The organism is uncultured Gemella sp. (assembly GCF_963529685.1).
Classification (GTDB): domain Bacteria; phylum Bacillota; class Bacilli; order Staphylococcales; family Gemellaceae; genus Gemella.
The window spans coordinates 1-44,024 of sequence record NZ_CAUSAI010000007.1; the positions used below are offsets into that span (position 1 = coordinate 1).

The window sequence follows — 44,024 nt, forward strand, 5'->3', positions numbered from 1 at the left end:
ATTGAAATCCGGGGCTGGAATTTTTTCCATGCCCCGGATTTAGTATACAACCTATATTTATAGCAAAAAACAGTGACTAATAGAATTTATTTAGTAGTCACTGTTTTATTTATATTCTGTTTTACTATCTTATATTATTTTGTTCTTTAATTGGATTTTCATATATTGTTACAATACCTGCTTTCGATGCTTCTTTGACACCACTAGCGAAATCTTTACCTGCATTCATATAAAATTTATAACCGCCAGTAATTATTAATAATACTAAGATCATCACTAGCTTTATTCTTTCATTCTTAGTTAGTTTAGTGCTTTTCTTCATGCTATTTATAACATAAACACACATAAAATGATACACTACTACCAATAGTATTAGAATCAATATTTTTATTATATTAAATTGTGTACTATCGTATTTTGGTCCTGTAAATGCAGCATAAACGCCCAGTAAAACAAATCTGACTATACTTACAATAAATTGATATATTAATATATCCCATATAAAAAAGTAAATAAATGATTTTTTGGTATTTACCATTTGTGTTATAGCTAAGTTAGATAGCGCTATAACAACAATAATAGCGTAAATATATTCTATGACACTTACTCGATTATATATGAAATCTAATATGAAAGCCAATATTCCTCCTAAGAATAAACTTACATAAGTAGTATAATAAATGTATCTAACTTTAATTTTAAATGAAATAGGTAGATATTCTATATATTGTTGTTCAGAATCATCATATTTTCTTCCATTAATCACTATGATTAATGAACTAATTAAAGCTAATAACATATATGTTTTGTCAAATAATAATTCTAGTATAACGCTGATTGTCACAAAGTAATATAATATATATAATCCTTTGTAAAATAATGGCATACTATAATTTCTACTTGATATTAAATTCCAACTTGCTCCAAATTTTGTTTCATATTGTTGTTTAATCATTTTCATTCACTCCCTTCAATAGCGAAAGTAATATTTTCTCTATATCATTAGTCTCGAACCGTTCTTGTAATTCTACCACGTCTTCCTTACTAGTCACTTGACCATTTTTAAATACAATAATATAATCGGCTAGGTTTTCTATTACATATGGTTCTTCAGTTACTATAATGATTGTTTTATCCTCGTCCATATATTCTCTAAGAAGTGTTATCATTTCTTTTCTAGCTATTAAACCAACACCAGAAAATGGATTGTCTAAAACTAATAGTTTAGATTTTGTATAAATTCCTATAGAAAATAATAGTATTTTCCTCTCTCCTTGTGATAGTTCATATATTTTCTTATGACGATATACTTTATGTTTACTCAGAAATTCAAAACATTTCTCTAAATTAAATCTTACATCTAATTTATATATTTTATATAGAACCTCATCTACTCGTAAAGAATCTGAAAATAAAGGTTTATCCGCTACATATGAGTAAAGATTTTTAATATCTACTTCATTTTCATGAAAATTTAGATTATCATAAGTAATTACATTTTTCTCTGAAGGTAAACCTCCTAAAAGTGTTTGAAGAAATAATGTTTTACCACTTCCACTGTTACCTGTAATTGCATAGACATACCCTTCTTCTAACTCCAAATCAATTGGACCAAGTTGAAATGTTCTTTTATTAATTAATAATTTATTCACTTTTATCATAACTTTTCTCCTCAAATACACTATTAAATATATCCTTAATATCATTTAAATTAAGTCCATCATGTATAGCCTTATCAATTATACTCTTAAGTTCGTCAAAGTATTCTTCTTTTTTTATCGTTAAGACAGTAGCTAAATCTATATCATTTACGAAATATCCAACTGCACCTTTTGAATATATTAGCTCTTCTTGCAGCAATACCTCATATGATTTTTTTACTGTAATGATACCAACCTCTAACTCTTTTGCTAAGCTCCTAATTGAAGGCAATTGATCATTATATTTTAAGCTACCATTTAGAATATTACTTTTGATTTGTGTTGCCACCTGCTGATATATCGGAACAGATGACATATTAGAAATTTTTATTTCCATCATACTCCTCCTTATTAATCTCTTTTATGAATTTTATATAATTCAATAAGATAATAAAAACGTTTTTTGTATCTACTGTGATTATACGATAGATACAGTTAGTTTGTCAATATATATTTTGTAATTTCTTATATTTTTATTAAAAATACTTTAAGTCTCAAATTTAAAGATAAATATCATTTTGAAATACTTCGTTACATGTTATAATTATATTAACTATTATTTTAGGAGTGTATTTATGATTACTATTATTGTGCCAATTTATAACGAAGAAAAAACAATACGTGATTTCGTTTATAATCTATATTGTTTGCATAATATTAAAGAACACGAGGTATTATTCATTGATGGTGGCTCTACAGACAAAACAAAAGAAATATTAGATGAACTCTCTTATTTTGGTTATTCATATCATCTTTCTGATAAGAAAGGACGAGCAAATCAAATGAATTATGGTGCAAAAATTGCTAAGGGTGATATCCTATGGTTCGTTCATTGTGATAGTGTTCTTCAAAAAGATGTAATAGAAAAAGTACTTGCTTGCCCAACTGAGGTCGGCTGTCTAAAGATTAGATTCTATCCGAATAGTTTTCCTATGTGGATAAATTCACTTGTTTCTAATATGCGTGCAAGTATTACTAACCTTGCTTTTGGTGATCAAGCAATATTTCTAACCAAGAAAGTTTTTAATGAAGTTGGAGGATATAAAGATATGCCTTTAATGGAAGATTATAAACTCTCAGAAAATTTAAGTGCGTTAAGTTATAAGATTACAGTAATCGACTCTCCTATTACAACTTCTACAAGAAGATATAAAAATCATACTGTAAAGACAATGTGGCAGATACAAAAATTTCAAAAAATGTATAGGCGTGGTGTGCCAGTTGAAGAAATAGCAAAAATGTATAAAGATGTAAGATAACTGATTAGATACTTTTTAGAACTATATTTTAGTTAAATTATACATAATCTCTGTACTAGATAAATTGGGCAATTTCATTGATTATTTATGCAAACTAACATATAATAAAATCATATACAAATTTTAAAGGAGAGAATAAATATGGCAGATTATTTTAAAAAGAAACATTTAATAGAATTTGGCGAAGGAAAATTTGGTGAAGACGCTCCTGATTACTGGAAAAACTTTATGAATTACTACGGAAATGTAATGGCTGAAGGTGAACTAACAACTCGTGAAAAAGCTCTTATTGCACTTGCTGTAGCCCATGCGGAAGCATGCCCTTATTGTATTGATGCTTATACTAGTACTTGTTTAGAAGAAGGATGCGATCAAGATCAAATCGCAGAAGCTATTCATGTTGCTGCTGCTATGAAAGCAGGTATTACTCTAGTACACGGTCTTCAAAGTAAAGAATTATCGGATAAGTTAACTAATTAATATCTTATGACAGAGTTAAATATTCCTAAATTTTTTGACCAAGTTGAGGAAAAACAATATTTATTAACTGAAGAATTTCCTGAAGTTATGCAAATTAACGTAGGTAGTTTATGCAATATTACATGTAGCCATTGTCACGTCGATGGTGGCCCTACTAGAAAAAATAATATGGTTCGAGAAACTTTTGAACAGATAATCGAAGCATTCAAAGTTGGTAAATATAAAACGATGGATATTACAGGCGGTGCACCTGAAATGAATCCGAACTTTAGATGGTTTTTAAAAGAAATTTCTCAGTACGCTAAAACTGTAATTGTAAGAACTAATCTTATTATCCTTGATGTCCCAGCATATAGAGATATACCTGAATTATACCGTGACTTAAAAGTTCAAGTAGTAGCATCTCTACCCTACTATAATGAAAAAGTAGTGGCTAAACAACGTGGAAAAGGTGTTTTTCCTAAGTCAATAGAAGTATTAAGAAAACTAAACGAACTAGGATACGGGAAAGAAGAAGACCTTATCTTAAACCTAGTCTATAATCCAAATGGAGCGTTTTTACCTCCTAAACAAGAAGCACTAGAAAAAACTTATAAGAAAAAACTATATGATAGTTTTGAGATTGTCTTTAATAACCTATTTGCAATAACAAACAATCCTATAGGTAGATTTTCTGAATTCCTTTATAGAGAAGATTTATATGAAGGATATATGAATAAACTTTATAAAGCATATAATCCTGCAACATTACCAGGGCTTATGTGTAGAAATATGATTTCCGTTGGTCCTGACGGATCTTTATATGATTGTGATTTTAACTATATTGAGAAACTAAAGATCTCTGGCGAAGTTAACCATGTGAGTCAGCTTGTCAATAATCATACAGGTGTACGTAAAATTGTGACTGGTATGCATTGTTACGGATGCACTGCAGGAGCTGGTTCTTCTTGAGGTGGCGAAACTTGCTAGCATAGGTTATGCTAAAGTATATATCAATAATATTGAGAACAAAAGACATCAAACTGAATTTCTTCAGCATGATGTCTTTTTATATACTACACTAAAACTTTATCGTTTTCTTTTCTCTCTTTAGGAGATTGACGTACACTTACTGCGATTTTTCCTTTTTTGTTTAATTCACGTACTTTTAATACTGCCCACAATTGTGCTGCAATAAATAGTGATGAATATAAACCAAAGATTAACCCAATAAGTAACGCTACATTGAATGAGTAAATTGAGCTACTTCCTACTAATAACATAACTATAACCGTGATTATAACTGTTAATACTGTATTAATAGAACGAGTTAATGTTTGTCTTAGCGATACGTCTACTACTTTATAAATTTGTTCTTTAGTTGTTAAGACTTTTTCATGACGCATATGTTCACGAATACGGTCAAATGTAACGATAGTATCATTAATTGAGTAACCTACGATTGTTAATACTGCTGCGATGAATGTAATATCTATTTCTAATCTTAATAAGCTCGCTATGAAAATAATTATACATACGTCATGCAGTAAGGCGATAACACTTGTAAGTCCCATACGCCATTCGAATCTAAATGCTACATAAATAATAATACCTATAGAAGCATACAATAGCGCAAATAAGGCATTTTTTGCTAACTCTTTACCGATTACCGGTGATACAACACTTAAATTCGCCTCTTTTTCATATTTTTTAGCAAAATATTCTTTAATCTCTATTGATTTTTCTTGTGCAAAACTTTCTTTTGAATGCACTGTCGCTTGTTTTTTATCTGGTGATAAAACTATTTTTTCATCTTTTACTTTAAGAGCTTCAAGATCCGCTTGTACTTTTTCAACAGATAACTCTGTATTAGCAGCCACATCAATACGTGTACCACTTGAGAAATCAATACCTAGGTTTAGTTTGTACATACCTAAAGAAATCGTTCCAGCAATCATAATCGCAATACTTAAAGCAAAGAATTTCTTCATGTGTTTTGTAAAGCTCAACCACTCAAATTTAGTACTTAAATTAAGTGAGTTTATACCGAACTTAGTTTCGTGAATACTCTTCTTATTAACACCAAAGTAACCTGGTCGATTATTAAAGATATTAGAATTTACTAATAAACTTAATAATAATCTAGTTCCGAATACCGCAGTTATAAAGCTGACTAAAATTGATAATAGTAACATTGTCGCAAACCCTTTAACACTACTTGTTCCAAAGATAAATAGCACTATCGCTGCAATAACTGTTGTAAATTGTGAGTCAAAGATTGTCCATAATGATTGTTTAGCGCCATCTAAATATGCTTTTTTCAACGGATAACCCGCTCGTACTTCTTCTTTAATTCTTTCATACATAATGATATTAGCATCAACCGCCATACCAACCCCAAGAATTAAAGCTGCAATACCAGGAAGTGTAAGCACACCTGAAATCATATTGAAGAATACTACTGTAATGTACACATAAGCAACCATCATTACGCTCGCTACAAATCCAGGAACGCGATAAACAACTAGCATAAATAAACAAATAATAGCTAATGCTATAGCTCCTGCTAACACTGTTTGATTTAACGCATCAGCTCCGAATTGAGCACCTACTGAGTTAGAGTAGATTTCTGTTAACTTAACAGGTAAAGCACCAGAGTTTAGTAAAGCAGCCATTTCTTTGGCTTCTTTTACAGTAAAGTTACCAGTGATTTGAACATCTTTAGAGTTAATAGTTTGTGCTACTTGTGGTGCAGAAACATATTTAGGTTTTTCTTTGGCTGCTTCAGCCTTGAATGAATCTCCTTCATTGAAATCCATCCAAATAACCATTAGATTTTGACCTTGAGGACGTTTACTGATTTCTGAAGTAATATTACCAAATTTATCAGCATCTTTTAACTTCAAATTAACATCTGCTTTGTTATTTTGATCGAATCCTTGTGACGCACCGTTCTCTTGTAAATCAGAACCATCTAAAAGAACCTTATCTTCAATATCACGAATTGTAAGATTCGCTTGTGTTGATAGCACTTTACGAGCTGTTTCTTGATCTTTAACTCCTGCAAGTTCAACACGGATTCTATTTCCTGACTCAACAGTAATAACCGGTTCACTTACCCCAAGTATATTAATACGTCTACTAATAGTATCTGCAGTTGCTTTTACAGCCGCTTCATCTATAGTCTGACCATCTTTAAGAGGTTCTACTTGGTATAGTACCTCAAATCCTCCTTGAAGATCCAGTCCAAGATTTACTTTATCGGCATTAGATTTTGATGTTAATCCTATTGATGTAAGGATAATAACTACTAATGACAAGAAAGCTATTATTCTACTGAACTTTTTCTTCTCATTTCTTCTTCCTCTCATGAAAGTTCTCCTTTATTTTATTTTTCATTGTACAATTAATAGCAATCAAATATAAATTTTTTCATATGTAAATCACTATTTCGGTAATTAATACGCTACCTTCTAATTTATCAAATTTTCGCTAAGTTATCAAGTATTTATTTAATTTTTTCGTAATAATCTTCTACATATTTTATTACAGAAAAATCATTATTATTTCCAATAACTTCATCGCACATGTTTTGGATTTCTTCTGAAGCGTTATTCGGGCAAACACTCCATCCTGCTACATCAAACATTTCTTTATCATTAAAATTATCACCGAATACCACACACTCTTCTATTGGAGAATTATAGTATTCTGCCAGTTTTTCGATTGCAGTACCTTTATTACATCCTTTCGGCATGATATCAAAGAAATTCGATGCTGAGAATGTTCCATCAACTTCCAATACTTCACGAACTTTATTAAAGAAACCAACTACCTTATCATGATCATTTGCAATCATCATAATCTTTTGACAATCCTCTTGATTTTTCTTAAGCTCTCCGATTATATCTTCATGAATGTACATTGGTGTTTTTAATTCTTCTGGCATATCCGCTTCAAGGCGTTTCATACGTGCCATACTAAATGATAAATGCGTACAGTAAATATAATTTAATGTATATACATGAAACTCAATTTCATCATCATTTAATTCTTTAAACATACTGTAGATTTTTTCAATTTCTTCTATTTTGAAACTTTTTTGATATACTATCTCACCTGTTGACAGATTTCTAATTAAACTTCCATTGTTAGAAATAACTACATCGTTCATTCCTAAGTTATGATAATAATGTTTAACTGCAATATCAGGTCTTCCCGTGGCAATTATGAATTTACTTCCCTTATCTTGCAGTTTCACAATCACGTCTTTCGCATTTGGTGCAACTTCTTTTTTATCATTTAGAAAAGTTCCATCCATATCTGTGATAAACCATTTCATTAGTTATTTTTCTCCTTTGTGAAAACTAAAAATTTACTAATAACATAATTAGCAACAAGTACTACGAATTGAATAATGAATTTACTTAAATATGCATTCATCCCTAAATAAATGAATAATTCAACCCCAAATACTTCTATAACAAGTGTAGATAATCTAGCTGTAAAGAATTTACTTAGTTCATAAAAAACTTTCTTAAATCCAACAGCTTTAGAATTAAACACATACTTAGCATTAACAAAATACGCAAACAAAATTGATAATGTTATAGATATTAAGTTTGCTGGTCTAACTTCCATTCCATAATAATACAAAATGAAGTATGTAACTACATTTACTAAAGTTGTACAAACTCCAAAGAAAATATAATTAACTATACTTTTGTATCTAGGTTCTTTGTAAAGATCCAGCATTTTTTTTATTAATTTTTTCATGCTATCCTCTTTTTAATAAAATTTTGCCAACACTTAATTATATAACGATAAGGACTTTTTTTCAAATTTTTACATACCAAATTATCACCAAATACTAAATTATTTTACTGCATAAAAAATTCCTCTTATCTATATAATACATAAATAAGAGGAATTTTCTTAAAGTTTACTAAATAGTTTCACTTCTGGATATTTATCGCTGAACCAGTTCATCGCAAAGTCATTTTCAAATAAGAATACGTAGTTATCATATAAATCTTTAACTAAGATACTTCTAGAACTCGACATATTTTCATTAATTGAATCTTCATTTTCAATCCAACGCGTAGTTTTTTGTCCGATACGTTCCATTACTACTTCAGTATTGTATTCATTTTTCATACGGTGTTCAAAAACTTCAAATTGTAGTTGACCTACTGCTCCTAAGATAATTTGATTCGTATGTAACGTTTTATAGTATTGAATTGCTCCTTCTTGTACTAGTTGCTCAACACCTTTATGGAAGTGCTTTTGTTTTAGTACGTTTTTAGCAGAAACTTTTACGAATATCTCTGGTGTGAATGAAGGAAGTGCTTCAAATTCAACTTTTTTATTTTGGTAAAGTGTATCACCTATTTGATAGTTTCCGCTATCATATAGACCAATAATATCACCCGCATAAGCTACATCTACCGTAGCCTTATCATCTGCCATAAAGTTCGTTGAACGTGATATTTTTAATTTTTTACCTGTTCTTGCTAAGTTTACATCCATACCACGATTAAACTCCCCTGAACACACACGAAGGAAGGCTATTCTGTCACGGTGTTTAGGGTCCATATTAGCTTGGATTTTGAAGATAAATCCTGAGAAATCCTCACCCATTGGTTGAATATCTTCTTCATTTACTCCACGACGCCCTTTTGGTGTAGGTGCATTATCCACATAATAATTTAAGAAGCTTTCAACTCCAAATGATGATAATGCTGACCCGAAGAATACTGGTGTTTGTTCACCTTTTAGTTGTTTTTCATAATCATAATCAACACCCGCTTCTGTTATAAGAATCATGTCATCTACACATTTTTTATACATGGTATCTTGAGCTATCGGATTATCATCTACAATATTATACTCTTCGTCTAATTCGACAAAATCACTATCTTCTTTAAATGGTTCGATAAAATGATTTTTTCTATCCATAATACCGAAGAAGTTTTGCCCCATACCTACCGGTAAGTTCATCGGATATGTTTCGATTTCTAATTTTTCTTCTATTTCCTCTAATAATTCTAGTGGATCTTTAATTTCACGGTCAACTTTGTTGATAAATGTGAAGATCGGAATCCCACGCATACGACAAACTTTGAAAAGTTTTAATGTCTGTGCCTCAATCCCTTTTGCTCCGTCAATAACCATCACAGCACTATCTACAGCCATAAGAGTACGATACGTATCTTCTGAGAAATCTTCGTGCCCTGGAGTATCTAGGATATTAATAATTTTATTATCATAGTCAAGTTGCATTACTGATGAAGTTACAGAGATACCACGTTGTTTCTCAATATCCATCCAGTCACTTTTTGCATATTTTCCTGTTTTTTTACCTTTTACTGTTCCTGCTTCACGAATTGCTCCACCGAATAATAGTAATTTTTCCGTTAATGTCGTTTTCCCTGCATCGGGGTGAGAGATAATCGCAAATGTTCTTCTTTTTTCTACTTGTTCTCTAATTTTTTCTACCACGTTATTTTCCTTTCAAATTTCTATTTAATATTAAATTTCTTTTTCGCTTCTTCTACTGCAACGATTGGATCTGAGTGCCAAACTTTTTTACCACCTTGGAGAATTTCATAATCTTCACGTCCTTTTGAAGCTAATATTACAACATCTCCTGGTTCTGCTAACTCAATTATGCGTTTAACAGCATCAGTTCTAAACCATACTTTTTCATAGTTTTTATGTGTCATACCTTTTTCAATAGACCCCATTAGAATTTCTACGTCTTCATCGCGTGGACTATCAGTTGTTATGACAACATAGTCAGCTTCTGAGATAATTTCACCTATTAATGGTCCTTTTGAAATATCGCGTCCGCCTCCCATTCCAGTAACAAGAAGGGTGCGTTTTCCTTTTCTTATTTCACGAGTTGCTTCTAGTAATTTTTCATAACCATCTGGTGTATGTGCAAAATCACTTATTATATCAATCGGCAAGTCATCTCCTAAAATTTCCATACGTCCATATAAAGCTCCAAGTTCAGGTAAAATTCCAACTAGTTGTTCTACGCTATAGCCTTTTAACCATACAGCTATAAGTGCTGCAAGAACATTACTTACCATAAAGTCTCCAATATAATTGGTAGTACATTCAAATACACCTTCTGGAGATTTTAGAGTGAAGCTTGTTTTATATATTTTATCTCCTTTAAATTGTTTGATGTTATAAGCATAAAAATCCGATGTATTATCTTTGATAGAGTAATTTATTTCTTGTTGATATAAACATTTTGAAATAATGTTATAATAACTATCATCTTTGTTTAAAACGCCATATCTTGCTTCTGATAAGTTGTTTCCTAATGTTGAAAATAGTAAACTCTTGTCATAAGCATATGTTTGCATATCTCCATGAAAATCTAAATGTTCATGTGTAAGATTCGTAAATATCGCTACATCGATATTTACATTATAAATACGACCTAATGCCATCGCATGTGATGATGCTTCAAATGCAAGGTTACCTATTTTTTCTTTACGTAGCTCTCCAATTTGATTGTGTAGAGTTACCACATCAGGTGTTGTATTCCCGAAATAAAGTGGTTCACTATCATTTTTCCCAAAACCATTTGTTCCTATGTATGCACTACTTTCACCTAGTATACGTAACATATTGTGAACCAATGTTGAAATACTAGTTTTTCCATTTGTTCCAGTTACCGCTACTGTATGTACATTAGTACCTTCATTAATTTTCTTCGCGATCATACTAGCGATTTTTTCAATCTCATGTTCTTTTACAACAATAACAGCACAGTTTTCTACATTATAATTTTCAAAACGACTAGCTATAACTAAAGATGCACCTTGTTCTATTACTTTTTCTATATAATTATGGCCATCTACAGTGTATCCTTTAATAGCGACAAACACATCTCCTTCTCCTACTTTTCTAGAATCTTGAGATATACTATTCACACTTTTTGGCAGATTTCCATAAATAGTTTTTATTTTTATATTATCAATAATATCTAAAATATTCATACTAGCTACCTTTTTCTTAGTTTTCTAACTACTAAATTATACCACGCATACTATTAATACTCAACCAACAACAGCAATAAATTTCCTTATACTACACTTTTCTCACAATTAATTTTAAAATATTATTAAAATACAGACTTTATATTTAATATTACTCCTCTTATGTTGCGAATTAATAAAATCTAGTGTAATATATATAAGAAATCATTTAAAAGAAAATTTTAAGGAGTTACAATGAAACACGCAATTATTTCTGAAATACTAACTCATATTGCAAATAATAATATTAATAAAATTACTTTTTCTAATATTCGTAATAAGGAGTTAGAACTGGACAAAGTCATTGGAAAATTAGTTAATATTAAAAATAATATCAACCTACAATTAGAATATCGTTATAAGAGAATAATAAAGCACACAAACATGGTTACTACTGATTCAGAAAATATTGAAAAAGAAATCATAGAACTTTTTGAATTAGCAAAAGATATAAATATCGTAACTGTTGATGAAAATATAAATATAAAAGTATCAAAAAAATTCAAAATAAGCGTGAATAGAAAGAAAACAGCTACTAAGGCTATTTCATTTGAACATAATAAGAAAAAAGACTATTTCTTAGACGAAAAACAAAAATATTCATTCTTAGTAGAGCTAGGCATTCAAAATAATGATGGTAAGGTCATAAAGAGCAAGTATAATAAATTCAAGCAGATAAATAAATATCTTGAATTTATTAAACAAGCTACTACTCAATTAGATTCTAATAAACAGATTACGATTCTAGATTTTGGTAGTGGTAAAAGTTACTTAACATTTTCTACCTATTATTATTTAACTGAAGTTCTTAATATGAATGTAAAGATTATTGGAATAGATCTTAAAAAAGAAGTTATTGAACATTGTAATAATATAGCTGAAAAACTTAATTTTTCTAATCTTAGCTTTATTTACGGCGACGTTATCGACTATGAAAATAAAGATGAAATAGATATGGTTATTAGTTTACATGCATGTAATACTGCAACTGATATAGCTATTCTAAAAGCTCTAAGTTGGAAAGCAAAAGTATTTTTTGCTGTACCTTGTTGTCAAAAAGAGGTTAATAGTCAACTTAACGCTGACTTTCTTCCCTTTATGCTTAAACACGGTATAATTAAAGAAAAATTCTCGACATTACTTACAGATTCTGTTCGTAGCGAAGTACTTGAAGCATTTGGTTATAAATCTGATATAGTGGAGTTTATCTCCGCTGAAAACACACCAAAAAATCAACTTATTAGAGCATATAAAATAACGAATACTATCGATAAGGATAAAATAACTGATCTTGAGAAATTCACTACTTCATTAAATGTAGAGATGTTCTTGCTAGATGAGATTAAAAAAATAATATAGTAAAAAGCATTAGCTCTGTGTTTTGAGCTAATGCTTTTTAATTTCTCTTAATTTTTAAATTATAGTTCACTAAAGTCGTAAACTTTACCTTTTTGTCTATTTGGTAATACAGCAGCCACTACTAAGCATACTACTGCAGGTACTAACCACTCTAAACTTTGTGCTGCTAGTGGAAGTTTTGCGATTAAAGCGCTAAGTGTAGCTACTTTAAATGTGCTTCCTACTACAGAAAGAATAGAAATTAGTGTTACTACTGCCATAGTTAATTGCATACCTAATTTTGACAATGCAACGTATTTGTTAACGATAACGATTAATACTAATGCGATTGTGATTGGGTATAAGAATAATAACATTGGTACTGAGAATTGGATAACACTTTGTAACCCTACGTTTGCAATAGCAAAACCTACAATTGTGAAGATAACAGCATACACTTTGTATGAAAATTGTGGGAATTTTTCGTTAAAGAATTCTGAAGTCGCAACGATTAAGCCTACTGTTGTAGTGAAACATGTAAGAATTACCATTATTCCTAAGAATACACTACCAAAGTTACCAAATATTAATCGAGCTGACTCTGATAATACATAAGCTCCTTTGTTAACTTTAGCATTAGCTAATACTTCTGCAGGTACTGCAAATCTATTACCTAGTAATCCTAAACCAACATATAGAACACTGAATCCAATTCCTGTTGCAATACCAGCAACCCAAACACTAGATAAGAACTCTTTTTTATCTTTAAAGCCAAGTTGTTTTAAAGCGCTCATTGCAATAATACAGAATGCTACTGAAGCAAGAGCATCAAGAGTGTTATATCCTTCGATAAATCCTGTACCGAATGCTAATCCACTAGTAGCATATGTTTTAGCTGCTGTTCCTGTTGAGTTGAATTTAGATACTCCTAAGATTACTAAAACTACGATTAATAAAGCAAAAATAGGTGTTAAAATTTTACCTACACTATTTAAAATCTTAGTTGGATTTACCGCTAATAAAAACGCACACACAAAATAAATAACTGTAAAAATTAATAACCACGGTAAACTACTTCCAGCTACAACTGGTGCTACTCCAATATCAAATGCAGTTGCTGCAGTTCTTGGAATCGCAAAAAGTGGTCCAATTGATAAATAAAGTAAAACTAAGTATGTAATTGAGAATAATGGTGAAATTTTCTCATCCATCTCTGCTCCATAACCATTTGGATTAAGTGCACCAACTATTAGTGTAACAATAGCTATACCTACTCCAGAAACTACAAACCCTAAAATAGCTGGCCAAAAGTTTCCTCCTGCACTTACTCCTAGTGCTGGTGGAAAGATTAAGTTTCCAGCACCAAAAAAGATACCAAATAATAACAATCCGGTCAATAAACCTTTTTTCATAATAAAAATTTCCTTTCATTTTTTTGTAATATACCTATAATACTACAACTTCTCAAAAAAGGCAAACACTTTTTTTAAAAAACTTACAAAAGTTATTTAACTTTCTTTGGAATTAACTGACAATATTCCTCATATGTAAAAAAATTGAGTTTGAAGTAATTTTCAAACTCAACTTGTATTTTTATATGATTTTTATTTTAAACATGCAACCATAGCAATTGTATTACGAAAAGTATCGCAAATACGTACATTAGTGGATGAATATCTTTCCATTGTTTTTTAGATAATTTTAGGACTACATAGAATATAAATCCAAATGCGATACCGTCATTAATTGATCCTGTAAGAGGAATACCTACAATTGTTACGAATGCTGGAAATGCTTCTGTAATATCGTTCCACTCGATTTTTGCAATACTTTCCATCATAAATGATCCAATGATTATTAATGCTGGTGATGTAATCGCAGGAACTGATGCCAAGCTACTAGCTAGAGGGAATAAGAAAATTGATATTACTACAAAGAAACTTGTTGTTAGTGCTGTAAGACCAGTACGTCCACCATTAGCAACCCCTGCAGATGATTCTATGTATGCAGAAGTTGGTGTACTTCCGAATAAAGATCCTGCTAATGATGCAAATGAATCAGCCAATAATGCTTCTTTTGCTTTTTCCATTTTACCATTTTTCACTAATCCGGCTTGAGTAGTTACAGCAACCATTGTTCCTGTAGTATCGAATAATGTAACCATTAGGAAAGTAAAGACTATTCCATATAAACCTAATTGTAATGCATTGATACTTTCTGTTACTGGATTATATAATAAGCTCAAATCCATATGAGGAATTCCAAATACTTTATCTACTTTTAACATTCCTGTGAAGTATGAAACTACAGCAACTGCTGCCATTCCTATGAAGATAGCTCCTTTTACCTCTAGTGCCAATAAAACAAGTATTATAAAGATACCTAAAATTGTCATATAAGCTACTGGATTTTTTAAATCACCTAGTGAAAGAATCGTATGAGGATTCGCTACTATTAATGCTGAGTTTTTCAATCCTAAGAATGCGATAAATAGTCCGATTGCAGCTGAAATTCCGTATCTTAAATTATTAGGAATCGAATCAATTAAACTTTCTCTAAATTTTGTTGCTGATAAAATTACAAAAATAAGTGCTCCTAAAAAACACGTAGCCAATAATGTTTTATAGTTATATCCTGATGTAGCCGCTAATGTTGCAAAATATGAGTTAATACCCATACCCGGTGCTACTACTATTGGATAATTCGCTGCTAATGCCATTATTAAAGTACCAACTAATATTGCGATGATAGTCGCTGTAAATACTCTATCTAATGGCACACCCGATGCTGATAATACAGCTGGATTTACTACTAAAATATAGCTCATTGAGAAAAATGTGATTAATCCAGAAACAACTTCAGTTCTAGCATCTGTATTATTTTCTCTTAATTTAAAAAGACGTTCTAACATATATAGAAAATTCTCCTTAGTTTTTTATTAATGCCTAAGCACAATATAATAATATACTTTAAAAATATAATTGTCAAGAGTTTTTTGTGTAAAGTTCATTTTTTACTACTTTTGAGATGTTGCTTGTAACTAATTAACGGATAAAAACTATATTTATAGAAGGAAATGTTAAATTTACATATTCTTCTGAATCGAAGAAACGAACGATATAAGTTTATTTTTTTCGTTAAAATACGATTTTAGTAAATAATTTCTCATATGAAACCTTAGTTTATTAATCAATTTTTTTCTAAATCATTTTTGAATTTAATTATAAAATAGCGATTTAAAGAGTGATTTCTAAGAAATACGAATTTTAAATCACTACATATTATTATTCATCTTCAGGAATTACTCCCATTATTTTTAATAGCCATTTCCACTCTAATAATAATTGTAAAGCATATAGCATTAAAAACAGATATATCATTTTTGTTATTGGGAAATCATGGTAATCAAAAAAGAAAAATCTTAAAAAAATCACAAATATCAACGATACTGAACAGATTTTAAAATGTCTATCTCCTGCGACTTTTATATTAAAAAATATAAGAAATATAGGAGTTAAACTCCAACTCACAAAACTATCTAATACATTCATAATTGATCCTCCTTATTTTACATCTAAAATAACAGCACAAATTCACAACTATATACCCTATATTTTATCATATAGTTAACATAAAGTGAAACGTTTACACAGATAGTTAGAACGCTACTATTTTTTCTATTGAGCTTCTCTTTACATATCTATAAAACCATATTCATACAAAAAAATATCACTAAGAAATGTACTTAATTCCTTAGTGATATATTCTATATTATAATATTTTTGAGAAGAATTCTTTTGTTCTTTCTTCTTTTGGATTATCAAATATTTCCGATGGAGTTCCTTGTTCTAAAACTACTCCCCCATCCATAAATATTACTTTATCCGCAACTTCTTTTGCGAAATTCATTTCGTGAGTAACTATTAGCATAGTTAATCCTTCTTCTGAAAGTTCTTTAATTACATCTAGTACTTCTTTTACCATTTCTGGATCTAATGCACTAGTAGGTTCATCGAATAGTAATACTTCTGGTGAGTTAGCTAAGGCACGTGCAATAGCTACACGTTGTTTTTGTCCTCCTGAAAGACTATTTGGATAAACATCCTTTTTGTCCTCTAATCCAACACGTCTTAATAACTCAACTGCCTTTTTCTCTATGTTTTCAGCAGTATCATCACCGAACGTTTTTGGAGCAAGTATAATATTTTCTAATACACTCATATTAGGGAATAGATTAAAGTTTTGGAATACCATTCCTACTTTTTTTCTATATTTATTGATATTTTGTTTAGTAATATCTTCCCCATTATATAAGATTTGTCCACTTGTAGGTGTTTCTAATAAGTTTACACAACGTAATGCTGTACTTTTTCCACTACCACTTGAACCTAGAATTGCGATTTTCTCCCCTTTTTCGACACTGATATTTACACCTTTTAGTACTTCTAATTTTCCGAATTTTTTATGTAAATCTTTTATTTCTAATAACAATTTGTTCACCTACTTCATTAATTTTTTCTCTAAACGTTTTACCAATAGTGATAATATTGATGTAATTATAAAATATATTGCAGCAGCTACTAAGTATGGACCAAATGTTTGGTATGTAGCATTTTTTACAGTGTTCGCTGTAAACATGATATCTGCTACCCCTACAAAGTATACTATTGAAGATTCTTTTACCAATGAAATAAACTCATTACCTAATGCAGGTAAACTATTTTTTAGTGCCTGTGGTAAGATGATTAATTTCATAGTTTGGAAATAGCTAAGTCCTAAAGAACGCCCCGCTTCCATTTGACCTTTGTCAATCGCCAATATTCCAGAACGGAATATTTCACTTACATATGCTCCTGAGTTAATTGAAAGAGCAATTATCGCTGACATAAATGGTGTAAACGAAATGCCAATTTCTGGTAATGCAAAGTAGATAATCATAATTTGCACTAATATCGGTGTATTTCTAATTACTTCTACATATATCGCTGCTATTATATTGAATACTTTAATAGTACTAATTTTTGCTAAACATATTACAATTCCAAGTATTAATCCTACTAGTAAAGCTATAAGTGAAACTTTTAAAGTTGTTACTGTAGCTTCTAAATACGTCGTGTAATAATTTGGAAGAAAATCAAACATTCTATTTTATACCTCTCTTTTATTCGCTTTGTGCAGCAATCTTAGCATATTTATCAAGTTCTTTTTCAAAAGCTTTTTGTTCTTGAATTTCTTTGATTACTGCGTTAACTTTTTCTAGTAATTCTTTGTTACTATTATCTTTTCCTTTTTTGAACGCAATTGCCATACCTGTTGCTTCTGGATCATTTTCTGCAGTGAATTTACTAATTTTAATATCAGTATATTTATTCATAGCGATTTTTGCAACGTCATCTGGAATTAATACTACATCTATTTTTTTATTTTTTAAGTCTTGTAGTAAACTTGGTACGTCTGTTAAAGCTTGGATATTTTTCTCATCAATTTTTAGTTGTTCTTTTGCATAAGTTTCATAAGTTGAACCTTTTTGAACACCAATTTTTTTATTTTTAAGGTCAGCTACTGATTTAATTTCTTCACTGTCTTTATTAACAACAAAAATTCCTTTACTTGTATAGTAAACATCTGAAAAATCAACTGCTTTTTTTCTTTCCTCTGTTGGGTTAACTCCTGAAATTACCATGTCAACTTTGTTAGCATTTAAAGCTGCGATTAATGAATCAAAAGCCATTTCTTGAATTTCAACTTGAACACCTAATTTTTTAGCTACTTGTTCTGCTAAATAAATATCAGCACCCACAACTTTTTTATTTCCATTTTCTGTAGTTAAAAACTCATATGGTGGATAGTCTGGTGATACTCCTAAAACAATTTTACCTTTGTCTTTAAGTTCCTGTGATTTTGTTTTTGTGCTACTGCTTGAGCACGCTGTTAATGTAAATACTGTGATGATTGATGTAATGAATAATAATAATTTTTTCATTGTCTTATCTCCTTTTTCTTTATTGTATTCATAGAAAAGAACGAATTATAAATAAAAAATCTCTTTGTAGCTAATAATATAGCCACAAAGAGACGAAATTTCGCGGTGCCACTCTTTTTGATATACTAAAATTTAGAAACATACAGTCCATGGTCTGTATAATTGCACGAGGTAAATAAAAAAGTCTTTTCATAGTTTCCTAAGAAACTATGAAAAGACGAAATCAATTCCGCGTTGCCACTTTTCTTGGTATTTAGCATACCCACTCAATCTCTTTAAGGCAGAGTTACCAATTATTTAATAATTGCCTAAAAAGTGCGTTCATCTAGAAAAATTACTAACCTCACACCAACGTTAGCTCGCTAAAAATTTTTTACCAAATTACTATTCTTTTCTAAGGTTTTGTTTTATTGTTATTTATTTTACACCCTTAGTATTTACTTGTCAAGAGAAAATTTATTATTTTTGATATTTTTTTTTAAAATTTTTAATTCACTGCTAAATCCTTGTATATCACTTATTACAAGCAAGAAAGAACCCAACTACTAAAACCGTCAGCGAGTTCTTCCTTGATTATTTACATCTATTTATTTAACAAGTTGTATAATGTTTTAACATGTACTCCTGTTGCACCTTTTGGTAAGTACCTTTCTGGTTTAGATAGATATGCTGTTCCTGCTATATCTAAATGAATCCATGGTACATTATTAGCTACAAAGTTTTCAATAAATAATCCTGCAGTTATGGTTCCGCCAAGTCTTCCTCCTGTATTTTTTACATCAGCTATCGATGATTTGTTTAATTTCCTAAAACTATCATCTGCTGGCATTTGCCATACTCTTTCTCCAGCTTCTTTTGCGGCAGTACTTAATTCATTATAAAATTCTTGGTTGTTCGTTACTGCTCCCGTATAAAATTCTCCTAATGCTACTAAACATGCTCCTGTTAGTGTAGCTAAATCAATAACTTTACTAACTTTCAATTTTTCAGTTACGTAATATACAGAATCAGCTAAAGTAATACGACCTTCCGCATCTGTATTCAAAACTTCTACTGTTTTCCCGGATAAAGTTGAAATAACATCACCCGGTTTATACGATCCACCAGCAATCATATTTTCACATGCCCCTACAACTGCAATTACATTAGTTTTTAACTTTCTAGTCGCAACTAATTTCATAGTTCCAATTACAGTCCCTGCTCCACCCATGTCACAGTGCATAATGTCCATACTATTAGCTGTTGGTTTTATTGAATAACCTCCAGAATCATAGGTTACTCCCTTACCTACTAAGCCAACTACTTCACTTTCATCGGGATTATTTAGGTATTTCATAACGATAAATCTAGGTTTCCTATCAGAACCACGACCTACTGCTAATAAGCCTTTTAATCCTAATTCTTCACATTGTTTTTCATCATATACCTCTACTTCAACACCTAGAGCTGATAATTCTTTATCAGCAATATTCGCAAGTGTTTCTGGGTATAAATACTCTGCTCTTTCATTTACTAAATCACGCGAGAAGAATACTCCACTCATAATATCGCAAGCTTCATTTACTACCGCTTCTAAATTATCTAACTTCTCTTCTGTTGATAAGTTAATTGTGATTTCTGGGAATTCTTTTCTATCTGATTTATATTTATCAAATTTATAAGTAGCATGTAATGCACCTTCTACTGCCGCATTTACAAATTTTTCAGTTAGAATATTTTCAACCGTCGGTAAAGTTACATAAACTTCTAGTTCTTTATTTTTCTCTAGTACTTTTACTAGTTTAAAGAACACCTCTCGTACTTTGTCTTCTACTAACTCTTCTTTTTTCCCAAATCCTAAAAAAATTTCTTTTTCCCCATCAAATGGAAGGTTTGCATATACTTCTTTAAATTTTCCAGAGAATAGTTTTTTTTCTTTAGTATATTGTAATAATTTACTATCATAGTTTTCATCTTCGAATACTGGTGTTACTTTTACACCTGTACTTTTATTTGTAAAAAATTTCATTTTTTCACCCCGTACTTTGTACGTTCCTTCTTATCTTATATTTTCTAGTATCTCTTTAGCTGTTTCTTTAGCTTCTAATACTGTATTTTCTAATGTTGTTCCTTTTTTTGATTTTCCTATTATATATACATTAGGATATGCTTCCTTTAGATAATTCTCAAACTCATTTATGTTTTTATTATATTCTTTACTACAAAATCTATAATTATCTCTAATTTTGCTAATATAATATTTATTAATATTTCCAACTAAACCATGGACTTTTTCGATTTCTTTTTCAATTATTTTTTTGATTTCATCATCGCTTTTATCTATTAATTTCTCAATTGCATCTTCTCTACTAATATAAGCTCTAACAATCTGTATTCCACTCATCTTAATATCGATCCACTTATTACTAACATATTCTAACTTCGTAATATATTCACTTTCTTCTTTCTGAAAAATAATTTCTCCTATTTCCCTATTTATATGCAAGTCATCTCTTTTATAAATAAATGTAGCAACGATATTAGATACATACTTCATATTTGAGTAAAAATCATTAATTTTTTCGTCGTCATTAAACCATGATAAAAAATTCTTCTGATTTAGCGTAAGTATTATATAATCATAGTAGTAAATACTACCATTTGAGTGCACTAAGTATTTATCATCCCTTTTTTCAATTTTCTCAATTTTACGATTCAACTCTAAAAATACTTTATCTGAAAAGTTAGATTCTAGTGTTTCTATAAATGATTTCAATGTGAATTTCAATCTATATTCAGCTCCAACTGTTATATTATCAATAACTTTCCGATTGTACATGTCTTCTAGTATTTTATTGATATCTTCTTTTTGAATAGTTAAAAATGATAACTCCGGCATTAAGCTTACCATACTTTGCTCTGATACATCACTCCCATAGTGGCTTGTCAACAATGGTTCTATCAATTTATCATATATTTTTTCATTTATAATTGTCTTGAAAAATTCTTCTACTGTTAGTTCTTTGATATCTTCATCTTCCATTGTATTATACATATTGTATAAAATAGATAACTTTTCTTTAAAAGTAAATAAATCAGAAAGAACTAATTCTCGTTTATCTAATGGAACACCATAAAGCATTTTCTCCGGAAGATATTTTATTCCTTCTTTTGTATAAAAAACTTTCTTAGTTATACCACTTTTTATTAGATATCTATGTAGGCCTAACTCTATCATTAAATAGAATAAAACACCCTGTTCACTAATCGAATTATGCCATCCATAGTCATAGATTTCTTGACCATATTGAAATTTTCCGAACTTGTCATTTGAAAACTCTAAATCCCTTTCAATTAGATCAATATTAAACTTCTTTGAGTTTATCCCCGAAAACTTATCAAGAAAATAAGCACAGCTTATCCCGGATAAATCCCCACCGATTATTGCTATATTTTTCATACTTATATCCTTCTATTTTACTTTTCCAATAAATACCTTAGCTATTATATTAGCTAATATAAATGCTCCAAAATTAGTAACAAAACTCATCACTTCAAAGCTATTTAAGCAAATAGATATTATTGTTAAAATAAATGTTGTTATCAGAATTACAATAGACAACATTTTTTTAAAACTTCCTACCTTAATACTTTCAGCAACTGGCAAAATACTATGCCAAATATTATTACTCATTTGTTTATATAAAGGAACCAGTTGAATAATTGTTAAATAGCTATACGATATAATCGCTATTGCACTTACGTATGTATTTTTAAAACTAAAAATTACTAAAACTGCAAGTAACATCAGTCTTAATGCTAGGTAAACTGTATTCTCTTGTCTTAAAAATACTCTATAGTAATAGTATTTAAAGCTATTTTCTTTTGTAAAGTTTTCTTTAGTTACCTTTGGTAATAGCACATCAAAATATTTCCTTCTAGCAACTTTTACACCACTTAAAGGTACATCAACAAACATATTAACAAGTTTTAAATAGCTTTCCATACGGTGTTTATCATATTCTGCCGCTTCATTCCATTTTACAACAAACTTCTCTTGATCTTCTAAACTTGCTTTATTAGTCGCATTTTTAAAAATGTAGTATGTACAATATGCTAATGCCATTACCCCAATCATGTCAAATATAAGAATGTACGTATTAACGATGAACACTACTAATATTTGCACAAAAACAACTATAAACTGTATAATTTTAATCCATACTAGCTCTGTATAATGAATAACTTGGAAATATTTTAGCAAATTGTTTAGTATTATTATCATTAACAATAAACAAATTCCTAGTTTATTAATGCTACCTATTATATTAGTAATCGGTTTTGTAGCGAAATAAAAGATAATAACTGCAATAATATGAGTTGTAATAAGACTCATAACAGTTTTTGCTCCTATTTTCTTATAGTACTTTTCTAATGGTAGTAAAAATACTGAGTCCGCTTCTTTAATATATGTCTTAACCTTAGTACTTACTAAATAATAGCTAAAAGCAAGTGTTGCTGCTATAAATACTGAATAAAGTTCAAACTTACTCGCAACAGCTAGCCATTTCGAGTAATTTATAAGTGCAGCTCCTAAAACTATAATAAGAAACATTATAAGGTGCGAATTGAAAATGTACTTACTATATGTCAATTTAAGCTCTTGCTCCTTTTTGCGTCTATCAGAAAATATATATTCTATATTACTCATTCTTATCTCGCACCGTTAATGATAAATAAATTTCATCTAAAGACGCACCTGCCATATTAAATTCGGCTCTCAATTGTTCCAAATTCCCACTCGCTAAGATTTTTCCTTCGTGAATAATAACAAAATTATCACAATACTTCTCAGCAGTAGCCAGAATATGAGTAGACATAAGTAAACTTGCCCCGCTATCCCTTCTTTCACACATTAGATTAATTAAATCATTAATAGCGATTGGATCCAATCCTAAAAATGGTTCATCAATAATGTATAAATTTGGCTCTACTAAAAAGGCACAGATAATCATTACCTTTTGCTTCATACCTTTAGAAAAATGAACTGGGAAAAACTTTTTCTTATCACTTAATTTAAATAATTTAAGTAAACTCTCAGCTCTTTGCCAAGTTTCTTCCATGTCTAGTCCATACGCCATAGCTGTAAGATTAATATGTTCTTCTAAAGTTAATTCTTCGTATAAAACAGGTGATTCTGGTATATAACTAATACTCTTTCTGTATTTTTCATTGTCACCAGTAATTGTAATACCATTAACTTTTATTTCACCTTCCATCGGTCTAAGTAGTCCTAATATATGTTTAATAGTCGTACTTTTCCCAGCTCCATTAAGCCCTATAAGAGCTGTAATACTCCCCTTAGGTATTTGTATATTTATATCGTCAATAATTTTTCTACGATTATATCCTCCACCTAGATTACTAATTTCTAAAACATTAGTCATTATTCCCATTCTCCTCTCTTTATCTTCTCTAATATTTCATCAATTTGTTGATAAGTATTCTCTATCGTATCGCTATTATCTATTGAATAGTCGCTAAGAGCCGCTTTTTCTTCCGCACTCATCTGGCTTTTTATCCTAGATAGAGCCTCTTCTTTAGATAGAGAATTTCTACTCATCAGTCTTTCTATTTGAACTTTTTCATTAACATAGACTACTATTACTCTTTCAACAAGATCCACAAATTTTGCTTCATATAATAGTGCTATGTCTAAAAAGACGAATTGTTCATCTTTATGTTCATCTTGTAATTTTAAAATTAATTTCTTAATTTTAGGATGAATAATACTATTTAGTATTTTCAAATTATCCTCATTACCAAAAACTAACTTTCCTAATTTTTCGCGACTTATTTCATTATTTTCTATTATTTCGTCTCCAAATTTTTCAGCAAGTTTTCTTTTTACATCTTCGCTAGTAAGAGCAATATGACCTAATTTATCAGCATCAATAATTGTGTATCCTTTTTCTAATAAATAGTTTGATACTGTACTTTTTCCACATGCTATACTTCCTGTAATTCCAATATTCAAAATATCATCTCCATTAAACTACTTAAATACAATTTTATCACAAACCACAGTCATTTACCATAGTTTAAAAGGGGTTTAAATATTATTCAATAAATATAATTTATTATACAAAGAATTTTCAAATAATTTATTAGTAAAAGAAAGAAACAGATTAACAAGGCTATCCTTGCTAATCTGTTTCTTTCTATTTATCTCTATAAGGATGAATATCCATCTCTTCTAATCTTACAAATTTTCTTCTTGTTACAATTTTAAACACTAAATACATTAATACTCCAATAGCTGGACACACTAGATTATATGACATCTGTACAAAACCACCCGTAGCGTAATCAGCAAACAGTTGTAAAATAATAATAGTTGCAAATGAAATTAATGCAATGTAAGACCCTACAACACCTGTTTTAGCTGTATATGGTAACACTTCTTCTGCTATTTTACCTTGTTTTGCGATTGCTTTTCTTAAGCGAATTTGTGATATTAGTGATACCATCCAAATAATCATTACTATAATACCCACCATAGAAAGTAGCATATAGTAACCACTTGGATTAAGTTTTTCAAAAACAAAACATAATACCATAAATACAGCTGAAAATGTAAGTGATATTACCGGTACTGAGTTACTATTTAATTTCTTGAACACTTTTGGACCGTAATCATGTGAACTTAATGAGAATAATTGTCTACTAGAAACATACATACCTGAGTTTGCTGCTGATAAAACTGACGTTAAGATTACCGCATTCATTATGACTGCAGCTATTTCTAATCCTATATTTTGGAAAACAATCGTAAATGGTGATGCTGTAACATTTTTAGTATCTAATAATCTTGGATCATTAGCCGATACTATTGAAGAAATTATTACCATTGTTGAAATATAGAAAATCAAGATTCTCCAGAACACTTGTTTTACTGCTTTTGGCATTGTTTCTTTCGGATTAGGTGATTCACCAGCCGTTACTGCAACAACCTCTGTCCCTCCAAATGAAAATGCCGCTGTTGAAAGAACTCCAAACAATCCTAATGCCCCTGCACTACTTGTTTTTTCTCCATTTTTTATAAATGTAGTAATCCCCGCATCACTATTTCCAGTTACTCCAGAGATGATTGCTACTCCAACGATTAGAAATGCAATAACAGTCATTACTTTTATTATTGTTATCCAATATTCAACTTCACCATAGACTTTAACACTTACTAAATTTAATAAATACAATAATACTAAAAATACAATACATATAGAAAATGTTGAAAACTGTCTAAAAAATTCCCAGTAGTGTAGTATTTTTGATAATGTGATAATATCTACACTAGCTACTAAGATCCACAATATCCAAAATAGCCATCCAACTCCAAATCCTACGCCAGGATCTATAAAACGCGTTGCATAAGCTCCAAACGAACCAGAAACGGGATAAAACGTTGCTAATTCTCCTATAGAAGCCATTAAAAAGTAGATAATAACTCCAATCAATGCATAAGTAATAACTGCTCCATAAGAACCTGCCTTACTTACAACTGCCCCACTTGCCATAAATAATCCTGTACCTATACATCCACCTATGGCAATCATACTGATATGACGAGCCTGTAATTTTCTTTCCATTTTAGAATCTGTCATTCTCTTCATCCTTTCTTATAATATATTATAACTATATAAGTAATGATTATACTAGAATATTTATATTTTGTAAATAATTTTCTGAAATTTTATTGTTATTTTTCAAAAATTCCAGAGAACATTTCTAATTAACTTCATTTAATTGATAATGTATATCATTTAATAAAATTTTATTTTATATTCTAGAATATAATATTTTTGTTAAAATGGTTACAGTTTATATCGCAATTTTCACAATAATTCAATTTATTTTTAAAAAAGTATTTTATTATAGTCATTATTATATCAAAAGTTAAAGCATTTACAGATTTTCACTTTAGCTATATAATTTTTTGTAGAAAGTATTATTCTATTAATATTAGGAGGCATTATTATGACAACATTTTATAACGAAGCTAGGGAATTTGCAAAAAAATATATTGACCCTATTGCTAAAGAAATTGATGAACAAGAAAGATTTCCAGAGGAAGTATTTAAAGAATTAGGAAAAGCTGGATACTTTAAACTTATGATTCCTACAGAACTTGGCGGATTAGGTAAAGATATGCAAGAACATGCTGATGCTTGTCGTGCTTTCGCTAAATCGAGTGCTACTGTTGGTTTATGCTATATGATGCACAATGTTGCATTAAATTGTGTATTATCTTATGCAGATGATAATCTTAAATCAAAAATCTGTAAAGATATCGTAGAAAATGAAAAATTTATGGCACTTGCTTACAGCGAATTAGGTACTGGTACTCACTTCTACATTTCTGATGTGAAAACTGAATTCAAAGATAACTCAGTGATTTTCAATGGACTAAAAAGTATGGTAACATCTGCTGAATTTGCATCTTACTACTTAGTACTTACTCCTTCTGATGTTGAAGGTGGAATTGATAACTGGGTATTCCCTCTTGAAAGTAAAGGACTAGAATTCAAAACATCTACATGGCACGGTCTTGGAATGCGTGGTAATGTATCATGTCAAATGGCAATTAACGACGTTGAATTAAATAAAGAACTTCGCATCGGAGAAGCTGGTTCGGGTGTTGATCAGGTATTCACAATTGTTGCCACTTACTTCATTACAGGCCTTGCCGCTGTTTATAGTGGACTATGCGAAGCAATTTTAGACGAAGCAGTAGCTCATACAACTAATAGAAAATATCCTGATGGAAAATCATTAAGTGAGATTGAAACTGTTCAAATTCATCTAGCAAAAATTTACAGTCAAACAAATGCTGCTGTTTTAGGAACGAATGAAGCTGCTCGTAGTTTCTTAAATAAAGATGCTGATATGTTAGCAAAAATTTTATCAGCTAGAATTTTCGCTAGTGAAGCTGCTATTGAATTAGCTCGTCTTGGTATGCGTGTTGGTGGTGGTAAAGCTTATAACCGTGTTGGAAATATGGAACGCTACTTAAGAGATGCATTCGCAAGTCATATTATGGCACCAAGTGTTGACGTACTTACAATTTGGTTAGGAAAAGCAATTACTGGTCAACAATTACCTTAAAAATAATATTAGAATAATTATATAAGGGGCGAGTATTGTACTTACCCCTTATTTAGCAAATCAATTAACGAAAAGAGGAATATAATTATGACAAAATTAAAAGTTGGAGCTGTTATCTATGATCCAAAAGTAACTGTAATTTGGGGAATTATCGCTAAATTCTTTGAAGATGAAAACTTCCCTATCGAACCTATTTATTATAAAGACTACAAAGCTCAAGTAGACGGTTTATTAGCACATGAAATTGATGTTGCTTGGAACTCACCTCTAGCATGGTTAGATACTAATATTCGCACAAATGGAACTGCACTAAACGGTTCAATGCGTGATACTGACCGCGATCGTAGTTCATATTTAGTAGTAAAAGCTAATAGCAACATTAACTCTATTCAAGACTTAAGAAATAAAACAATAGGTTTCGGTGCAATTGATTCACCACAAGCCAGATTAATTCCTATTAACCATCTTCACAAACTTGGTTTAGAATTTGGTAAAGATTATACTGAAAAACGTTTCGATATCGGTGTCGGACTTCATGGTGACCATGTCGGTGGAGAACTTGATTCAGCAATAGCTTTAAAAAATGATGAAGTAGCTGCTACGTGGATGCTAGATTTAAACTATAACGCTTGGATTGCAGATGGAACTTTAGATAAAAATCAGGTGAAAATTTTATCAAAAACAGATTTCTTTGATCACTGTATATTCTCAGGTCATCCTGAATTAGAAGTTTCAAAATTTGAAAAATTCATAGAAGTTCTACACAAAATGGATTACAGTAACCCTGACCACAAAGAAATGATGGATATGGAAGGATTAAAAGAATGGATTTCTGGCCGTACATCAGGATTCAAACAACTTACTGAAGCTAATGAATACCTAAACTTTTTTAGTGAATTTCACGGAGAATAATTATGACTAATTCATCATTTTTAACTTCACTTCTAGGGAGTATGCCTCGAAGTAAGAAATTATTGACTGCAAAACGAAAATTAAATAAAGGTAATCTTGATTTAAGCTCTTATCATCAAATATTAGACGAAGAAACCAAGTATGTGGTAAATCTTCAAGAACATAATGATATAGATATTGTAACAAATGGTGAATTAAACCGTGATAATTATGTTTCTTTTATTGCTGAACGCTTAGAAGGTGTTTCTATGATGAGTATGGCTGATATGTTTGATTATATTGAAGATAAACAAGGTTTTGAACAAATACTAGAAATATTAGACGTTCCTGCAATTAGTATAAAAAATGCAATTTGTACAGGAAAAGTAAAATATAATAAACCTCTGGTAGCTGATGAAATGATTGAACTAAAAAAATTAACTACTAAAAAAATTAAAACTACTCTACCTGGACCATATTTAATGACTCGTTCTATGTGGTTACCTGCTCTATCAAAACAATATTACGATAGTAAAGATTCTCTAGGAGAAGACATAATTAAAGTATTAAAAGAAGAAATTGATTCATTAGCAAAAATAGGCATAGATGTTATTCAATTTGATGAACCTGTACTAACCGAAGTGGTATTTTCTGAAGGTAAGACAAGATCTTTTATGTGCGCAGCTTTATCTGAGAAAAAAGATCCAACAGAGGAATTAAAATTCGCTACAAAATTAATAAAATCTGTAATCTCTTATGCTAAAGACAAAGGTATATTGGTTTCTCTTCATGTCTGCAGAGGTAATTGGAGTAGAGATGAGAGCATCTTACTTACAGGTCCTTACACTCCTCTTTTACCATTATTTGAAGAGACATTACCTAATATACTTACATTAGAATTTTCTACTCCAAGAGCTGGTGAAATATCTTCATTATTTAGTAGCGATTTAATTAGAGAAAATTGTATACTTGGCCTTGGTGTGATGAATCCAAGAACAGATGAAATTGAATCTTTAGAAGAAATAATATCTCGTGTTAAAGAAGTTATGAAGTTTATACCAAAAGAGAGAATTTGGCTTAATCCAGATTGTGGTTTTGCAACATTTTCCAATAGACCTGTTAGTACTATGAATGTTATTGATAAAAAACTTGCTCGTCTAAATGAAGCAAAAAATTCATTGAGGAACCTATATGAATAATTTATATGAATCAAATAATTATGACGTCTCTTTTAGGGGAATATGGGCAAATCATAATTTTAAATTATATACAAATACTGATCTTATTCCAGTATCTTCTGATATAAGCTTCGATATAAATTCTGACTACAGAAGCAGTATAAACTATTTTGCTGCTTCTATCTTAGGTGGCATAGCTCATACTGTAATTTCTTCATGTAAAAGATCAAATATTGAAGTTGAGGAGTTAGAGGGAAAAATTCATTTAGTATTAAAAAATCCTTTAACATTACTAAGCGTTAAAGGGTATAGCGAAGAACCTAAAATTGAAAAATGTGAAATCACCTATTATCTTTATGCAGATGCTGATGAAGATGTACTATTAAAATTCTGCTATTCATCATTAAATAATTCATTCATATATAATACACTAAAGAGTGTAATAAACTTTGAAATTAAATTCATTTTAATAGATTAAAAAAAGAAAATCGAGTAATCTCGATTTTCTTTTTTATTAAATTAAATTTCTCTTCTTGTTCTTCTTCTTGGACGTGGGTACATTTCTTGCTCTACTTCGTTTTTACCATATCCACTTGTGAATGAGCTAGCTTCTGGTTGAGCTGGACGTTGTGCTAAGATATCTCTTTCTACACTAACTCCATCTTCTTCAAATCCAGTAGCGATAACCGTAACGATGATTTCATCAGTTTTTTCTAATTCTTCATTAAATACAGTACCGAAAATCATATTTACTTCATCATCACTAGCTTCTTGAACGATACTTGCAGCCGCTTGTGCTTCAAATAAACTTAATGATGGTCCTCCAGTGATGTTTAATAATACACCTTTAGCTCCAACGATTGAAGTTTCTAGTAATGGAGATGAAATAGCTTTTTTAGCTGCTTCGATTGCTCTGTTTTCACCTGAAGCTACACCGATACCCATTAATGCTGAACCTTGATCAGCCATAATAGCTTTAACATCAGCAAAGTCAAGGTTAACAGTACCAGATACGTTAATTAAATCAGAGATACCTTGAACACCTTGACGTAACACGTTATCAGCTTCAACGAATGCTTGCATCATCGGTGTAGATTTATCAACGATGTCTAATAATCTGTCGTTAGGAATAACGATAAGCGTATCTACTGCACCTTTAAGAGAGTTAATCCCTGCTGTAGATTGTACTTGACGTTTTTTACCTTCAAAGTTGAATGGACGAGTAACAACACCTACTGTTAATGCCCCTAATTCTTTAGCAATTCCCGCTACGATTGGAGCTGCACCTGTACCAGTTCCTCCTCCCATACCAGAAGTAACGAATACCATATCCGCTCCTGCTAATGCTTCTTCAATTTTATCTTTAGTTTCTTCTGCAGCTTTGCGTCCTACTTCTGGGTTAGCTCCAGCTCCAAGACCTTTAGTTAATTTTTCACCGATTTGAATTCTTACGTCTGCTTTAGAGCGTTTTAACGCTTGAGCGTCTGTATTCACCGCGATAAATTCAACGTTTTGAATCCCACTTTCTACCATTCGGTCAACGGCGTTACCACCACCGCCACCAACACCTACTACTTTAATTACTGCTGATTGATCAAATTCTTCAAACATTATTTATTTCCTCCTGATTATTATTCGAAAAACGAATTATACATTTTAGTTATTTTATCAAAGAAGTTTTTCTCTTCTTTATCTTTTTTCTCATCTTCGTAATAAACTTCTTCCTCATGCTCATCTGCATGGATTTCATTTATTACTGGCGTTTCAACTTTCGAACTATTTACTGAAATTTCTTCAACTCCAGAAACATTTTCGAATGTTGTATTTGTATTTTTAATTGTTGGTATTTCATCAGTTACTTGATATCCAAATAACGATTCAATTTTGTAACTACTTGTTAGTGTTCCCACTACAACAGATAATTCCGGCGAATTAGCACCGATAATTTTTGGAGAACCAATTCTGACGTTCATTTTTCTTAGCATATCTTTTGCTAACTCTAAAACTCCTGGCATTAATGTAGTTCCTCCTGTTAGAACAACATTACCTTTTACTCTATTTATACCAGCTTTTCTAAGCACATCAAATGATCGTAAAATAATTTCTTCTACAATTTCTTCGATATAATCCGCTAGTTCTTTTTGAGTATATGGTTCTTCATCTGATTCTAAGTTATCTAATTCAATGACTACTTGAGGTGAGGCTAAATCATAAAATGCATGTCCCTGCGTGACTTTAATTTCTTCTGCTCGTTTCAATGGAACATTTAATACATCAGAGATTGTTCTTGTAATGTCTTCTCCTGCTAGTTCAATTGATTGAGATAATTGAAGTATACCATCCTCAAAATAACTCACCGTAGTAAGACCTGCTCCAATATCAATTATTACTGAGCCGTAATCTTTTTCTTCATCATTAAGAAGCAATTCTCCTAATGAATGAGATGTACAAAATGTCTCATTACAATCTAATCTCAAGTTTTCTATACTTTTATAGATTGTATGAAGATGAGTTTTAGATGTTAACACTCTATTTCCTGTCACCTCAAAAGCATTATGAACAGTCATACCTTTAGGCTTTCTAATATTTTCAATATCATCAAGGCGATAGTAATCTGGAATTACTTGAACCACTTCTCTTTCTCGTGGTAATGGTAGTATTTTTGCTTCTTCAATTACTTCTTCGATATCTCTACCATCAATATCGTGTTTTGTATCAAATTTAATTTCCGCTACACTTTTTTTAATGTGAGTGTGTATACTTGGAACTGCTACATATAATGATCTTATGTCTTTATTAGCTTCACTCTTAGCAATATCTATTGCTTTTTGAATATCTCTAGATGCAGATTCTACATCAATAATATTTCCTCGTTTAATAGATGTAGTCTTAACAACTCCAACACCCAATATATTCAATTTTTCATATACTACATCTGCTATAATCACTTTTATACTAGATGATCCCAGATCTATTGAAGTATACAATTGTGAACTCAAGTCAAACACTCCTTCCTTTTAAATCTTTGTTATTATAATAAAATTGTAAATACACACATATTTTATTTACACATACTAAATTATAACATAAAATTAGAAAAAAAAATATGCAAAACTTCAAAAAAAATTAAATTTTATTAAAATATTTTCAATTTGTAATACAAACTATAACTTTTTTAATATTATGTAATTTTTCAGTAAAAAAAACACCCAAATAAAGAAATTTGGGATGTTTTTTTACTATTCATTTTTTTTATTTTTTGTTGATTGTTGTGTATTATTCTTGTTTTTATTTAAAGTATTTGCTTGAGGATTTGTAGTAGAATTTTCAGCTTTGTTATTTTTCTCTGATTGTTCTTCTACTGATGTTTCTTCTTTATCTTTTTTAGAAGTATTCTCATCTTTCAACGCTTGTCTCGCTAACAATAGCTTAATATTATCTGTTCTTTTTTTCTCAGATTTCGGCGTTTCTAAATAAGCGCCATTTATTAAATTTAAAGTCGTATTATTTTTGTCCTTAATATATTTAGATATTTCTTCGTAGTAATTCAGCTTTTCTGAAAAACTAGCTCTTAAAGCTTTTACTTTCTGACCATCTTTCATATAAATAATTACATTATCACCTTGATCATTTATTATTTCAGATATCTGTAAACGTACTTCTTCTTTTAGTTTATTTAAATTTTTATAAACTTCCTCTAATCTAGTACTATCATCATTAAATTTTTCTAATATCGGTAAATTATAATTATTTCTAACTTTTCCTGAATATGATTTTCCATTTTCCATAATTATTTCGAGACTACCATCTTCTTTTTTATTTTGTGCAATAAAATTATACTCTTCTACTTTAATTTTAATCGTTGAGGGTAGTTTAGATTCTACTTTTACAGATTTAAATATCTCAAATTTAGCTTTAATATTATTTTGAATTTCTTCATCTTTTATTGACCACGTTCTGATATTAGTGTTGATATTTCCCGCTTCCAAGATTTCTTCATTTGCTATTTGTTTATTACCTTCAATCTCAATATTTTTAAGTTTTAAATAACTACTAAATAACAAAGAAATTGTTGCTATTACAATTAAAAATAAAGTTACTATAAATATAAATTCTCTTCTTTTTTTTCTTTTGATTTTTTCTAATGAACTTCTTCTTTTTTCATTGTTCATTTTAGACAGTAACTTTTTATTCTTCTTGTTCATAGTTTCTAATCCTCTTGACTAATCTTTTCGAAAGTTGCTATAAATTCATCTCCACGATCTTCAAAACACTTATATTGGTCCCATGACGCACACGCTGGAGATAATAGGACTGTATCCCCACTTTCAGCAATCTTATTAGCTAAAATAGTTGCGTCTTCTACTTTTATAGCTTTATAACATTTTATTTCATAAGAGATGGCTAGATTATACAATATCTCCTTACTTTCTCCTACAACGACCATCGCCTTAATTCTTGGAAAGAACGAAACTAGTTCTTTAAAATCAATTCCCCTGTCTTTCCCACCACAAACTAAAATTATATTATTTTCAAATCCTGATAGTGCTGTAGTTGTTGCTACTGGGTTAGTTGCTTTAGAATCGTTATAAAATTTTACTCCGTTATGTTCGCCTACATATTGTAATCTGTGTTTTACTCCACTAAAATTATAAAGAACTTCACGAATTACCTCTGGACTTGCTCCTTTTAAATATGATATTAACGCTGCGTTTATTGCATTTTCTACATTATGCATTCCTGGTAGTGACATTTTTGTTATATCAAACAATTCGACATTTTTGTATATTACCATATTATCTCTCACAAAAACGTCTGCTACTTTATTTTCAGTAGTATCGTAAAAAATTACTTCTGAATTTATTTTATTTAAATCATATTTTTCTTTTTCTTTAATATTTAAAATCAAAGAATCTTCTTTTGTTTGATTTTTATAAATATTTCGTTTCGCATCTCTATAGTTTTCTATATTTCCGTGATAATCAAGGTGTCCTACTCCAAGATTCGTTATTGCCGCTATTGTCGGTTTGAAATATTTTGTTCCTTGCAATTGAAATGATGAAACTTCTGTAACTATTAAAGAGTCCGGATGGTTATAGGCTACCTCTATCGATGGATATCCGATATTACCAGCTAAAAAGACATCTTTTTTTGCTGCTTTTAATATATCAAAAGTCATCTGAGTAGTTGTAGTTTTACCATTTGTTCCAGTTATTGCTACCATGTCTATATTAAACAACGTATTTGCTAACTCAATTTCTGTTATAATATCGATATTTTTTTCGATTGCCCTTTGTAAAAATTCAATTTCATATTTAATCCCCGGATTTTTTACAATAAGGTCTATACCTTCAAGTAATTCTAACGGATGTCCTCCATCAACAATTTCCACACCTAAATCTTTTAATTCTGCCGATTTGGCATCATTACTTAAATCATCAAATGCATTTAAAATAACATCATATCCTAATTTTTTAAGGATTTTAGCTGTTGAATAACCACTTCGTGCAAATCCTAATACTAATATTTTTTTATCATCTAAATTTATCATTTTACATTACCCCTATAAAATACCCTATAACCGAAGAAATTACAGCTATAGTAACAAAAATATACACAGTTTTCACTTCACCATACCCTGATAACTCAAAGTGATGATGTAATGGTGACATTTTAAAAATTCTTTTTCCTGTTTTCTTAAAATACGCCACTTGAATAATTACTGATAAAGTTTCTAATATATATACTAAACCAATAAATAAAAATACTATTTCTTTATGTAAGATTACTGAAATTGCAGCTAAGATTCCTCCTAGTGCTAATGAACCAGTATCCCCCATAAATATTTTGGCTGGATTCCTATTGAATAATAAGAATCCTATTAGTGCTCCAACTATTGTTAAACAAAATACTAATACAGGAAAATTATTTTCCTTATATGCTAATAGAGCAAATGTGCTAGTTGTGATTATTGTAACACTTGTTGCTAATCCATCTAATCCGTCAGTTAAATTAACAGCATTAGAAAAACCAGTTTGCCAAAATACTACAAATATTAAATATAAATATGAAATATTTAGCTTGTAATCAAATACTGGGATATGTATATAATTTATATCTTTATAAATAAAAGTTACTAAAACATAAAATATTACAGAAAACAGTATTTGTAACATTAATTTTTTTCTTGGTGCTAAACCATCATTTTTTTTCTTAACAACAATTAGCATATCATCTATATAGCCTATTATTGAAAATGAAATAGTTGTATAAATGAATAAAAAGTAATACTTCATATTTTCACTATCTAAGAACATCGCTATTACAAGTGAGATAACAATTGAAATAATAAAAGATATGCCACCCATTGTAGGTGTTCCTTTTTTATGCATATGGCTCTGTGGTCCTTCTTCTCTAATTGCTTGTCCAAATTTTAATTCATGTAAATATTTTATTAATCTTGGTAACATTAACACTGTTAGAAAAAATGCTACCATTAATAACGATATAGCAAATATTGTATCTGAATTACTCATTTCGTTCTCCTAACCAAATTTTATTTTTATCTTTTCCCCTTTTTTCACAAATCTTTGTGCCGGAATAGATTGTTGTTTAGCAAATCCATTCCCTTCGGTTTCAATATCTAATCCAGATAATTTAGCGTAGTTAAGTACGTCTACTTTCGACCATCCTGTAAAGTTTGGTGTAATAATATTTTCATCAGAGACTAATAAAAATACTCTCTCACCTTGTTTTATTATATTCCCAGCTGAAGGATATTGGCCAATTACGTTAGTTCCACTTCCAATTGTTATTATATTTTTAGTTTTTTGTTGTAAATTAACAATTGTCGACTCTACATTTTCTCCTACAAGATTCTCCATTTGATAACTTTGAATAGTATTATCATCATTTGACTTTTTAACATTTAAATAATTAAGTGTATTTTCCATTATAGGTTTAAAGATTTCTGAAGCACCATTTGCATAGCTTGCTCCAAGGTCTTTTGAAGGTAACTTCATACCCACATATAATATTACTTGTGGGTCTTCACTAGGTGCATATCCTATAAATGAGCGCATTACTTTATATGGACTCTTATAATATGTTCTGGTTTTAGGATCAACCACCTGGGCAGTACCAGTTTTTCCAGAAACACTATAATTTTCTACAGCATATCTCTTACCACCTTGAGCCCATGTTCCATTTACAACACCATATAGTTCTTCTTTCATTATATCCGCTGTACCCTTTGATATAGGATTTCCTACTACTGTTCTTTGACCTATATTAACATCCTTATCAATCGTTTTATCATGAACTCTTTGTAAAAAATACGGTGCTAACATCTGCCCATCATTTAATATTGCTGTTTCCGCTTGAATCATTTGTATTGCTGTTACTGTACTACCTTGACCAAAAACTGTTGTAGATGCAGACACTTTGTTATTAAATACTAAATCCCCTGTCGATTCATTGCCATACAATGAATTTGTACTTTTACCAAAACCGAAACTCTCTAATCCAGTTTTTAATTTTTCTGACCCTAATTCACGCAATAATGTTAACATTAAAGTATTTGAAGATTGTTGGAAACCATGACGTTGAGTAATTGTTCCCCAACCAATCTTATTCCAGTCAGAAATTGTAGCGTCTTCCACTCGATATGAACCAGATCTAAAGTAACTATCTGGTTTATATATATTATTTTCTACCATTATCGACATTGTAAATGTTTTTAGTGTTGAACCTGGCTCATAAGCTGAGTTATAAAAAATATTAGACCATGCATTTGCCAAATTTTCTTGAGTATTTGGATTAAACGCCGGAGTTTGCCCTAATCCCAATATTTCCCCTGTTTTAGGACTAACCGCTATTGCAAAAGCACTTTCTGGTTCATACTTATCTTGTATATCTTTCAATGTATTATCAATAAATCCTTGAATATTTTTATCAATAGTTAAATATATATCGGCACCGTCAACTGGTTTTATTTCAACTTTAGGAATATTAGAAACAACTTTCCCCCATGCATCTTTAGCATAAGTTATATGTCCTTCTTTTCCTCTTAGATAATAATCAAAAGTCTTCTCTACACCTAAACGTCCTGTAATTAAATCACTATCCGGTGAATTTTGTGCAAATCCTAAGAAGTTTCCAAGCATACTTCCATTTGGATAATATCTTTTAGTTGTTGCAATAAATTCGATTCCAGGAAGTTTTAATTCTTCTATTTTTTTCTTATCTTCAACACTAATATCTTTACCGGCAGTTCCAAATTCAACTTGATATACACCTTGTTTGCCAAGTATATTTTTTATCTTATCTTTATCTAATTTAATAAACTTAGACAATTCATCTGCTGTTTTATCAATATCTACTACGTGTCGTGGATTTGTCTCATCCTCTGTTGCTTTATCAGATACTACTGCTACAATCTTGTAAGACTCAATATTATCCGCTAGGATATTACCATTTCTATCGTAAATTTTACCACGATTAGGCTGTAAACTACTATCTATTTTATATTTTTTATCTGCCAATTCAGAAAGATTATGTCCCCTTACTGTCCCAATTAGCATCATTTGTCCGATATTTAAGATTAATATCCATACAAAGAAAAAAACAAAAATTAGAAAAAATACAATTTTTGTTCTTTCCCTAGAGATATAATCTTTTCTTTCTAAACTTTTTTTATCTTCTAAAAACTTTAAGGTTATTATTTTCTTAAAAAGTTTTATCAATTATCTCACTACCTTTATACTATCTTTTTGAGTTTTCATTCCCACTGTCTCAGCTATTTTTTTAACTCTTTCGTAAGATGATAGATTGTTTATCATTACCTTTTGTTCATTGTTATTTTTTTGTTTCTCTGATATCACAATATCATTTTTTTGTTGAGCGCTTCGCAGTGAATAAATCTCTCCTTTATAGTTTAACATAACTACGTTAGCAAGTAAAATAACTCCTACAAAAATTCCATACGCTGTTTTCTCTAATAAATTAAATTTTACTTTTTCTTGTACTTTTCTTACTCCATATTCTCGACTATATACCTTTAGTGTCGCCATTACCTTCCCCCCTCTATTTTGTCTGAACTTGTGCAACTCTCAATTTTGCACTTCTAGATCTATTATTTTCTTCTAATTCAATATCACTTGGATATATAGGTTTTCTCGTAATTATTTTTAATTTAGATAAACTTTCCCCCGGCATAATAGGAAGGTTTTTCGGTATATCTTTTGATTTAGCATACGAGTTAAATATTTGTTTACATATTCTATCTTCTAATGAATGGAACGTAATAACAGATATTCTCCCTCCAATTCCAACGATTTCAATAGCTTGTTCCAAAGAATCTTCAAAGACTGATAATTCATTGTTTACTGCAATACGAATTGCCTGAAATACTCTTTTTGCAGGATGTCCTCCAGTTCTTCTTTTTGCAGCCGGGATAGATTCTTTAATAATTTCAACTAATTCAAAAGTAGTTTCAATAGGTTTAATTTCACGTTTCTTTTCAATATTTCTCGCAATTTGTTTAGAAAAGTTCTCTTCCCCATAGCGATAAAATATTTTAACTAAATCATGATAACTATATTTATTAACAACTTCATAAGCACTAATTTTTGCATCAGTGTCCATACGCATATCTAATCTTGTATCATAATTATAACTAAAACCTCTTTCAGGTGTGTCTAATTGTGGAGATGATACTCCTAAGTCATATAGTACCCCATCAACTTCATTTACACCATATTCTCCTAATTTTTCTTTCAAATTAACGAAATTCGATTTAATAAAGACAACTTTATCGCTGTATTCAGCTAATTTTTCTTTGGCATTTTCTAATGCTACATTGTCTTGATCGAAAGCATATAGTTTTCCATTTTTTAAACGTTTTAAAATTTCTAAACTATGTCCTGCTCCACCAAGAGTACAATCTACATATATACCATCTTCTTTTATATCTAAGCCTTCTACAGCTTCATTTAACAATACACTATAATGTTTAAACATTTTCATCCATCCTAAAAATCAAAATCTTCTAATTCTTCAGCTATTTCTTCTACGCTAGCTTCACTTTCGACAAGTAAATCTTCCCAGCGGTTTTTATCCCAAATCTCAATCCTATTAGATAAACCATTTACAACACATTCTTTGTCCAAAAATGCATGTTCTATAAGAGCATTAGGAATATTAATTCTTCCTTGTTTATCTATTTCAACTTCAGTGGCTCCAGAAAAGAAGAAACGTTGGAAAGTACGAGCATTTTTTTTAGTGATAGGCAGTGACTTTATCTTACTTTCCACCTTTTGCCACTCTTGTAGTGAATAGCCAAATAAACAAGAGTCTAGTCCTCTTGTAATAATAAATTTTTCACCTAGTTCATCTCTGAACTTTATCGGAATACTAAGCCTTCCTTTGGCATCCATTTTATTATTGTATTGACCAATAAACACTACTTCTCACCACCTTACCTTTATAATTTACCACATTTCCCCACTTTTTTCCACTATTTTCTAAAAAAAAATAAATTTTTTTGAATATTTTACCAAAAAAATAAATAAGCACTTATAAAACTTAAAATTTTATAAGTGCTTATTTGCTTTTAATTATAATATTCTCTTTCATTTTCTCCATCTAAAAAGTGTGAAACACTAAGAGAATGTATTCTTTCTACAATTCTTAAAGCCTTTGTTTTATCAATTGTAGTTCTCCCATTAGACAATAATTCTGATAAATCATCTATACTCAAGTTTGATGAGAAGAAAGTCGGTAATTTTTCTGCTTCTCTATGATTAATTATAGGCCCCAAAACTTCGTCACGAATAAATTCAGTAATATTTTCTGCTCCTATATCATCAATGATTAATATTTCCTCATTTCTTATCAAATCAATATACAAATCATAACTATTATTACTAATTTTAGATTTGATCTTTCTAATAAATTCTGGATAATATAAAATTGCAGGTTCCTTTCCATTTTGCTTAAAGTAATTGTAAATACATCCCATTAAATAGGTCTTTCCAGTTCCCGTTGGTCCGTACACATATACACCTCTTGTTGTTTGTTTACTAAGAATATTTTTACAGACTTTTATTATTTCAGTAGCTAATATACCTTTCTCTCTATTCCTAGAAAGATTTTCAAAAGTATAGGTTAAAACTCTACTAGGAATAAATTCTGTTTTTACTCTATTAGAAGTTTTTAAACTTTCTACTTTATTTCTGTACTCCTCAGTTTCTATATATACAATATTAACTTCTTTATTTTCGCAAACTAACTTTGGTCTATGTTCAATGTTTAACAGAGTATCCTTAGATATATAAAATTGATAAAATTTTTCTAGATTATTTTCTACATCAGTTTTAGTAAAATTATTTTCTCGAATAAATTTTATGATTTCTACATCACTAAGAACTTTTTCAGACATAAACTTCTTATACGAATCAATCGTATTACTTGATACTATGTTTGATATTTTTCTCACTACACATCCCTCTTATTATTTAATTCTTGCATCATCTTATTATATGCATCTTCATCTTCTTTTGTTACAATTCTATCTTCTGTTTTCTTATTTCCACTATAATTATTCTTTCTATTTTGTAAATAATCCGGAAATGGAGCATAACTAGCTTTCTTACCAGTTGAGTAATTACTTTTCTGTTTAGTTGTCTTTTCGTTATTATTTTTTTTATAATTACGATTATTTCTTACATAATCTATAGCATCCCTTGCCCCTAAAAGTTTTTGCCCACTCCAAGTACTAGCAATCTTATCTATATAATTTATATGCGGAATCAAATCCTTGCCAGTCTGATTTATAGAATATTCTAATAATATATTCAAGACTCCACTTGGAAAATTATACTTTTCTTGTAATTCAGCGATATTTTTTGCATCTATACTAGAAACTACTATTCCTTTTTGCTTATTGAGATATGTTATAAAATCAGTGTTATCTACTTCTTTAATAAATTTATCTTCCTCAGATAATTCGCCATTATCTTCATTATAAAACTTTTTATTAATCATACGATCTAATGTTGGAATTTCTTGTTTTCTAACATTAACACTTAATTGAACAACAAAATCACTTAGAGTCTTAAGATTAATTTTGTTTCCTCCATTAGCAACTTCAGCAGATTTTTCTATAGCTTTAGCCATATCCTGTGGATTCATCTTATAAATATGAGCTAATCCGACTATTTTACTTTTTACACTTTCATCTGATATAGCATCTGACAAGTAACTATTTGCTAAATAAAAATTAAGTTTATCAAAATCAAAGTAAAATTCATCAAAATTTGGCCCAGAATCACTTTTTTCAGAAAGATAATCAAAGCTATAATCACTTAAATTCTCAACCCTAAACACTTCTGAAAATTTCGCTGTTATCTCTTCAAAACTTCTAAAACTAACTTTATCAAAAGAATAATAATTCAATAATTCTTTATACTCAGTACTACCCAGAGTATTTTCTAATAACTGAGCTAAAACAGGTGTGTTAAAGAAATCGTTGAAACTCAAAGCTTCTTTAATTTTATAAACCAACTGCCCAACATTATCGCTGTCAATATAAAAACTTTGTAATAATCCAAGCGCTTCTAATTTTTTTCTAGCAATAATAAATTTTTTTTCAGTAAGTGCTAAATTATCAAGTATATCATAATGTAAATAATTTCTAGAAAGATTCTTATCACTTAACATCTTGTTCCCAAGAAAAAAATACAAACTGATAGCATCTTTTCCTAAAAGTGGCAAATATAAGAGATTAATTTCTTTTAAACGCTTCGAAATATCATAATCATTATACACACAATAAAAATCTTTTATAGAAAAAAGCTTATTCATGTTTATCATCCATTACTTCTATAATAATTTGAGTATATTCCAATGCATAAATAAATTCTTGATTATAATCATATTTAATTTTATCATCATTTCTTAACGGGGCAAAAAATGATTTCACTAAAATTGGATAAATATTATCTAATAATAACTTAGCATTATCATTCTCATATAAAGCTCTCAAGAAATTAAACACCTTATAAACACACTCCAGAAACTCTGATTTAGAAGGTGTACTTATATTTGTATAACTTTCAATTTTTGTAGTAAAACTTAAGATATTTTTTTTATCATTTTTTGCAACAAACGTTCTAAGATCATCAATCAAATCATACATATAATTGAAAAACGATTCAAAATCTTCTAGATATTCATTATTTATAATTTTAGATTCATTTTTTAATAATAACTTATTAATATTATAATCTGTAACAAATAAATAAATTTTATAAAGATCAGAATATTCAATATCACTTAAATTTTTATAATCTTGAACTATTGAATTTAAACTTTTACCTTCTTTATAGATATTATACAGAGTATTAAGCCAAATAAATTCCTCTAACTTCTTATCGTTAATTAAAGTAATTAAATAATTATTAAAATTATACTCTTCTTCCCCTTCAAAAAGAATAGCTGTTCTACTCTCAATTCTTGAAAGTATAGAATTAAATTCAATCTCTTTATTTTCTTCATAATTATTATCATCAAACAATGCTTTTAAATTGGCTTTAATGCGTTTAAATTCATCTTGGCTATTATCTAAATTATCAATTCTTTCTTGATAAACTTCATTATAACCCGGTTTTTGTGAATGATAATAATTTTCTATAGCCTTATTAAAATCTAATACCTTAGCCAAAATTTTAATATACGCAACTTTAATATTCTTATCATCTGATATATAATTAACTAATTTTAATGCATTTAATATGTCTTTTTTATTTTCATTAGTAAGTACTAATGTTTTTTCATCTTCTAAATAAAACATTCCCAAACCTCCAAAAAGATATTACTATATAATAATACTCTATTTTGATAAGAAAATCAAAATATATGAAATTTATTATATAAAAAAGAACCTTCCAAAAGGAAGGTCCTCACTGTTGCCTGGCAACGTTCTAGTCTCACAGGGCGTAAACCCAACTACATTC

40 protein-coding genes and 1 other annotated feature are annotated in these 44,024 nt (G+C 29.7%); of the genes, 8 read left to right on the forward strand and 32 right to left on the reverse strand.

Annotated features, from left to right (window positions below):
• Positions 1 to 124: 124 nt before the first annotated feature.
• Genes RWS90_RS02060 through RWS90_RS02070 form a run of 3 tightly spaced genes read right to left on the reverse strand, consistent with a single transcriptional unit; the run spans position 125 to position 2,037 of the window.
• Positions 125 to 955 (reverse strand): hypothetical protein, encoded by an 831-nt coding sequence (locus RWS90_RS02060; RefSeq protein WP_314548304.1) that lies wholly within the window; start codon positions 953 to 955, stop codon positions 125 to 127.
• Complete coding sequence (locus RWS90_RS02065; protein ID WP_314548305.1) at positions 948 to 1,661, reverse strand: ATP-binding cassette domain-containing protein; 714 nt, start codon at positions 1,659 to 1,661, stop codon at positions 948 to 950. Before RWS90_RS02065 ends, RWS90_RS02060 begins: the two co-directional genes overlap by 8 nt.
• Positions 1,645 to 2,037, reverse strand: a complete 393-nt coding sequence (locus RWS90_RS02070) for a GntR family transcriptional regulator (protein ID WP_314548306.1) — start codon at positions 2,035 to 2,037, stop codon at positions 1,645 to 1,647. Before RWS90_RS02070 ends, RWS90_RS02065 begins: the two co-directional genes overlap by 17 nt.
• Before the next feature lie 238 nt (positions 2,038 to 2,275).
• Here RWS90_RS02070 and RWS90_RS02075 point away from each other — a divergent pair, with 238 nt between their 5' ends.
• The 3 genes from RWS90_RS02075 to arsS all read left to right on the forward strand — a co-directional run bounded on the left by RWS90_RS02075 (position 2,276) and on the right by arsS (position 4,390).
• Positions 2,276 to 2,959, forward strand: a complete 684-nt coding sequence (locus RWS90_RS02075) for a TIGR04283 family arsenosugar biosynthesis glycosyltransferase (RefSeq protein ID WP_314548307.1) — start codon at positions 2,276 to 2,278, stop codon at positions 2,957 to 2,959.
• Between the two features lie 141 nt (positions 2,960 to 3,100).
• Positions 3,101 to 3,439 (forward strand): arsenosugar biosynthesis-associated peroxidase-like protein, encoded by a 339-nt coding sequence (locus RWS90_RS02080; protein WP_003144831.1) that lies wholly within the window; start codon positions 3,101 to 3,103, stop codon positions 3,437 to 3,439.
• 6 nt (positions 3,440 to 3,445) lie between these two features.
• Positions 3,446 to 4,390 carry an arsenosugar biosynthesis radical SAM (seleno)protein ArsS gene (gene arsS / locus RWS90_RS02085; protein WP_314548308.1) on the forward strand — a complete coding sequence of 315 codons (945 nt, stop codon included), beginning with the start codon at positions 3,446 to 3,448 and terminating at the stop codon, positions 4,388 to 4,390.
• Positions 4,391 to 4,494: 104 nt separating this feature from the next.
• Here arsS and secD read toward each other — a convergent pair whose 3' ends face one another.
• From secD to RWS90_RS02110, 5 genes are all read right to left on the reverse strand, one after another.
• A complete protein-coding gene (secD, locus tag RWS90_RS02090) occupies positions 4,495 to 6,789 on the reverse strand; it encodes a protein translocase subunit SecD (protein ID WP_314548309.1) in 2,295 nt (764 codons plus the stop codon).
• A gap of 137 nt (positions 6,790 to 6,926) precedes the next feature.
• The gene (locus tag RWS90_RS02095) at positions 6,927 to 7,760 is read right to left on the reverse strand and encodes a Cof-type HAD-IIB family hydrolase (protein WP_314548310.1); all 834 of its coding nucleotides are present in this window, start codon (positions 7,758 to 7,760) and stop codon (positions 6,927 to 6,929) included.
• Positions 7,760 to 8,194, reverse strand: a complete 435-nt coding sequence (locus RWS90_RS02100; RefSeq protein ID WP_314548311.1) for a GtrA family protein — start codon at positions 8,192 to 8,194, stop codon at positions 7,760 to 7,762. The genes RWS90_RS02095 and RWS90_RS02100 overlap by 1 nt, the downstream gene beginning before the upstream one ends.
• 159 nt (positions 8,195 to 8,353) lie before the next feature.
• Positions 8,354 to 9,919 carry a peptide chain release factor 3 gene (locus tag RWS90_RS02105; RefSeq protein ID WP_314548312.1) on the reverse strand — a complete coding sequence of 522 codons (1,566 nt, stop codon included), beginning with the start codon at positions 9,917 to 9,919 and terminating at the stop codon, positions 8,354 to 8,356.
• A 20-nt stretch (positions 9,920 to 9,939) separates the two neighbouring features.
• Complete coding sequence (locus RWS90_RS02110) at positions 9,940 to 11,436, reverse strand: UDP-N-acetylmuramoyl-L-alanyl-D-glutamate--2,6-diaminopimelate ligase (protein ID WP_314548313.1); 1,497 nt, start codon at positions 11,434 to 11,436, stop codon at positions 9,940 to 9,942.
• 234 nt (positions 11,437 to 11,670) lie between these two features.
• On the opposite strand from RWS90_RS02110, the gene RWS90_RS02115 reads away from it, so the two are divergent.
• A complete protein-coding gene (locus RWS90_RS02115; protein WP_314548314.1) occupies positions 11,671 to 12,834 on the forward strand; it encodes an SAM-dependent methyltransferase in 1,164 nt (387 codons plus the stop codon).
• A 59-nt stretch (positions 12,835 to 12,893) separates the two neighbouring features.
• Here the strand turns inward: RWS90_RS02115 and brnQ are convergent, their stop codons facing one another.
• From brnQ to RWS90_RS02175, 12 genes are all read right to left on the reverse strand, one after another.
• Positions 12,894 to 14,225 carry a branched-chain amino acid transport system II carrier protein gene (brnQ, locus tag RWS90_RS02120; RefSeq protein ID WP_314548315.1) on the reverse strand — a complete coding sequence of 444 codons (1,332 nt, stop codon included), beginning with the start codon at positions 14,223 to 14,225 and terminating at the stop codon, positions 12,894 to 12,896.
• A 197-nt stretch (positions 14,226 to 14,422) separates the two neighbouring features.
• Complete coding sequence (locus RWS90_RS02125; protein ID WP_314548316.1) at positions 14,423 to 15,724, reverse strand: NCS2 family permease; 1,302 nt, start codon at positions 15,722 to 15,724, stop codon at positions 14,423 to 14,425.
• A gap of 373 nt (positions 15,725 to 16,097) precedes the next feature.
• Positions 16,098 to 16,364 (reverse strand): hypothetical protein, encoded by a 267-nt coding sequence (locus RWS90_RS02130; protein ID WP_314548317.1) that lies wholly within the window; start codon positions 16,362 to 16,364, stop codon positions 16,098 to 16,100.
• A gap of 220 nt (positions 16,365 to 16,584) precedes the next feature.
• Complete coding sequence (locus RWS90_RS02135; protein ID WP_314548318.1) at positions 16,585 to 17,304, reverse strand: amino acid ABC transporter ATP-binding protein; 720 nt, start codon at positions 17,302 to 17,304, stop codon at positions 16,585 to 16,587.
• A gap of 9 nt (positions 17,305 to 17,313) precedes the next feature.
• A complete protein-coding gene (locus RWS90_RS02140) occupies positions 17,314 to 17,955 on the reverse strand; it encodes an amino acid ABC transporter permease (protein ID WP_314548319.1) in 642 nt (213 codons plus the stop codon).
• A gap of 19 nt (positions 17,956 to 17,974) precedes the next feature.
• Positions 17,975 to 18,796, reverse strand: a complete 822-nt coding sequence (locus RWS90_RS02145) for a transporter substrate-binding domain-containing protein (protein WP_314548320.1) — start codon at positions 18,794 to 18,796, stop codon at positions 17,975 to 17,977.
• A 210-nt stretch (positions 18,797 to 19,006) separates the two neighbouring features.
• Positions 19,007 to 19,202 (reverse strand) — a binding site (T-box leader).
• Between the two features lie 177 nt (positions 19,203 to 19,379).
• Positions 19,380 to 20,804 (reverse strand): leucyl aminopeptidase, encoded by a 1,425-nt coding sequence (locus tag RWS90_RS02150; RefSeq protein WP_314548322.1) that lies wholly within the window; start codon positions 20,802 to 20,804, stop codon positions 19,380 to 19,382.
• Between the two features lie 30 nt (positions 20,805 to 20,834).
• Positions 20,835 to 22,235 (reverse strand): FAD-dependent oxidoreductase, encoded by a 1,401-nt coding sequence (locus RWS90_RS02155; RefSeq protein WP_314548323.1) that lies wholly within the window; start codon positions 22,233 to 22,235, stop codon positions 20,835 to 20,837.
• A 12-nt stretch (positions 22,236 to 22,247) separates the two neighbouring features.
• Entirely contained in the window at positions 22,248 to 23,486 is a 1,239-nt protein-coding gene (locus RWS90_RS02160; RefSeq protein WP_314548324.1) for an ABC transporter permease, read from the reverse strand.
• Positions 23,479 to 24,222 (reverse strand): ABC transporter ATP-binding protein, encoded by a 744-nt coding sequence (locus RWS90_RS02165; RefSeq protein ID WP_314548325.1) that lies wholly within the window; start codon positions 24,220 to 24,222, stop codon positions 23,479 to 23,481. Before RWS90_RS02165 ends, RWS90_RS02160 begins: the two co-directional genes overlap by 8 nt.
• On the reverse strand, positions 24,222 to 24,812 hold the full coding sequence (coaE, locus tag RWS90_RS02170) for a dephospho-CoA kinase (protein ID WP_314548327.1): 591 nt from the start codon (positions 24,810 to 24,812) through the stop codon (positions 24,222 to 24,224). The genes RWS90_RS02165 and coaE overlap by 1 nt, the downstream gene beginning before the upstream one ends.
• 184 nt (positions 24,813 to 24,996) lie before the next feature.
• Entirely contained in the window at positions 24,997 to 26,439 is a 1,443-nt protein-coding gene (locus RWS90_RS02175) for an amino acid permease (RefSeq protein WP_314548328.1), read from the reverse strand.
• 373 nt (positions 26,440 to 26,812) lie between these two features.
• Here RWS90_RS02175 and RWS90_RS02180 point away from each other — a divergent pair, with 373 nt between their 5' ends.
• The 4 genes from RWS90_RS02180 to RWS90_RS02195 all read left to right on the forward strand — a co-directional run bounded on the left by RWS90_RS02180 (position 26,813) and on the right by RWS90_RS02195 (position 30,487).
• The gene (locus RWS90_RS02180; RefSeq protein WP_314548329.1) at positions 26,813 to 27,940 is read left to right on the forward strand and encodes an acyl-CoA dehydrogenase family protein; all 1,128 of its coding nucleotides are present in this window, start codon (positions 26,813 to 26,815) and stop codon (positions 27,938 to 27,940) included.
• An 87-nt stretch (positions 27,941 to 28,027) separates the two neighbouring features.
• A complete protein-coding gene (locus tag RWS90_RS02185) occupies positions 28,028 to 28,852 on the forward strand; it encodes a PhnD/SsuA/transferrin family substrate-binding protein (RefSeq protein ID WP_314548330.1) in 825 nt (274 codons plus the stop codon).
• Positions 28,853 to 28,854: 2 nt separating this feature from the next.
• A complete protein-coding gene (locus RWS90_RS02190; protein ID WP_314548331.1) occupies positions 28,855 to 30,030 on the forward strand; it encodes a cobalamin-independent methionine synthase II family protein in 1,176 nt (391 codons plus the stop codon).
• The gene (locus RWS90_RS02195) at positions 30,023 to 30,487 is read left to right on the forward strand and encodes an OsmC family protein (RefSeq protein WP_281665319.1); all 465 of its coding nucleotides are present in this window, start codon (positions 30,023 to 30,025) and stop codon (positions 30,485 to 30,487) included. The genes RWS90_RS02190 and RWS90_RS02195 overlap by 8 nt, the downstream gene beginning before the upstream one ends.
• A 41-nt stretch (positions 30,488 to 30,528) precedes the next feature.
• On the opposite strand, the gene ftsZ is transcribed toward RWS90_RS02195, so the two are convergent.
• From ftsZ to RWS90_RS02255, 12 genes are all read right to left on the reverse strand, one after another.
• Positions 30,529 to 31,620, reverse strand: coding sequence for a cell division protein FtsZ (gene ftsZ / locus RWS90_RS02200; RefSeq protein WP_048802583.1), 1,092 nt, complete (start codon positions 31,618 to 31,620; stop codon positions 30,529 to 30,531).
• Positions 31,621 to 31,640: 20 nt separating this feature from the next.
• Positions 31,641 to 33,017, reverse strand: coding sequence for a cell division protein FtsA (gene ftsA / locus RWS90_RS02205; protein ID WP_314548334.1), 1,377 nt, complete (start codon positions 33,015 to 33,017; stop codon positions 31,641 to 31,643).
• 231 nt (positions 33,018 to 33,248) lie between these two features.
• Positions 33,249 to 34,214: an FtsQ-type POTRA domain-containing protein gene (locus tag RWS90_RS02210; protein ID WP_314548336.1), complete on the reverse strand. Its 966-nt coding sequence runs from the start codon at positions 34,212 to 34,214 to the stop codon at positions 33,249 to 33,251.
• Positions 34,215 to 34,219: 5 nt separating this feature from the next.
• Complete coding sequence (gene murD, locus RWS90_RS02215) at positions 34,220 to 35,560, reverse strand: UDP-N-acetylmuramoyl-L-alanine--D-glutamate ligase (protein WP_314548337.1); 1,341 nt, start codon at positions 35,558 to 35,560, stop codon at positions 34,220 to 34,222.
• A 1-nt stretch (position 35,561) separates the two neighbouring features.
• The gene (mraY, locus tag RWS90_RS02220; protein ID WP_314548338.1) at positions 35,562 to 36,545 is read right to left on the reverse strand and encodes a phospho-N-acetylmuramoyl-pentapeptide-transferase; all 984 of its coding nucleotides are present in this window, start codon (positions 36,543 to 36,545) and stop codon (positions 35,562 to 35,564) included.
• 9 nt (positions 36,546 to 36,554) lie between these two features.
• The gene (locus tag RWS90_RS02225; RefSeq protein ID WP_314548339.1) at positions 36,555 to 38,753 is read right to left on the reverse strand and encodes a penicillin-binding transpeptidase domain-containing protein; all 2,199 of its coding nucleotides are present in this window, start codon (positions 38,751 to 38,753) and stop codon (positions 36,555 to 36,557) included.
• Positions 38,754 to 39,080 (reverse strand): cell division protein FtsL, encoded by a 327-nt coding sequence (locus RWS90_RS02230; protein WP_314548341.1) that lies wholly within the window; start codon positions 39,078 to 39,080, stop codon positions 38,754 to 38,756. It lies immediately after the preceding gene.
• 13 nt (positions 39,081 to 39,093) lie between these two features.
• Positions 39,094 to 40,029: a 16S rRNA (cytosine(1402)-N(4))-methyltransferase RsmH gene (gene rsmH, locus RWS90_RS02235; protein WP_314548342.1), complete on the reverse strand. Its 936-nt coding sequence runs from the start codon at positions 40,027 to 40,029 to the stop codon at positions 39,094 to 39,096.
• Between the two features lie 11 nt (positions 40,030 to 40,040).
• A complete protein-coding gene (gene mraZ / locus RWS90_RS02240) occupies positions 40,041 to 40,472 on the reverse strand; it encodes a division/cell wall cluster transcriptional repressor MraZ (RefSeq protein ID WP_048802591.1) in 432 nt (143 codons plus the stop codon).
• Between the two features lie 149 nt (positions 40,473 to 40,621).
• Positions 40,622 to 41,506: a primosomal protein DnaI gene (dnaI, locus tag RWS90_RS02245; RefSeq protein ID WP_314548343.1), complete on the reverse strand. Its 885-nt coding sequence runs from the start codon at positions 41,504 to 41,506 to the stop codon at positions 40,622 to 40,624.
• Positions 41,506 to 42,873 carry a DnaD domain protein gene (locus RWS90_RS02250; protein ID WP_314548344.1) on the reverse strand — a complete coding sequence of 456 codons (1,368 nt, stop codon included), beginning with the start codon at positions 42,871 to 42,873 and terminating at the stop codon, positions 41,506 to 41,508. The genes dnaI and RWS90_RS02250 overlap by 1 nt, the downstream gene beginning before the upstream one ends.
• Positions 42,866 to 43,861, reverse strand: a complete 996-nt coding sequence (locus RWS90_RS02255; protein WP_314548346.1) for a hypothetical protein — start codon at positions 43,859 to 43,861, stop codon at positions 42,866 to 42,868. Before RWS90_RS02255 ends, RWS90_RS02250 begins: the two co-directional genes overlap by 8 nt.
• Positions 43,862 to 44,024: the final 163 nt, after the last annotated feature.

Coding starts and splice junctions, on each gene's coding strand:
- RWS90_RS02060 (WP_314548304.1), bottom strand. CDS start 955: ATGATTAAACAACAATATGAAACAAAATTTGGAGCAAGTTGGAATTTA.
- RWS90_RS02065 (WP_314548305.1), bottom strand. CDS start 1,661: ATGATAAAAGTGAATAAATTATTAATTAATAAAAGAACATTTCAACTT.
- RWS90_RS02070 (WP_314548306.1), bottom strand. CDS start 2,037: ATGGAAATAAAAATTTCTAATATGTCATCTGTTCCGATATATCAGCAG.
- RWS90_RS02075 (WP_314548307.1), top strand. CDS start 2,276: ATGATTACTATTATTGTGCCAATTTATAACGAAGAAAAAACAATACGT.
- RWS90_RS02080 (WP_003144831.1), top strand. CDS start 3,101: ATGGCAGATTATTTTAAAAAGAAACATTTAATAGAATTTGGCGAAGGA.
- arsS (WP_314548308.1), top strand. CDS start 3,446: ATGACAGAGTTAAATATTCCTAAATTTTTTGACCAAGTTGAGGAAAAA.
- secD (WP_314548309.1), bottom strand. CDS start 6,789: ATGAGAGGAAGAAGAAATGAGAAGAAAAAGTTCAGTAGAATAATAGCT.
- RWS90_RS02095 (WP_314548310.1), bottom strand. CDS start 7,760: ATGAAATGGTTTATCACAGATATGGATGGAACTTTTCTAAATGATAAA.
- RWS90_RS02100 (WP_314548311.1), bottom strand. CDS start 8,194: ATGAAAAAATTAATAAAAAAAATGCTGGATCTTTACAAAGAACCTAGA.
- RWS90_RS02110 (WP_314548313.1), bottom strand. CDS start 11,436: ATGAATATTTTAGATATTATTGATAATATAAAAATAAAAACTATTTAT.
- RWS90_RS02115 (WP_314548314.1), top strand. CDS start 11,671: ATGAAACACGCAATTATTTCTGAAATACTAACTCATATTGCAAATAAT.
- brnQ (WP_314548315.1), bottom strand. CDS start 14,225: ATGAAAAAAGGTTTATTGACCGGATTGTTATTATTTGGTATCTTTTTT.
- RWS90_RS02125 (WP_314548316.1), bottom strand. CDS start 15,724: ATGTTAGAACGTCTTTTTAAATTAAGAGAAAATAATACAGATGCTAGA.
- RWS90_RS02130 (WP_314548317.1), bottom strand. CDS start 16,364: ATGAATGTATTAGATAGTTTTGTGAGTTGGAGTTTAACTCCTATATTT.
- RWS90_RS02140 (WP_314548319.1), bottom strand. CDS start 17,955: ATGTTTGATTTTCTTCCAAATTATTACACGACGTATTTAGAAGCTACA.
- RWS90_RS02145 (WP_314548320.1), bottom strand. CDS start 18,796: ATGAAAAAATTATTATTATTCATTACATCAATCATCACAGTATTTACA.
- RWS90_RS02150 (WP_314548322.1), bottom strand. CDS start 20,804: ATGAAATTTTTTACAAATAAAAGTACAGGTGTAAAAGTAACACCAGTA.
- RWS90_RS02155 (WP_314548323.1), bottom strand. CDS start 22,235: ATGAAAAATATAGCAATAATCGGTGGGGATTTATCCGGGATAAGCTGT.
- RWS90_RS02160 (WP_314548324.1), bottom strand. CDS start 23,486: ATGAGTAATATAGAATATATATTTTCTGATAGACGCAAAAAGGAGCAA.
- RWS90_RS02165 (WP_314548325.1), bottom strand. CDS start 24,222: ATGACTAATGTTTTAGAAATTAGTAATCTAGGTGGAGGATATAATCGT.
- RWS90_RS02175 (WP_314548328.1), bottom strand. CDS start 26,439: ATGACAGATTCTAAAATGGAAAGAAAATTACAGGCTCGTCATATCAGT.
- RWS90_RS02180 (WP_314548329.1), top strand. CDS start 26,813: ATGACAACATTTTATAACGAAGCTAGGGAATTTGCAAAAAAATATATT.
- RWS90_RS02185 (WP_314548330.1), top strand. CDS start 28,028: ATGACAAAATTAAAAGTTGGAGCTGTTATCTATGATCCAAAAGTAACT.
- RWS90_RS02190 (WP_314548331.1), top strand. CDS start 28,855: ATGACTAATTCATCATTTTTAACTTCACTTCTAGGGAGTATGCCTCGA.
- RWS90_RS02195 (WP_281665319.1), top strand. CDS start 30,023: ATGAATAATTTATATGAATCAAATAATTATGACGTCTCTTTTAGGGGA.
- ftsZ (WP_048802583.1), bottom strand. CDS start 31,620: ATGTTTGAAGAATTTGATCAATCAGCAGTAATTAAAGTAGTAGGTGTT.
- RWS90_RS02210 (WP_314548336.1), bottom strand. CDS start 34,214: ATGAACAAGAAGAATAAAAAGTTACTGTCTAAAATGAACAATGAAAAA.
- murD (WP_314548337.1), bottom strand. CDS start 35,560: ATGATAAATTTAGATGATAAAAAAATATTAGTATTAGGATTTGCACGA.
- mraY (WP_314548338.1), bottom strand. CDS start 36,545: ATGAGTAATTCAGATACAATATTTGCTATATCGTTATTAATGGTAGCA.
- RWS90_RS02230 (WP_314548341.1), bottom strand. CDS start 39,080: ATGGCGACACTAAAGGTATATAGTCGAGAATATGGAGTAAGAAAAGTA.
- rsmH (WP_314548342.1), bottom strand. CDS start 40,029: ATGTTTAAACATTATAGTGTATTGTTAAATGAAGCTGTAGAAGGCTTA.
- RWS90_RS02250 (WP_314548344.1), bottom strand. CDS start 42,873: ATGAATAAGCTTTTTTCTATAAAAGATTTTTATTGTGTGTATAATGAT.
- RWS90_RS02255 (WP_314548346.1), bottom strand. CDS start 43,861: ATGTTTTATTTAGAAGATGAAAAAACATTAGTACTTACTAATGAAAAT.